The sequence below is a fragment of the Lysobacter sp. Soil_C_15 genome, assembly GCF_057657315.1.
In genome coordinates, this window is record NZ_JBDGIR010000001.1 from 479,344 (window position 1) to 537,014 (window position 57,671).

The following is a 57,671-nucleotide window of genomic DNA, read 5'->3' on the forward strand; positions in this document are numbered from 1 at the left end:
CTGTCGTGGAGCCTGACCTGCATCGTTCTAGCCGGTCTGCCGTTCTACGTCGCCGTCGCGTATGCGAGCACCGGGCCGCTGCAGAGCCGGATCAAGCGCCAATTTCAGGTCGCTGCGCAGAACAAGTCCCTGCTGGCCGAGTCGGTTGCCGGGATGGAGACGATTAGGAGCATGGCGGTCGAGCCCGGGATGCTACGCCGCTGGGAGGCGCAGGCCGCGGAGGCGGCGGAGGCGGGATTCCGGACCCAGAGCTTGAATAGCTTGGTCAGTCATGGAGTGGCGCTGCTGCAGAAGGTGATCTCGGTGGCCATCGTTTGGTATGGAGCCCACCTGGTGACTTCGATGCAGATCACCATCGGGCAGCTAATCGCCTTCAACATGATGGCGTCGCATATCAATGGGCCGATCTCGAGGCTCACGGATCTCTGGCCACAGTTCGTTCAAGCTCGGCTGGCGGTGGAGAAGTTGGGCGACATGCTGAACCTGCCGATCGAGCAGAATCGGACGGCAACGGAACCGGCCAGGCCGATCAGCGGTTCGATCCAGATACGCGACTTGGTGTTCCGCTATCAACCGGACTCGGAGCCGGTACTGAAGGGAGTGTCGCTCAGCATCGAGCCAGGAGAGAGCATCGGCATCGTCGGTCCGTCGGGGTCGGGCAAGAGCACCTTGGCCTATCTTCTGCAGAAGCTCTATGCCCCGGATGCTGGCGAGATTCTTGTCGACGGAATACCGCTGCAGAAGCTGAGCGCGAAGTACTTGCGCAGTCAGATAGGCGTGGTGCAGCAGGACAGCTATCTCTTCAATCGAAGCGTCCGTCACAACATCGCCATTAGGGACACCTCGGCGCCGCTGGACGATGTCGTAAGAGCCGCGAAGCTTGCCGGCGCTCACGACTTCATCCTGCAGCTTCCGACGGGGTACGACACCATCCTGGCCGAAGGAGGAAGCTCCCTATCCGGCGGACAGCGTCAGCGCGTCGTCATCGCACGCGCATTGATGGCCGACCCCAGAATACTGATATTTGATGAGGCGACCAGCGCCCTCGATGACGAATCTCAAGGGGTGATTCAGCGGAACATGGCTGAGATAGCCAAAGGGCGCACGGTCATCACCATCGCCCATCGTCTTTCCGCGGTGCGGCGATGCGATCGCATCGTCTCATTGGAGCAGGGGCGCATTACCGAGGTAGGAAGCCACGACGAGTTGATTGCACGTGGCGGGTGCTATGCCAAGTTGCGCGAGCGGCAACGTTCGTTCGGGAATCCGGGGGCAGGGCATGCTGCTTGATCGCTTAAAGTCGGCCTTCAATACCGTCCATTCCGCGGGCGGGACGGAGTTCCACCCGAACAAGACTCGGGACGAACACGAGTTCCAGCCGGGCTATTTGGAAGTCATCGAACGTCCGCCAGCACCTTGGTCGCGCCGCACCGCCGTAGCACTGGCGGCGACCTTCGCCGCAGCGCTGGTGTGGTCGACTTTCGGGCAGCTGGATATCCAGGCCAACGCGTCGGGGCGCCTGTTGGTCCCAAGCAATTCCAAAGTAGTCCAGTCCGTGGAAGGCGGCGAGATAGCGGCCATCCACGTGCGCGATGGCGCGCGCGTCGAAGTCGGCGACGTACTGGTCAGCCTGAACCCGATCGGCGCCGACGCAGAGCTCGGAGAGTTGCGCGGCCAACTGAACTTCAAGTTGCTGGAGCAGGCCAGGCTGCAAGCGATGCTGACCGACGATCCGGTGGCCAACTTCATTGCGCCGGAAGAGGCGCCAGCAGAGCAAGTGGCGATCGCCCGCGAGCACTTGCTCAGCATATCGAGGGAGATGCAGGCTAGCGTAGTGGGCATCGAAAGCGAAATGGCGGTCAACCGAGCCAACCAGAAAGGACGCGAAGCGGACATCGCAGTCCTGCAAAAGCTGGCAACGAACGTCATGCAGCGGTTGGACGCGTACCGCGTACTGGCAGCCGATAAGCTGATTTCCAATGTGGAGCTGCAGCAGCAAGAGAAGGAGCGCCTTGAGATAGAGCGCGCGGTCGCGCAGCAGCGATCCGAGCTGGCAGTGATGAAGGCCCAGTATCAGTCGCTGAGCAATCAGCGCAGCGGCTACCTGGCGAAGACGACGAAGGAGCGTCAGGACAGCCTGGCTTCGGTGCGGTTGGAGGTATCGAATCTGGCTCAGAAGCTGGTCAGGGCAAAGGAGAAGCTGCGCTTGCAAACCCTAAGGGCGACCGTGGAAGGCGTGGTGCAGCAGCTTGCAGTGCATACCCGGGGCGGCGCAGTGCAAGCCGGCCAGCAGCTGATGGTGATCGTACCCGACGAAGCATCCCTGCAGGCCGAAGTCATGGTCCTGAACGGGGATGTCGGATTCGTAAGGCCAGGCCAATCGGTCGAGCTGAAGATCGACTCCTTCGCCTATACGCGATACGGCACGGTGCCCGGAACGATACTCAACGTATCGCGCGATGCGGTGAAGGACGACCGGCTCGGGCTGGTGTTCCCGGCCAGAGTCGAGCTACGCCGACTGCATATGGCTCTGGACGGAAAGACATTTCCTTTGCAGGCGGGAATGGGTGTGACCGCGGAGATCCGCACGGGCAGGCGACGGGTCATCGACTACGTTCTCAGCCCCTTGCGCGAGTACCAGTCCGAAGCGCTTGAGGAACGGTGATGTCCAGGTCGATTGAAGCTTCTCTCCCGAGCGTAGGGGCCGACGGCGCCTTCGTCGATGACGGCCTGGCGGCCCTGGCCTACGCGGCCCGCCATCACCGGATTTTGGTCGAAGCCGAGCAATTGTGCCATCAGCTAGGTCGAGCGCAGGGGACGGCCAGCCGCGTCGATATTTGCCGTTGCGCGCGTTCGATCGGGTTGAGAGCGAGAAGCGTCGACAGCGGCATCGAGCGGATAGCGGCCTTGCCGCTGCCCGCGTTGCTGAAAACAGCCGACGGATGGCGGGTACTGGAATCGGTGAACGAGAATGGCGTGCTCCTGCGTGTTCCGGCAACAGGCGAGTGCCGGCATTCGTCTTTCGACGACCTCGCCGAGCGGTGGCCAGGCCAAACGATCCTTCTGGGCGAAGCGGACGAACCACCGGGACGGCAGGCGTTCGGCTTCGCCTGGTTCATCCCGTCGGTGATCAAGCACATCCGGCAATTCAGAAGCATTCTGTTGGTGTCGTTGATGCTGCAACTGATCGCGCTGGTGACACCTGCTGTGTTCGAGAACGTCATCGATCGGGTCTTGGTGAACCGGAGCGTCTCAAGCTTGCAAGTTCTGGGAATAGCGCTGCTTGCATTGGCGGTATTCGATTTCGTCTATGGATTTATGCGTTCCTGGCTATTCTCCAATCTCGCGGCGAAAATCCACTCGGAGCTATCGGCCCGCGTCTATCAGCACCTCATGGCGTTGCCCATCGGCTACTTTCGCAAGCGGAAGACCGGCGAAATCATCGCTCGCATAGGCGAGATGGATCATATCCGTCAGTTTCTGACCGGTTCGACGCTGACGGTGGTGCTGGATCTGCTCTTCCTGGGACTGTTCCTCGCGGTAATGCTTTCGTACAGCGTCAAACTGACTTGGATCGTCCTGGGGACTTTACTGGTCTACTTTCTATTGTGGATGCTGTTCGGCCCCATGTTGCGCAGCCGGACCGAGCGCGAGTACGAGTCGAGCGCCGACAGCACCGCGTTCTTGACTTCGTCGGTGATGGGAATCGAGGTCATAAAGACAACGGCTACGGAGGAGAGCTTCGTGCGCCAATGGGAGAGCGGCTTCGCCAGATTCGTACGCGCCTCGTTCCGGGCCAGCGTGCTGGGCATATCGATCGGTCAAGCGGTGGACGTGGTGCAGAAGCTGTCCAGTGCGTTGCTACTGTGGTGGGGCATTAGGCTGGTGATGGAGGATCAGCTCAGTCCGGGCGAGCTGGTAGCGTTCAATATGCTTGCCGGGCATCTCACGCAGCCGATTCTGCGCCTGGCCCAAACCTGGCAAGACTTGCAGCACACGACCATCTCGCTGCGCCGCATAGGCGACGTACTGGATGAGCCGACCGAGGAAGGCAACGGTGGGCTGGCTTCGATCCCGCCGCTGCAGGGCGGTGTTTGCTTTAGAAATGTTCACTTCCGCTACGGCGAAGACGGCCAAGAGGTACTGCGAAATCTCTGTCTTGAAGTGCGCCCCGGTGAATTCGTCGGCATCACCGGGCCCTCCGGATCGGGCAAGAGCACGATCAGCCGGTTGCTGCAGCGTCTCTACGTGCCCCAACACGGCCAGGTACTGGTGGACGGTATCGACATCGCGATCGCCGATCCGGTTGCGCTGCGCAGGCAGATCAGCGTGGTTCCGCAGGAAAGCGTGCTGTTCTCCGGAACGGTTAGCGAAAACATCGGCGTATGTAGGCCGCAAGCTTCCGAGGCGGAGATTGTCGAGGCAGCCATTCTGGCGGGCGCCGACTCGTTCATACGTTGCCTGCCCCACGGCTATGAAAGCCAGGTCGGGGAAAGGGGATCGAGCTTGTCGGGCGGGCAGCGGCAACGCATCGCTTTGGCCAGGGCGCTGCTCGCCCGTCCCAAGCTGCTACTGCTCGACGAAGCCACCAGCGCGCTGGACTACGAATCGGAGGCGGCGATCATGGCCAATCTGGAGGCCATCGCCAGCGGACGCACCGTCATCAGCATCGCGCACCGGCTGAATACGCTGCGCTATGCCGACCGAATCCTGGTGGTCGATCGCGGCGCGGTAGTCGAAAGTGGATCGCATTGCGAGCTCGTCACGAGTGACACGGCTTACGCCCGGTTGTGGCGATTGCAGATGGGCTGAGTGGAAGCGGCGGCGAACAGATAAAGCATCAAGCGCGAGACAACGACAAGCGATCGGCAACAGGGGCTCCGCCATGGCATACACAATCTCCAAACCGAAGCTGAAGAATGGCAAAACGGTGGACCTGGTCAGCTGGGAGGGCGTGGTCCCGCCCAATCACTCCCAAAGAATCGCCGACAGGCCGTGGCTGGGGACGGAGGCCCGCACTAGCTTCAGCTTCTACGAATCCACTAACGAGTACATGCGCAACGATTGGGCGCGCCGGAACATGCAGTCGCAGGCGTTCACTTTTCCGTCTGCGTCGGGAGAGAGCGCGGCCACCGTAGTTTTGTACTACCACGCGGAAAGCGATACCTGGCACACCACCGATGCACTCGACATCGACCACATCGTGCAGTGGCGCGACTACTTCGGCCAGCTTGGCGTAGCGAATCACGCCGAAGCGAATATGGCCTTCAACGATGTGCGGAACTTGCGCATGCTGCCGTCGGTCATCAATCGTGCGCGCGACAGCGCCGATCGGATATTGGCTGTCTTCGGCGCCGACTCGAGGGAGTGGCGCGCCTGGGTCGATAGTCACTTCGCATTTGATCCAACAAAGACGCATCCGGACTTCGACCCGGACCTGGACTGGGCGGGCCGAACGAAGCACACGCAGAACCAGCGCTGGGTGCCGGAGGACGGCCGAGTCGGACTGAGTTTCGATGCCAAAGTGCTCGGGAAGTGGTTCGAGGCCGAGCTGCAAAGGTCGTATGTGCGCAGTGTGACGGTGACCAATGCCGCGGGTCAGACCCAAGAGGTGCGGCTGTTTCGCTGTGCCGCCTCCGGACAACTTGTCACTCGCGACGCGTTTGACATCGATCACAACGTGCCGTTCGACGTATTGTCGAAGAAAATGCACGACGACGCTGTCGCGGCGGGCCGCAATGTGACCCGGGCCGAGGTTCTGGATGCCTATAACGAGGTGAGCAATCTGCGCTTGGTCAGCCGCAGCGTCAACAGCTCGCACGAGTTCGAGGTCGACGCCCATAACGAGTTTCCGGACGACGAAGTAGCGGAGATCCCCGGTGAGTTCGACGACTTCATCGACGACAGTCCTCAGCTGGGCGTCGCACCGCGGTTGATATCGGATGTCAGTGTCGACGAGTGGGATAAGCCGCAGATAGCTGCGGGCTACGAGGACGGCGACAGCCGCTATGGCCGACAGATCATTCTTCAGCTCGAGAACGACCCGGCCGCGACTGAGGCCGCCGCCCGCCTTGCAGCGAAGCATCCCCGAACCAGCGTCATCGTCCAGCTAGATGAGAAGGGCAGCTATCGAGTGGTTTACGGCGATATGTCGGCATTGGCGGGCAGCGTCGAGCCGATGCGTTGGCAGATTGTCGGCCACGGCCGCAGCAATGCGAACGGCCAGCGCACGCTGGGCGGGATGGAGGCCGCGAAGCTGGCTAAGCACCTGACAGCTTTCCACGCGAAGCTGACCGAAACCATCCATAGGAATGTCGGCACGCCAGCGCGGATCAGCCTGGTGGGTTGCACCCTGGAGCGAAACGGCGAGCAGGAAGGTTTCGGCTACCGCTTCGCCAGCGCGCTCAAGTCGCCCTTGATCGAGGTTTCGATCCATACCTCGGACCTGGCGATCGATCGTGAAGGCCGTAAGTGGCCGACCTTATCGTCGGGTGAGATCGCGTCGGTCTTAGACGACAATAAAGTGATCTATCGATGGCGCTGGGAGGACGGGGTCGTGCAGACTCGCGAACAGCCTAAGCGGATCGTGCTGATCGGACCGGACCGGATCAACGTCGAGGAACTAGTCGAGGACATCCGCCTCTCGAACAAGCCGCTGTCGGAGCTCAATGCCACCGAGAGGGCGGCCCTGAGTCGCTTCTACCCGAATGCGGCGGGAACCGACCTCGACGAAGCCGGGCTGCAGGCGGCGCTCGCGAGCCCCGCCGAGTACGCCAAGCTGCTAGGCACTATCGAGCGCATCGCCACGATTCATCTTGGCTCGCCCGATTCCGTCGGCCTGGGCGCCGGTGCGCTGGTGAACGCCGAGGACGACCCGGCGCAGCGAGCCGCCGCACGCCGGCAACTGGCGGGCAAGGGTACTGTCAGGGTCGATGGAGCGGATATTTCGCTGGCCCTGTTGTTCGATCTGGGGGCGACATTCGATGGAAGTCCGCTGACACCGGAGCTTGCGGCAACATTCGGTGCGGACGCTTCCGGGAAGAAGATCGCTTTCGACCCGGTCCGGCTGCTTGGAACGATGGCCGAGGTGCCGACGCAGGCGGAGCTCGAGGCGTTGGCGCAGATCGTGAAACGGCAGTTGTCCGACAACCAAGGCAATATCGCGGCGCTGCTGCGCGAAGGGCCGCTGACCGATGCGCGAGCCGACGATCTGCTTGAAGCGCTCAGGAATTCGAACCCTTCGGCCCTGGAGGTGGAAGTAGCCGTCAAGATAAAGGATTGGTACGGCGACAACGCATCGGCGCGCGCGAACTGGTTGGCCATGGCGCAGGGCTTGGATCCGGCGCAGCGGAAATTGGTGCAGAAGCTATATATCGAGGCGAGCGAGGCATCCGGTTTCGATGTCGTAGAGTTCAGGAAAGTCCAGGCCGCCTATCCCGATCTGCCCAAGACCGAACTCCTGCAGAGGATGGCGATGGATGTGGCCGAAAGGAGAGTGCGATACGACAGCGACGCCAGCACTGCGATGAAGATCGCGGCATGGAATGAAGAGGATGCCGAGAAATTCCTGATTCATTCCCGGCTCGGCAGGCGAAGCAGAACCGGCGGCATCAGCATCGACGCCGCCAAGATAGATCGGTTTATCGACTCGGCTAGCGCTATGGATCGAATCCGCATCACCGCGGCGATGCTGAAGCTGTCTGGCGAGGCATATCGGAATTTGCGAGAGCGGGTGGAAGGGGCGGGCACCAAGGGTTCGAGGGAATTCTTCAGTCAGGTGGATCGCGAACGTACCATCCTATCCAATCACGGCAAGGAGATCGCAGTCAGTCGAGCCGGCCACGCGCTGAACGCGTTTGCGACCTTGAACTCGGTGCGCCAGCTGGTAGGCGATTGGAACCGGATGAGCGCCACCGACAGGTCTCTCGGCCTGGCGATGACGGTCGGCGGCGTCGCGATGTCGCCGCTGAGCGCTGGGATCGCGAAAGCCTTGGGCTACTTCGGCAAGGCACTCAATGCCGTCGACAGACTCGGCCAGGCCGCCAAGGTAGTGGAAGCCGGGGTACTGGACCTCGCGCTGGCGCCGGCGACGTTCGCCGCGATCGGATTGCAGTGGAAGTCGTTCTGGACCAATAGTGGAGACGTCAACAGCTTCGAATACAAGTCCTTGGTGGCCAACACGGTCATGACCACGGTGACCACCGCGTTGAGCCTGGCCCTGACCGGAGTATCGATCGCTGCTTCGCTGAGCACTGCGGTGGCCGGTTCGGTGCTGGGCGCCATCGCCGCGTCGGCAGGGCCAATCGGTGTCGCCATCGCCGCGGCCGGATTCATCATTAACGGCATCGTCCAGGGCGCCCTGGTGGTGGCTGAGTACGACGAGTACTTTGCCAATACTTCGGCCAAGGTGGAAGCCTTCTTCGCTGCCTGGATCGGCGTGGAAACCGACGGCGTCAAGCGAGCACGCGAAGAACGTGCGGCACAACAGGACGCGACCCACTTGCAGCAAAGCCTCAACAGGGAGTGGGAAGAGGTCAAGAGCTACTTGTCCGATCTGTTCTCCAAGGACGGCTACAGGAGCCTGCACTACCGTGAGCGCTCGCATCAGGTCTTGCATGGCACGATCAAGGCCCAAAACGGCAACTTCACCCATGTGCTGCAAGACCAATCCAACCATGGCGCCATGGGTGCGGTCGTGTCTGGCCGAATTGCCGACGGTGGCGGTGTATGGGCCGATCTCGCTGCCGCCGACGAAGAGTACGAGGCGCATGGCGTCGTCGACAAGAGCAACCTGTTCAACTTGGGAGGTGCCACGCTGAAGAGCGCGAACGGCGGCAGCGAGGCCGACGCCTTCAAGCTCGATGCCGCTACCAATATCGGGGCGATCGACGGTTCGGGCGGGCAAGACACGCTGGTGCTAGATGCAGGCGGCCTTCGCGTCTACTTGGAATCATTCGACACAGGGCAGAAGCTGGCTTATGCAGGGGAGACGGTCATACTTGATCATGTGACTCGGTCCGGGGATCTGGCGAACGAAGGGCCCAACGTGACTAGGTCGGTCAGCCGTACTGTCGACATACGCGGCATCGAGGCCTATGTCATGAATGGCGTCGGCGAAAGGTCCCTGATAAAAGGTGGGGCCGGCGATGAGTTCTTCGATGTGTCCGGAACCGATGTGGCTATCTCCGGCGATGCCGGCAACAACACCTATTCCTTGAACCAGGGCAACCGGATTTCGAGTACCTCCAACGATATCGTCTTGTGGAACGGCAACGTTGATGCATTCGTTGCCTTGCTTGGCGTGCCGGGTAGGACCTCGCAGAGCTTGCTTATCGACCTGCCCGCGGACTATCGCGATATCAGGGTGCGCCGGGTCGGCAACGATCTTCAGCTTTCCTACGAGACCGAAGTTCGAAGCCTCAACCCGCTTGCGATCACCCTGCCGTCCCGCGTCCATACCCGCACTCTTACCATCGGCGGCCTATACGGCAAGGATGGCGGGCTCGACGCCAGCAAAGGCATTCGCTTGCGCGATCCCCACGGCAATGACTTCGCGCCGACCTCACTCGGTTTGATTGACGACCAGTGGCGGTCGCTATCGGCGGTGGCCAAGAGCTTCGTGTTCGGGGCGACGACCGGTTCTGAGCCGCGAAAGTTGGTAAGCGACGCGGCTAGCAGTACCTATTCGTTGAAAGCGGGTTCCGGCCGCTTCGTCGCCGAGGCGCATACCAGTCAATCGATGCAATTCGTGTTGGAGGCCAGTCTCGACGATCTGTACTACAGCGTCTGCAGGGGGACGCTGACCATCATTTCGGTTCCTGGCAAACCTAAGCTGGAGCTCCAGATACCAGGCTATGCCGAGGCCGTCAAAGCGGGCGTCGTCAGCGTTTGGCTGGTACCTCCACGCACGGCGGGTCAGCAATCCAGCATCATAGGCATCGAGCTGCCGTCGATGACCGTCGACGCGGTCGGCCAGTTGAGGGCGATCAGCAACCCACTGGTGCAAGCGCAGACGGACGGCCAGCTGACCGCGGCCGCCCAGTCGGGGTATGCGCGCATCTATGATTCCGCAAAGGACTTTCAGATCGAACTGGATGCCGCCGGCGACCTACCCTATACGCAATTGCGGGTAGGCTCCGATCTGGTCTTGTATCAGGGCGAGTTTTCCGCTCCCGAGAAGGTACGGGTTACCGGATATTTCAGTAGTATGAGCAAACCTTCGATCCGTGTTCGACGCGGCGCCGTCGTCAGGAAGCTATCGATCGATCCATCGGCGTATGTCGGCGATGCCCTTGATAACGAGTTGTCTGGCACGGACGCGACCGAGTTCGCGGGCCTGGAAGGTGCCGATACCTATTATCTCTCAGCCGACTCTGGGCTGAACCGCTGGGTCATCGACAATATGGCCGCGGACTTGAAGATGGACACCCTAGATCTCGGCGACACCCCATTGAAGCGGGTGCGCGGAATCAAGCGCGTCGGCGACGATCTGGAGATCCTCTTGTCGGCTGCCCGCCCCTCCTTCAGTGGTAGGCCTGCGAACCGGGCGCTATCTAATCCTAATCTCCTCGACGGTGGTCTGATCGAGAAGACTGTCGTTCTACGAAACTACGTGATTGATCCCCGCGCCAGGCATCTGCAGCTCATGGTTGGCGGATTCATGTTCGCCTTGCCGTTGGTGGATGTCGACACCGGCTACTTCCTCTACGAGACTGGAAAGACAGCCCTGGTCGCAGGCGAGGGCGTGCACCAATTGCGGGTGCCAAGGACGGGCAGCTTGCATCTCTTCATGGCCGGTGGACTGCCGCCCGAAGGCTATCAGCTGACGGTGGAGGGCTACGACCTCAAGCTGGTCAGGAACGGACAGACGGTCTACCTGCGCGACTACTACCGCAATCCGGGCAGCGTACATTTCGTTTCGCCGCAAGCGGGGTCGCACGATGCGGACGGGAAACATCCGGTCCTCATTCCGAGCGGCTTCGCAGCCGATGCGCAGGCGCTTTATGCGCGGCAGGGGGTTCCGCGCGACAAATGGGTGCCCTACCTCTTGAATGGGGTCGATAGCGAAGCGGAGTTGCGGTCGATCGCTGCACTAGCCGGACAGGGCGAGATGGCGAGGGACTTCGATAAGCTGCCTGAGCAACAGGACTTCACTGTCTATCTGAAGGCCCATCCTGGCTCGGGAAATGCGGAGCGGGTGCTATTTGCGACGGGAGGCCAAGGCAAGAACGGCTTCAAGTTCTACCTCGATGAGCAAAACTACCTTTGCTACAAGGCCTACGTCACCACGAGCTGGGGGAGTGGGGTCGAATTCACTCTCTATTCTAACTCAGCGAGAATTTACTCAGTTGGCCCTGTTGCGCGGGCGAGCGACGATGAGTTCCTGCTCAAGTTCCGAGACGGCAATACCCTGGACGTGACCGCGAGTGGGCCCAATGGTCCGACGACGACGAACAATATCAGCCTGAGTCCGCCAGGCGCTGCGCCCTACTATTTCAGCCTGACCCGAGGTCTGAACAAGGTCTTGTCGAATGATGCCAATCTCGTTCGCAAGGCCCTGCCGGCCTTGGCCGACGCTGGCGAGGCCGCGAGTATTCTCGATACGGATGGGGCGACTTGGGCGACCCGTCCGCAGGCCGCGATGGATTTTGCCCAGTTGCCCGTATCTGCGGACTTTACCGTCTATTTGAGGGTGCCTTCGAACCCTGGAGATTCCGAGCGGGTATTGTTCGCGACGGGAGGAGTGGGGCAGAACGGGTTCAAGTTCTATCTCGATAAGGACGGCTATCTCTGTTACCAAGCCTATATCTCTAAGGATGGGTTGAATGGCGTCGCGCAAACCCTTTTTTCCCAGTCCGCGAGAATATATCTAGGAAGGCCGGTCGCGCGGGCGAACGACACCGAGTTTGTGCTGACCTTCAAAGGTGACAACGCTCTGGACGTGATCGCGCGCGGGCCGAATGGTCGGATGATCACCCGTGGTATCAAGCTGGATCCGAGCGGGGCCGATGCTGAAAGCTATTTCAGCAAAACCCGAGCGTTGAGCGGTGTCTTGTTGCCGGATCGCAACAGCATTCGCAAGCTTATGCCGGATTCGGCCAGCAGCGACCAGATCGACGGCATCTTCTGCTCGAACGGCCAGGCATGGGGCTCCATTCCCACGAATATCGCGCTGTACTACAGGGTCAATGGCTTCTCCAAGGAGAAGGCCGATGCAGCGATCCGCGCGGGGTTGATCTCGTTGCCGGACATCGAAGCTGCCTGTCTTGCGCTCAGGCAGTCCGAAGGACGGCTGTCCGAGGATTTCGTTATCGCCTATGCAAAAGCGAAGCAGAGCTGGCTGCACGTGCAAGGCGGATTGGAGTATGCCGAAGCCTTGGAGGCGCTGGGCTACCAGCCCGAATTGATCACGGAAGCCTACCGCTATGGCCTTTCGGTACAAGACATGCGGGTCTATGCCTCATGGGAGAAACAGCGGCCGGCCGAGGTGCGCCTGGCCGACTTCGCCTTGGCCTTGTATGCGGAGAGCAAGTCCTATCTGATGATCCATGCCAAGCCCGTCGAGTTCTTAAATCTGCACGAGGAGCAGTTGCTGGGGGCGCTGCTGGATGCGTTGAGCGTACCCGATTGGGACCGGCCGAGGATCTTTCACGGCGTGGCCGCGAACGCCACCTCGAAGGCGCTCGAGAAGTTGGAAGTTATGATCGGCAGCAGGTACGCCTCGAACGATCAGAAGAAGCGGGACCTGGAAGGCTGGTTGGCCGTGACCATGGGCAGCAGTCTGGAACAGCAGGCCCGCTTCATGCCCGACTCAGCGCCGGCCGAGCGAGCAGCCTTCCTCAAGTCGGTGTTGGTCTACAAAGGCTTCCTACCTCAGCGGGCGGCCGCCCTGGCCACGATGATGGCTTCGGCCGGAGTGTTGGACTACGAGATCGTGGAGAGTCTGTTGAATGCGGGGGTCGAGGATGCGGAACAACTCGGCCGGTTGGTCCGGGCCGGAGTGGATGGCGGCGACCTGCTCGCGGCCAACAGCCAGCGCTTGGACTACGAAGCCGGCAAGCGTGGCGCTTTGATCCAGGTGTCGACCACCCTCCCGCTCCTGCAGCGTACGCCGTCGGAATGGGACACATATTTGGCGCTGGAATTCCTGGGCATCGGGCCGCAGGGCCAGATCCACAAGCTCGGCGACGATCTCGAGCAAGCGAACCAGAAGATGGCAGAACTGGGTTTGGTGCAACTTATTCGTCCGGGACCGGTGCTCGGTTTGGGCGGATCGGTTCCGTCTCCTGTTAATACGCAGGAGGGGCTGGTTTGGATGTGGCAGCAGGGCTATCTCGTTCACGGGCTGAGCCACGCCGACTCGACCGAAACCGGGTTCGGCCGGAGCAATGTCCGCAACCTGGTCGATGGCAGCGGCTTTAGTGGCGAAGCGTTCTCGTGGCGCGGCGCGAACACGGCCCAGGCGGTGAAGGAAATCCGGCAGCAGGACGGGCAGAGCGTCGAGAAACAGGTACTCAGGATCGAGGACCTGTCTCTCGTTCAGGCCGATCCAACCAGCAGCGAGATCGTGGCCATCCGCTTCGACATGAAGCACAAGATCGCGCTTTCGTCCTTGACGCTTAAGACCAGCTACAACCCGGCCGACACGACGCAACTGGACACCACCCGCACTGGTACCTACATCGTCGAAGCGCTGGGCGCGGACAATGCGTGGGTGAAGGTGTCCAGGCAGGATCTGCAATGGATCGCCAAGCCCGGCGAGCAGATGGGCGATATGACGACCATGACCGTTGCGCTGGATACCGGCGGCATTCCCTATCAGAGCTATCGTATCCGCGGCATTTCGGGCAGCTATGACCGGGATCGCTGGATCGACGAGGTTGAATTCACGACGGTGCCGATCGAGCTGGCGAAGGTGCCCAGCGACTTGCTTGATGGAGCGGCCTTGGTCGCCGAAGCGGGGTCAGTGTCCGATAGGTCTGCTGACAAGTTGTTCGACGACATTGCGGCCTTCGACCCTGAGGCGGGCGTCGATCTGGGCATTCCAAAGGGCAGAAGGCATGCGGGCCAATCGGGGGTCTTGGTAGCGCCTTTGGCCGTCGACATCCCCGTGCTTTGAAGGGCGAAAGCGGCTGATATTTCAGCCGCATTCTAAGCGCGGCAGCGCCGAAGGCGCTTCGTACGCGCCTGTACTGGAGCGTGAACTCTCATGCTCTCTTCTGTCGTTCTAAAGGGATAGAGTGCAGTGCTAAGGTCTAATAGGTTGGCCCGGGTGATTCGTGCGGTTGGTATGCTGCTGTTTGCCGTGCTCGTTGGGGCATTGGTCGGCCTGATAGCGGGGGGCTTGTCGCCCTTGCTCTATGCGCTGTTCGCATGATCGATAGCAAAGAAAGCGAATGGCGTTTTGGCGACTTGACTATTAATGTGCGGATGCTGATCGGCGAATGTGCGGACAGGGATTTACCCGTAAAGCGGGAGTATGCGTCCTTCCATAGGCGCTGCAGGGCATATGGGCTTCTCCTGGATCTAATGCAAGTGGCGAGCAGTCGTTGGGTCTATGCGTGAGGTGCCTGATGCGAAGGATGGGGCGCTGGAGGTAGGGCTTGGGTCACGGACCGAAAGTGAAATCGGAAGCTCCCCACTCGGGGCGGATTCAGCCGGCGACGAAGAGAGAATGGCTGCGCAGAAGTCGGCCGAGGCTCTCGTATTGGCGAAGTCATAGGCTCTTGATGGGGAGCTTCGCCGCTCATATGCGGGGAAGCGGGTTTTGAAGACTAGCTCGCGCAAGTGGATGGTGAATTGCGAGCGCAGATCGGGCCCCTGAGCTACGGCCGCGACCGCGAGTCTCATAGAGCGAATACTCAAACCGAGCAAGTCATGCCGTATTAAACGTATCTGTGTTCTCGTCTCGATGCATTGGGGCTATCGGCCGCTGTCCGACCAAGCAAGAATTAGGCCCTCAGGACAGGGGTTGTCTATGCTGTTAACAGGATTTTATCGATCTATAGGGCGCGAAGTCGAAGTGGAGCAAGTTCTTTGCCACCTTGCGAAACGGGAGGGCAAGGAATTTTCTGCGGGTGATGATGATATTCCAGAGAAGTGGCGCGAAGAAATTCGGAACGATATAGAATGCCCCTCCTGCTTTATAACAGGCGCCGAGGTGGCAAAGGTGTCGCCGCCGACATTAGCCGGATCCACTAAGCGCCGATGGGGCTTTCGATATGCCGATGAAGGAGGGCCTTCAAAGCATTTGCCTGAGTGTGACTTCGTAGGGGTAAGGCTGGGGAAGTTGCCGGGGAACATAGTGAAGTTCGATGACGCAAGGACGCAGATCCAGCGCGCAGTTCGCGAGTTGGTGGCAAGGGCTATGCGTCTAGGATTCATAAGCTATTATTCAGCTCGAAATCTCCGTGAGTGGGTGTTAAGCGTAAGGAAGGAGTCGAGTATTCTCGTAACCCTGGATCCGCGCGTACCTAAGTGGATCCAAGGCATGCACCGCTCCATAGAGATTGACTACGAGTCCCTTCCGTACGGAGTCGAACTCACGAGAAGCATAGTCAGAATCCCTGGTTTCGATTGGCGAGCAGCCGCGATAGCTGCCTACAGAAGTCGGCATGCAGAGCTGTTGGGCGTTCTTGGGCGCGAGCGATTGTGGTTGCATGACTCGGCGGATCGCGTCCAGAGACTGGCTAGTGCCAATCACGGGAAGTGTGTGCTTGATCCCGCGGCGATTCGTATCGAATACGATGTCACTTTGCGCCTAGCCTCATTTATATCTGTAAATTGCTTGCTTATAAAAGGAGCGCCGAAAGCGAAGCGAGTGGCGAATGAGTCGGCATTGTTCGCGTTCGCGGCCTTGTTGCTATTTGTTTCCGGATGGGATCTAGGGGCGGCCATTAATCGGTTCGCGGACATTATGAATGACAGATCTTCGCCTGCGACGGGGGCGGAGGCCCTCGACCTCATGAGCGTGAATCCATTCGAGGACTACGAGGCCTGGGGTGAGCTCAAACGTTTGCAGGCGCTTAGTGGGTTTCACACGGTTGATTTTGATGCGCGCGAAGACATCTTTAAATTGGAGCGGCAACTTCAGGCTAAATTTTCCTAGCGCGCGCATGCGTGCATTGCAGGCATGTGCTCGTGGCGCGAGGAGGGGCGCTTAAAGCATGCTGCGCCCGTGCGACTTGTAGGACGTCGAGCGGCGAGCTGTCCGGGCAGCTTGCCGCGTTGCGAGGCTACGGCTAACTCAGGCCGACTTCGCCGTCAATTGCTCGTGCAAGGCGTAATTGGTGAAGCCCTCGGTGTTCTCCTGCATCGTGAGGTTCAACTGCGGGAACGTACCGAAAGGGTCGTGGCACGCGGCCGAGCTTGGAACGCTCGTTATCGTCCCGTAGGTCGGCACCTTGACGATGCACGCTCTGTCTTGCGCAACCGAGTACTCCGCAGCCTGCTCTGCGGTAGCCGGGACGCAGCGCAATCCCTCCTGTGCGTATTTCGCGAGATGCCAGTGTTCCAACCCACTTGGGATTTGAACTCATGAAGCGCGGCATGCCAGTGATATTCACGCTGGACGGCATGGAGTACCCAGTGCACCTCGAGTAACCACCTAATAGTTCATTCAAGGCGACACCGCGACGCGGCTTAGCCCGCTAATGGCCGCTCGTGGCCGGAAGCAGTCGTTGGTCTATGACGGCTCCTATGCCGAATTGACCCGTTGCAGCACCGACAGGATCTCAGGCTTTGCATATGCCCAGTTGTGGCACTTGAAACTCCGCAGATCTTCGATAGGCGTTTTGCAGCCGACGCAGCGCAGGCCTGCAATGGCTTTGGGAGCTTCCGTGTTGACATACTTCTGATTGCCTAGAATCACCTGCGCGATCATCGCCCTGGAATGCACCTGCTCCAGCGCGGACGACACGATATCCAGCCAGGAGATCTCGCGCTGGCATTTTGGACAGTGTCGATGATCCGCACTGAGCCAAAGCGGAGCGCCTATGGTCTTTTCCGGGATTCCCAGCAATTGCTCGATGGCGCGCACGTCCTCGCATGCCGTCAACCAGCGGTGCTTCCCCAGCAGTGAAGCCGGGGAGTCGTAAACCTCACGAAAGACAGCGTCACTAACGGGGATGGTATTGCGTTCCATGTCTCCTCCTAAGCGTGCGTTTTGGAACTGTGGGCAGGGTGGTCGGCCGTGACGTCGTGGCCGCGCCGGTTACAACAGTTATCGCGTTGCCTGGGCCAGGTACTACTGACACGGCACGCTCAGTACCTCGCAGTTGGGCTGGGAGAACTCGGCACAGGCTTCAGCCGACTCCTGGTCGCGCGCCAGATACTGTTGCGACGTGCAATCGGAGGAAGGGCAGGACAAGTGCACCTGGTGCATCGAGGCCTGCAGGCCGATCACTCGATCGCCCACCAAGTTCCGCGCACACTGCAACGCTTCTTCGGGCGTGTTGGCGGTGACTTCTGTGCGGGCGCCGCAACTGTTTTCGTCTTCGTAGAAAACCTCTATTTGCCGTGTGGAGAACGTGTAAGGGTTGCCGCCGCAGGTTCGCGGATTACTGGCGCCCCCGCCCGCGCCTGGCACGCGGCACGCATCGTCTCGACACTGCATACCTGCGTTGCAGCTCTGCAACATGCCCCGGCAGCAGGGTTGGCCTGCGTCACCGCAGGGACGGCAAAAGCCCCCGTGCGGCGTGCCTTCATGGCACAACGGCTCGGTCGCGCATTGGGGCTGGTTGAAATAGCCGCAAGCCTTGCACACGCCCTGCGAGCACTCGCCGGGAGAGCATGGCGCCACGCCGGCCAAATGGCAGCAGCGCTGACCGGGCATTCCGCAGCTCTCGCATATGTTCCGGGAGTTGCACTGGTTGCCGCCATGGCACAGGCTCCCGGGCATGCAAGGCTGGCCATTCCATCCGGCTTCCACACAGGTAGCGTGGTGCGCGGGATGCGGCGCCGAGCCGGCGTTACAGGGCGGATCGCCATTGCAGACAGGCATGCCCGGATACCCGCAGCCCACGCACATCCCGTTCTGCTCCACGGAGCGGTCGAAGCAACCGCCCGCGCATGAAGGCTGCCCCAGTCGCCCACAGGCTTGGCAGGTGCCGTACGGACGGTTGTTCCCGACGACTAGATCGCAGGTCAGCGAGGGTGCCTGGCAGGTGCCTACGCCGATGCCAGGCTGCGGCGGACAGCAGGCTTGGCCTTCGTGCAGGCCACAGCCTGCCTTGCAGCGCCGCTCCTGCGGATCGCACACGGCGCCTGTGCACATCTCGTGGACTAGGCCGGTAGGCACATAGACGCGTCCATCGGACATCCATCGTGGCGCCCGCGTGTCCGGACCATCGCAGCACACCTGCCCCGCACGGCCGCACGGGGATGCGCAAGTATTGCTGGCCAGGTCGCAACCCAATCCCGTGTTACAGGTCACCAGCGGCCCCGATGTTGCCGGAAAGTCGATCGGCCGCGGCGGTGTGCAGCAGACCTGGCCCGGACCGCCACATTCGACCAAGAGCGGCACGATGTCCCGTGGGCGCAACACGCGCTGATCCGACGGCTGGCCGGAGCCGTGGGGAGCAAGAACAAGCAGGAAGACGGAAACGGCGCAAATCCAGCGGCTCATCGGCATGCTTCTTTGCGTAGATGCCAGCTACAACGCACCCCAAGGAGGGGGGCGGTCACCATTGGACCGCTACTGACCGCAAGCCGCCGCTAAGGGGTGTCTCGATCTCCTTGTGAAGGAACGTCGTGGCCGAAAGCGGCAGGAAGTTGGCCGAACCTTAGGGAGCTCGTACAATCCTCGACCGGCCCCTCATTGGCCCCCAGGAGCCCCCAAACGCCCCCACTAGCCCGTCAAGAGGGTTTGAGCCGGGTTCCCTTGGCTCCACCATGCCGTTGCGTCAAACGGCTTTCTCCGCCTTTTCGCACCTCACGAAAGCGCCTTATTTTCGGCCTTTTCGTCGCATGCCTGTGGTTTTGGAGAAAATAGCGCGCGCCACTTTTGGTGAAATTTTCGCCACTTTTCTCTGTTTTTTCTGCGGCTGTGGACCGAAAACCACAGGCCTGAATTTTCGGGGTCTTACGGATCAATGGGTTAGCCATGGCCTTGTCAAGCGGTTTTTTTCGCGATCAACATGTCCGCCAGGATTCGAACCCGGCACCTAAGGCCGATTGCTGAATTCACGAATGCAGCGGTGCAATTGGCGAGGTATTGAGAGTGGCCGAAGAAGGGACTCCGCACGTGAAGCCGTATAACGTCATCGTATTTGGCGAACATGGCGTTGAGATTCGAGACACGATTTATGCAGCCGGCAGCGAGCAGGCCATTTCGTTGGTCAAGGCTAAATACGGTTCTTGCGCTAGGTTCAGTGCCTGGAACGACGAGGATGCTGCAAAACCGCGGTAAGGCAGCCTGGCGCTTGCCGACGGTCGCGCGCCGCGCTGTAGTGATGAGTCGGGAAACCTTTCCGCCGACTTGAGTGTAGGGCAGGGTTTGACGGAGGTCTCCAGAACGATGTATCTATCAACGATTCAGGCAGGGAAGGCGCTGGCCATGGGCAAGGCTAATGCGAGTGCGAAGAAGCTCGCCATGATGTGCGCTGTATTGGGGGCGGTATCTGCTCCGGTGATGGCGACCGACAAGATGGTGATCGACGCGAGCGGAGCCTCGCCTAATCGCGTCCTGACCTACGTCAACGATTACTCGACCGACAAGTCGGGGATCGGCGATGGTTCGGGCGATATTCGGGAAATCGTGGTGACGATGGTCTATGAGGCGGCGAAGCAGCCCTACTGGACCGAGACTACGTTGCAGTTCAAGTGCCCTGCTGCTGCCCGCGCCAAGAGGGCCTCGCGCAAGCACGTAGCCGACGAGGCTCCCAGGGCCTTGCCCGATGTCGATGCGGTCGAGTTCCGAATGGTCGGCGGGCATAAGCGGATGAAGGATTCGCCAGAGATTCAGACTTTGACCGGCAGCGGTTGGCAGTCCGCATCGAACTATCTGATGCTCAAGGTTTATCGAGTCGCGTGCAGCGACTTCGCCATCCGTAGCGCCAAGCAGGCTGCTGCGATGCCGAACGGCAAGATGGATCCGGCGGCGTTGCGCCAAAGCATGCGCGAGTTGGGTTTCGACACGGCTGAGTTCCTGCCCACGGAGGGCTTGTCGATGAACGTGCTGGCGAGCTACACCTGGGAGCACCTCTGGAAAGGCGCCCGCAAGCCCGCGCTCAATAACGGGCGTCAGCTGACCTCGAAAGAAGCGGCTGCGCTAGAGAAGCAGTTGGAGGACCAGATCGCCTCGCTGCAGCGGCAGAGCGACGACGTCGGCACCCGCATCAAGAAGGTTGACGACGAGAATCGCTTCGTCGCGGAGGCGGCGAAAATGCGCGGCGGCCGCCGCATCAGCGGGACCGAGCAGACGATGATCAGCGTCTGGCTCGGCAAGAGCGAAAGCGACGTCGTAGCGGCGATGGGGGCGCCTGTGGTCAGCGAAGCGGGCGGACTGCGCTATCTGACCTATGCGCGCGAATACGATAGCCGTTTCGCATTGGTCACTGCCGGTGGGGACCACATTTCGACCCAAGGCCTGTACGAAAGCTGCCAGGCGCAATTCGTGCTGAAAGCCGATGCCTCGGGCGCGGTACGCGTGGCCGACGTGGTGGTCGAGGAAAACCGCAGTGGCCCTGGCCGGGCCTATGTGTGTTCGAGCCTGCTCAACGCGCCGAGGAACTAACTCGCGCCGGCCGGCGCAAAGTGCGCCTGCCGTAGCGTGACCGTGCCATCCTGCACCCTGTCACCGCTTGGCGCCGCCGCCGGCCATGCACTTGTCTAGCATCCGATAGGCTTTCTGCAACTGCGGCAGCTTGACTGCGTAGACTTCCTTGCCTTCGAGCCGGACAGTGAACTCGTCGGTGTCTTCACCCTTCTTGATGACCTTGCGCAGGTAGTTTTTGACGTCGAGGAACATCACAAACGTCCCGCGATTTGGGACAATATTGACGAGCGCGGTAGGGTAAGTGACGGTCTTGCCCCGAGCGTTGATGACGATGTCGACCTGTTCGGTGGCAGCTGGCGAACGAATCTTGTCGCCGCTAAACCAGATTTGCCCCGCGTTCCTGCTCGCCTCTTCGACATTGCCGGGGCCGTGAATGGCATACAAGCTGTCAGGCATGATGTAACTGACGGAGCAGCGCAGGCCGTTGTCTTCACGGCTACGCATCAGCACCCAATAGCCGTCTTTCGATTTGTAGAAGGCGTCGCTGTAGAGCGAGCCCTGGCTTCCTCCCCCTCCCTGGAGCAGTTCAGCGGGAATTTGGGCGGTCGCTGATGGGACTGTCAGCAGCGCTGCGATCAGCCCTCCGGCCATCAACGAATGCTTCGCAAAGTACATGGACAATTCTCCTTAATCTCCAAAATACAGAGAAATCGTAGCACCAAGGAGGACACCCGCCCAGGCGGCCTGAGTTTCCCGATATCGATCTTCATGCCGCCAAGGGGCCGGCCACCTTTGTCAACCGTCAAGTTAAATCCGTTGATGTAGTGGTCGAATCATACGTCCTGCATTTTCGATTTACTCTAGGTATGCTGCGGGGCAGGGCCCGGGATTTCATTCAAGCCGAAGCCGCTTTGCGATTCGGCACAATTCAGGTGTCGCAGCGCTATGAAAGCTCATGACAACTGTTCGAAGCCGGGTCGTATTTGGTCTATTGAAGTTTCCGCGTTCATTAGTCGGCGAAAATTTGCTCGTATACTTTCTGAAATCCCAGGCATGCGCATCACCAAAGATGCCTGGCTATTTCTCCTGGCTCAGCGACATGCCGTTCTGTCAGTTCGATCTGGATGGTCGCTCTTTTGTTGTCGAGGCAACTTGGCCTTCCTGCAATCGCTTCGAGATTTCGCCAAACCCTCAGGGGTGCGTTGATCAAATGCTGCTTATTCGAAAAGCGCTTGCCCAGCATGGATCAAAGACTGCGCGGACGCTAGATGACCTGTGAATCGCCCAGATTTTCGTAAAGATCGTCGTACGTGTTCGTTCGGCGTCAGCGCGTCGCCACGGTGAGGGGGGTAGAAAGATGCCTACATCCGCACGGCCGCCCCAACTCCGACGCTGGCGACGTTGGGAATACCCGATAAAGGAGCGCCCAATCGAGCGATGGTGATGGAGCCGTGCGGATGTCGGCGAGGTGTCCCACGTGTCCTGTTCCACCTGCAGCAGCTGAGCACGCCCCCCCGCGGTGTCTGGGCAACCAGCGAGGCCCAGCGGCGCTCGAAATTGAACCCGCGCTCGGCGCCGTGGGCGTCCCAGGTCTCGCCGACCTCGAGGGCGTCGAGCAGGGCGGCGGCGATCGCCTTGGCGCGGCGGGGGCATGCTGGGCGGCTCACGTATGGGGATAGCGCGGCGGCCAGCGGCGGCGGCGCGGCCTTGACGTGCAGCCGGTCCAGCGCGGCCAAGCCGGCGGGACGCCCACAGCGGTAGGGCCGCGGGGCGCTGCGGCGTCGGACAAACGCACCTCGACCGCGGCCGAGCGCAGGGTGCTAAAGAACGCGAGGGCGCGGCCGTGCGGGATGTCGCCGTGCACGGCGCTGGCGCGGGCTAGTTCGACAAGGTTGGCTACGCGAGCGGAGCAGGTTCGGGCTGCTCCCTCACGATCCCGGTGGGCGGCGGCACGGGGTCGAGCGCCGCAGCGGGTCGTCAAGCGACCATGATCCTGGATAACCGTGGGTAACCCTGAGTAATCAAGAGAGTTGGATTCCGGTTGCCCACGCTCCACCAACCCCCAATGGCCCTCGTTTCCCCCTAAGAGCCCCAGCGCACCGGTTCCTGGACTGGCGATAGACAGCGGCAGGGCAGCGTCCTGCGCAGCAGCCCCATCTGGGAGCGTCCATCGAAGGCGGATCGATCGGAGGCCTCGACAGCAGGCGCTCAGTCGCGCTCGAAGCGCTGCAGTTCGTCCAGTTGCGCCAGCGCCTTGCGCAGGCTGCCGCCGCTCAGGCTGGCGTCCATCTTCCGGCCGAACGCCGCTCGTTCCGGGCGGCGCGCCCAACGGTGGAACCACCCGGTGCCGAGCAGGCCGGCGATGCCGAGGCTGTAGCCGCCCCATACCAGCGCGGGCGCCTGGGCCAGCAAGTCCGCGTCGCCGAGCCCTGCGAGCACCTGCAGGATCGGCACCCACAGGAACCACCACGGCAGGCCGGCGACCATGCCGCTGCGGATGTACAGCGTGCGCGCGCGCAGCAGCTTCCGCTGGATCTCCAGCACCGGCGCGGCGTAATCCACTGCGCGCAATGCGCCGAGCACCACGCCGCCGGCGACGATCACCAGCACGCCGTAGGCATGCACCAACACCCCCGCGACGATCGACGAAGCGTGCTCGGGGCGGCTCATCCACAGCAGCGCCGCCAGCAGGATGAAGGGAAGGCCGAACAGCATCTGCGCGACCTGGCCCCAGAACAGCGGGCGCAGGCTGCCGCGCGCCGTGTCCAGCTTGCGCTCGCGCAGTTCGTGCAGCTTCAGCGTGTGGTCCAGTCGCAGCCGGCGGTCGAGCGATTGCCAGGCGGACTTGAAGTCGTCGAGTTCCATCGTGGTGTCCATGTCGTGTCTGCTCAGAATTCGTCGCGGATGCGCTGTTTCAGGCGCCCGATCTTGGTGGAGACATTGCTTTCGGTGATCCCGAGGATCTCGGCGATCTCGCGCTGCGGCCGGTCCTCGAGGTAGAGCAGCAGCAGCGCACGGTCCAGTGCCGGCTGGCGGGCGATGAACCCCTGCAGCAGGCGCAGCCGCTGTTCGCTTTCGGGATCGGCGGCGTTGCCGTCGGCCACCTCGTGCAGGCTGTCGTCCAGCGGCAGCGCATCGTGCCGCCGTCTCAGCTCCTGATGGCGCAGGTGGCTGATCGCCACGTTCAGCGCGATCCGGTACATCCAGGTGCTGAAACTGCGCGCCGGGTCGTACTTGGCGTAGCTGCGCCACAGCTGGGCGGCGATGTCCTGGGCGAGATCGGCACGGTCGTCGATGCCGCGCGCATAGCTGTTGGCGACCTTGAACACAATGCCGGAATGCCGCTGCAGCAGCGTGCCGAAGGTGTCGCGGGCGTCGTTCGCGGTCATGGTGGCAGCGATGGTATCCATGGATTCCCCGGCGCGGCCTTCGCGCCCCTCGGAACCATGATTCGTAGCGCAGCGCCGGATCTCACACCCCGCCCGCGGAAATTTCCAAGCGGGCGCCAGGCCGCGGGCTTCGGTGTCGGCAACCCAGGGGACACCGAGTTCGGGCGGCGACATTCCCCGCCCGGGCGGCCGATGAGCGTGAAGCGGTGTCCCGAGAAATCCAGGAGCGAAGCGGCGGGCAGATCGTCGAGTGCGGGCGGCCGTGATCGAAGTAGCCGAGCTTTGGGCCATGCCGGTGTAGGGCAGCGACGCTTCCACCGAAGCTTCGGCACCGGTCGGCGCTGCGCACGGAACTTTCCACTCCCTACCACCGACGCTTTTGCGAGCGAAGTCGCAATGACGCGAAATATCCGGCCAATTGTGTGAGCCGAATCAAGCATCGATCAAAAAGCTTGGCCGCCGCTTGTGCTTGGCCGCGTAGTAGCTGGCGATGCGCCAAGACGCGGATGCTTGAGTCAAGCCGACGGCATGTCCGTTGCATCGCAAAAGCACCATCCAACTACTCGACGCCGCTAGTCCGACAAGCATGTGCCATCGCGCACCGGCTCGACGGAGCCTGCGGCATGGCAGCCGGCGAAGACGGCCACGCTGCCTCACCCAGTCCTGGAAGCCCAACACGATAAGGAGATTCCATCCTATGGCGATCCAATGGTCGGCCCCGCAGTCCCTGGACTACATCCCCAGCGGCAAGCTGGTGACGTTCACGGCGATGCATCAGGCCGAATACACCCAGTACGTCCAGGTCGTCGATGCTGGCGGCAATCCCATCAGTTTCTATTGTCTGGACGGCACTCAGGAGACCTTCCCGATCTCGGGAAGCGGGGTCAACGTCGGCTTCCTCCAGAACGGCGCCGGCCGGTTCACCATGGCGGACGGGATGCAGGTCCAGTTCGGCAGCAGTGGGCCGAACATTCCGAAGGTCTCGGCGGGCAACCCGGTCGTGTTCTTCATCAACAAGGTACTCGGCGGGGGCAACTTGTATGTGACGGAAGACGGTACCGACAACGATTACAACGATACCAACTTCGTGATCCAGTGGTACCAGTACGTCGGCTGACCCCGCCTGCGCCCCCGATCACGACTGGAGCGGGCGGCGCGATACCCCATGAGTTCCCCTGGCTGCCGCGATGGATCGCGTGGATTCCGCATGGAGCGCAACAACGACGGAGTGCGGCAATGAAGACCAACCTCATCATGCTCGGCGCGCTCGCCAGTGCGCTGGCGATGACCACATCCTGTAGCAGAACCGAAGCCACAGCCGCCGTTTCGGCGATCGCCAAAGATCAAGAAACGCCGTTTCCGGGCGGCGCCAAGATCACCCCGGCCGACCTGACCGCGACCCCGGCGGCGCTGCCCGCGGCGCCGCCGCCGTACAACTACGACCCCTATAACCCCAACATCACCCACGCGGAGTACGCCCGCTTCGCCTGGCGGCAGTTCATCTACTTCAATTCCCCCGCGCAGAAGAACGGCGCCAACGCCGCCGGCAAGACCCCGGTCATGCGGGGATTCATCGACCCCGGCCGCAACTTCGCCGCTTCCGGCGCGGCCGATTTCCATCAGAGCGGCAAAACCGACGGCTCCAACTTCAGCAGCAATCAACTGCTCTGGGAAACCTTCGCTCACCGCTCCGAGCTGTTCCCCGCGGGATCGGCCCCCAAAGGCAACCTGGCCAGCCTGGATCCGGAGTACGTCTTCCAGGGTGGGGTCGAGGTCGCCTCGACCGAGGCCCGGTTCAACAATCTCGACGAGAATACCCAGATCGGCCAGAACCAGATCTTCTTCCCGAAGAACGGCAATACGCCGTCGGCCAATCCCCAGGACGATCACATCATCCTGTTCCAGGCCAAGGTGAGCCCGGTCGAATACGACTACATCAAATCCATCTACAACGCCGACAAGCCGCCGACGTCGCTGGAATTGCCGCCCAACCGGACGAACCCGGGAGAGTCGGTGGAGGTCAAGTCGGCCTGGCGGGAAATGACGCCCGAGTTGATCAAGTCCGGCCGCTATCACACGGCCGAAGCGCTGTACTACTACAAGGAGAACGGCAAGACCCAGGCCCGGGTCGCCACCTTCGGCCTGGTCGGCGTGCACATCCTGCGCAAGATGGAGAACTACCCGGCCTTCGTCTACACCACCTTCGAACAGGTGGACAACCTGACCACGCCCAAGGGGAAAGACACCGGCCTGTATGTCATCAACCTCTACGACCAGCTGAAATACGATGACACGGTAGCGCCGGGGACGCGGCCGACCGCCATCCTCAACACCGGAGCCAACCGGACCGCGGTCGCGCTGCCCTTGGCGGGCGCGATAGACACCGCCCACGGCTACGATGTCGTTCCCGGCTCGTTCGACCTGCCCGACGGATTTTCGGGCCCGGTCACCGTCCAAAATCCGCCGGTAGGGACCATCGCGGTCTACAACGTCAACAACGAAGTCCAGCAAGCCATGGCCCAGACGCCCGCGTTCAAGGATTCGGTGTGGCGGTACTATCGCCTCGTCGGGCTGCAGGTATTGCCGACCAACGAGGACAGCTCGATCACGCCGAGCAAACCCGATCCGCTGACCCAGGACTATTACCTGGCGAACATCGTGATCGAGAGCAGCCAACCCGGCATCCAGTTGTTCAAGGGCGGCGTCAAGGATCCCCACCCCGACCAGCAGAATTTCACCCTGCAGGCCCTGCGCGGGCTGGCGAGCATCCGGAACGTGAAGGGGCTGCCTCCCAACTCCGACAAGCTGGTCATGGGCGGGTGCATGGGTTGCCACGGCAACGCGCAATATCCCAGGGACAGCACCGGCCAGGGCCCGAGCATCTTCAGCTTCCTGATCAGTCACGACACCATGACGGGGAAAGGCTTCAGCGCCGACCTGCGCAACGAGCCCCCTGAGAACCTGCGCAAAAAGCGCCTGGAGTATCTGCCTTATTAGCGAAGGCGCAGGCCCGGAAGCGTCCTCGCTACCGGGCGATGCGCGGCGGTCGCGCGCCGCCGTCGAGCCCGCGGCCAAACCGCGGAAAGCCGAGGCGGCTCGCTCGCGGCGGTTGCGTCGGCGCGCCGATGTGACGACCGCCGCATTAATCGAAAGCAGGCGGCTTGACAGCCCGGACGCCGCCCACCACAGTCGGCGGCGTCCTATAGCGCTGCACATGCATGCGGCGCACTGCGCGGTTCGGCAACCGACCGCGCCATCGTCGTCATTGGTTCTCTGGGGGGAACGGCCGCGCCGCAGCGGGTTTGCCGCGCGTGGCCCGAGGTCGGCGCGTCCGCGCTTGCCTCCTTCCCTATCCACCAGGTACCTGGAGAACGCAACTCATGAGCATCCGATTGTCAGGCTTCTTGCTGTCCGGCGTTTTGCTGGCGGCCGGGCTGTCGCCCGCGCAGGCGCAGAGCGTCAGCTGCGCGGGGATCGCCGACTGGAACGCGGCCACCATCTACAGCGCCGGCAACAAGCTGGTCTATCAGGGGCGGCTGTACCAGGCCACCATGTCGATCTGGAATACGCCGCCCACGCACTGCCCCAGTTGCGGCTACTACCAGGACCTGGGCGCCTGCAGCGCGGGCGGCAATCCGCCGCCGACGGTCAGCCTGACCGCGCCGGCGAACGGCGCGAGCTTCGCGGCGGGCGCCACCATCACCGTCACAGCGAACGCGGCCGACACCAACGGCAGCGTCGCCCAGGTGCAGTTCTTCCGTGGCGGCACTTCGCTGGGCATCGATACCGCGTCTCCCTACAGCGCGACCTGGACCAATGCGGCTGCAGGCAGCTACGCGATCACCGCGGTCGCCACCGACAACGAGGGCGCCACCACGACGTCCGCAGCGGCCAACATCACCGTCAATGCCGGGACGCCCGACACCACCGCACCCAGCGTGCCGGCCGGACTGGCCGCGACGTCGGTGACTTCGTCCAGCGTCAACTTGAGCTGGAACGCCTCCACCGACAACGCCGGCGGCAGCGGCGTCGCCGGCTACGACGTCTACCGCAACGGCACCCTGGTCGGCTCGCCTGCGGGCACTTCCTTCAGCGACACCGGTTTGGCCGCTTCCACGGCCTACGCCTACCGCGTGCGCGCCCGCGACAACGCCGGCAACGCCTCGGCGCAGGGCGCGCAGATCAGCGCCACCACCAGCGCCGGCGGCGGCGACACCCCCCTGCCGCGGCATGCGTTGGTGGGCTATTGGCACAACTTCACCAATCCCTCCGGCCCGACCATCCCGATCAGCCAGATCGCCAACGACTACGACGTCATCGTGGTCGCGTTCGGCGACGACGCGGGCAACGGCGCGGTCAGCTTCACCGTCGATCCGGGCGCCGGAACCGAAGCGCAGTTCCGCGCCGACGTGGCCGCGGCGCGCGCGCGCGGCAAGAAGGTGGTGCTGTCGCTGGGCGGCCAGAACGGCACGGTGACCCTGAACAATTCGACCCAGGTCGCCAACTTCGTCGACAGCATGGAGGACCTGATCCGCTACTACGGCTTCGACGGGGTGGACATCGACCTGGAAAGCGGCGCGGGCGTCTACCACGGCGCGCCCGTGCAGACCAACCTGGTCACGGCCGTCAAGCAGCTCAGTGCGCGCATCGGCCCGTCGTTCTACCTGTCGATGGCGCCCGAGCACCCGTACGTCCAAGGCGGCTTCACCGCCTACAGCGGAATCTGGGGCGCCTATCTGCCGATCATCGACGGACTGCGCCAGGAGCTGGACCTGATCCACGTGCAGTATTACAACAACGGCGCGCTGTATACGCCGTATAGCCAGAACGGCCTGGCCGAAGGGTCGGTCGACATGCTGGTCGGCGCCAGCCTGATGCTGATCGAGGGCTTCAGGACCAACAACGGCACCGGCGTCGTGTTCAACGGCCTGCGGCCGGACCAGGTCGCGCTGGGACTGCCCTCGGGCCCCTCCTCGGCCAACAGCGGACAGGCCTCGCAGACCACGATCGCCAATGCGCTGAACTGCCTGACCCGGCTGCAGAACTGCGCAACGATCCGACCGCAGCAGGCCTATCCGACCTTCCGCGGCGTCATGACCTGGTCGATCAATTGGGACCGGCGCGACGGTTTCATCTTCTCCAGGCCGGTGCGGGCGACCTTGAACGCCCTGCCCTGACCGGCGGTGAATCATCGGGGGCGGGCGATGCATCGTCCGCCTCCGACTGCTCCCTCACTCGGCGCCCTGGATGGGCGCCGATTTTTGTTTCGCTTCCGGTAAACTCGCTCCAGCCAATACCGCAGGCCTGCGGGAGAATCGGTCTCTGGGCGGAAATCTGCGCGAAGCGGTCGTCGTTGCCTTGGAAGCCAAAGCCTCGTCCCCGCGCCCGGACGACGGTCCATATACCATGGAGTTTCTCGTTCGCCATGCAGCCTAGCCCCGAAGATTGGGCCGCCTCTTGCGAAGCGCAGCGCACCTATCTCGTGTATCTGATCGGATGCCGGTCCGGCTCGGAGGCGTACGTCAAGATCGGGCGCACCTCGTCGCTGCGCCGACGGCTTAGCAATATTCAAACCGGATGTCCGCACCCGATCGATGCGGCGTTCGTCATCAGCTCCGAATACCAGGAGGAGGTAGTCGGACTGGAGCGTCTTCTCCACCTGCGGCTACGCCCTCATCGACTGAGAGCGGAGTGGTATTTGGCGAGCCCTACGTTCCTGCGCGCGCTCGATATGTTGCTGAAGAAGATCAATGAAGGCGGGTTCTCGTACGACGAGATCCGCACCATGCCCGACTTTTGCGGACCCGAGCTCGAGATCATGCTGCATGCGCACGATTTCATATTCAGCAAGCTCGCGGTGCCATTCAGGCCTAGTATCCTGGACGGAGCGAGTCCGCTCAGTTGGAAACGCCTGACCAAAGAACTGACCAAGTGCGGCGAGCCGGCCGCCACGGCGCCGCTCCTTCGCCGCTGAAGCCCCGAATGGCGGAAAACCCGCTCGAGTTGTTGTCCGTTGCCGGGACACCCGTGGTCCCCATCGTTTTCGACAGCCCGACCACGCGCGGACGCTCACGCTTTAGTCAAGCCCAGGCCCCGCAACATCTTCCTGTAAGCCACCGACGCCAAGTCGGCGCCGAAGGATTGCTCAAAGTCGCCTTCCAGATCGATGTACCTGGGCCGTTGCCTCTCCACCACGCTCAGATCGTCCTTCTGCACCTGTTGCGAGAACGCGTTGACCTCCTCGTCCGGGCCCAGGCTCAGGGCCCGGTCGAACACGATGGGGTAGAACCAGACGCATTGGTCTTCGCCGACCGGAGATGCGCAGTTGAAGATGGTGAACCGCCCCTCGGGGAAGTAGATGTCCAGGACGGCGATGAATGGCGCGTGGATGGTGTAGGCGCGGCGCCAGACGAAGTCCTTGGGCGATTCGTGGCCGAACGGATAGTTTCCGAGCGAGCTGCTGTACTCGAATCTGAAGCCTCCCTGGAACGCATCGACCTGGTACGCAGGCATCGGCTCGACGGTGCATTCGCTGAAGGTCGCGCGGTGCACGAACGGCAGGTGGGCGATGTCCATGAAGCCTTCGACCTGGCGGCCCGCGGAGGCGTTCACCTGCACCGGCGGCGCCACCACCCGCCGCCGGCTCTCGCTCTCCTGCCCCGGCCCGAGCTCATAGAACGGGCCGACTCCCAGACTGGTCCAGAGCAGCCCGTGGGACTCGACCGTCGGATAGGGGCGCAGGTCGAACCGCCTGAGGCTCTGCAGTTGCGGATGCGCCGGGATTCGGCTGCATGCGCCCAGGCCGGCGAATTGCAGGCCGTGGTAAGGGCACTGCAGTCCGGCCTCGCTTACCGCGCCCGAGGACAGCGTTTCGCCGCGATGCGGGCAGCGATCGTCGGCGACCACGACTTCACCGTCGAACTTGTAGATCACCAACGGCTTGCCGAGCAGTACCGCCGCCAGCGGCTTGCCCGCGGCCGCGGCAGCCTCCAGGTCCTGCAACCGGGCGATCGGGTAGTAATAGTCGAAGATCTCCTGCGGATAGCTCATACGCCCTCCATGTCCGTACGACCGTCTACCTGCCGAGCGCCCGAACGGCCGGGCGAGGCCGCAGGCCTGGGCCGCAGCCGCCGTTCCCGGCGCCGGCCGTAGCCAAGCACTACGCCATCAGTGGCGAAGGCGCGAGCAGATCCGGACGCACCAGGTTCACCGCTTCGATCAGGCTGCGGTCGTGCGCGATGGCATAGTCCGCCGCCGCCCAGAAAACCTCGAGCCAACCGCGCCGGAATTCGCCGGCCAGCCGGGACCGCAGCATTGCGCGCTCGGCGCAATCGGCACGCAACCGCTTCAGCGCTTCGCAGCTCAACAGCACGATCCGGTCGGCACAGGACGCGCAACCCGCCTGCGAACTCCCTTCGCGAACGCCGCTGCCCGGCGGCGGACTGCGCGCGTCGGCGATGTATCGGCCGAAATCGGCAAGCGCCGACAACGCGGAAAAGCGGCAGTCGCTCGTGTACCAGCGGTTGCATAACAGCTCCGATACTCTGGCCAGGTTGTGCAGGTGCGCCTGATGCAGGCTCATGCCCTCGGGACGGTCGCGGCCACCGCGCGCCAGCAGGACTTTCAGCTGGGTCGAGCCGTCCGCATTCAACCCCAGCGCCAGCGCCAAGCCCTCGATCGCCGCGTCGCGGCCGATGGGTCCGAGGTATAGACCGCCCACGTCCACCGCTGAGAACGGGTGATAAGTGACGTGAATTGCCATGGTGCTTCTGTTCCCCCCTTAAGCGGATCGAACCCGGGCCGACGATTCGTCAATCGTCGACCTCCCGCACCTCCGCATCCTGCAGGTCCGCGATCGCGCGGATGGTCCGCATCATCGCTTCCTTGTCGAAGCAAGGCCTTCCATAAGCGATCGACTCGCCGTTCGCGTCGATCAACCGCCAACGCCATTGCCCATCGGTCAATGAGCCGGCCAGAAAAGCGTTCGATTCCGATCGCCCGCCGCACGCCTTCATGCCTTCCCGATAGATCTCAAAATGCGGCTTGCCGAGCATCGCGGTCGCTCCTGGACTCATCAGCCTCAACGAGGCACGACGGCTGCGGCGGCCAAGCTCCACTCGGCACATTGCCGATCCGCAGCAAGCGCCAAAAAAGCACATTACCGATCACCAAACCGCCGCTCTCGCCTGCACGCGATGCGTGAACGATGGTGAGCATCGAGCGATATGCGCAACTGCGCACAGATGCGACGCCACCCCGCACTGATAGCGTTGCGAACCAGAAATTCGGCGCGGACAGAATGGGATGAACGACGACCGATGCGGCTGCTCCATGCAACGCGATGCCGTGCATGCGCCGCTGGAAGCAGCGATCCTTCGTTGCCTTGCTACGGGGCCGCAAAGTAGATGGCCTCGAACCGTCTCCTAGCTCGTTGGACTCTCGGCCAGCGAGCGGATTGCGGCGGCTCGGGTTCGCCTCGCTCATGGAACCGCCCAGGTCGGTCGCTGGCCCGGCTCGTCCGCGTGCCGTCGGCCCGCCGTCGGCTCGGCAATGGAAGCGACTGAAGTCGAGGAGTACAGGGAATGTTGAACACGCTATTGGACTTGCTGGCCGACGCCACGCGCTGGCTGCACGTGCTCGCTGCGTTCGCCTGGCTGGGGGGCGGCCTGTGGGTACGGCGCCTGACTCTGCGGGCCAAGCCGCTGCTGGACGAGCGGGCCGAGCTGGAGGTCTGGGACACCCACAGCCTCTCGTTCTGGCGCACCAGCAAGATCGCTGCGCCGACGCCGGCCGAACTGGAGGGCCTGGTGTGGTCGTTCAACCAGATGCGCACCCTGGTCGCCAGCGGCATCGCCCTGTTCTGCCTGATCTACTATCGCCAGCCGCTGGCTTACCTGGTCGATCCGAACATCGCCCAGTTGTCGGGCCGCGAAGCGGTCATGGCTTCGATGCTGGGCCTGGTCGGCGCCCCGGTGATCAACGAGATCGTCAACCGCATCCCGATCCGCCGCCGCGCCGCCTACCTGGCCGCCAGCATCGCTCATGCGCTGGGCTGGACCTGGGTGTACGCGAACCTGTTTTCGCAACACGGCGCGATGATCCAGATAGGCGCCATGATCGGCGTGGTCATCGCCTCGAACGTGCTGTGGTTTCTGTACCCGAGGATGCGCAAGGCGGCCGACGCGGCACTGCAGGGGCACAAGCCCGACCCGATCGACAAGCTGCATTGGGACCGCCGCGGCCTGCATTCTTTCGTCGCGCCCGGGGTGGTCTTTCTGATGCTGTCCAGCCACATGGGCAGCGTGGTCAGGGCCAACGGCCACGCCTTCCTTACCATCGCCGTCGTACTGGCCGTCAGTATCGCGGCGCGCTGGCTGCTGGATGTCGTCCATCGCAACGACGGTGTCATGCCGACGCCTTTTCGCTGGGTCGCCGCGGCCATGGCCGTCGGCCTGGGACTGGGGCTGACCTTGCTGGCGGCGATGCAGACCGGCTCCGATCGCGCGGTGCCGCTCGCGCACCCGCATCCACCGGCCGCGGCTCCGGCCGCCCGCCCCCCAACCGCAATCGCCGGCGCGCCCGCGGCGCCGGCCGCGGCGCCCGTCGAGCCGGCCGCGTTCCCGTTGCGGCCCGATGCGATCGTCCAGCGCCGCTGTTCCGCCTGCCATGCGGCGCAACCGAGCTTTCCCGGCATGGCCTCGCCGCCGCGCGGGATCGTTTTCACCCGCGACACCCTGCCGGTCTACGCCGGCCTGATCGCCGCCGTGGTGCAGAGCGGACGCATGCCGCCGGGCAACGCCACCGACATGCAGCCGGACGAGCGCAAGGCGCTGACCCAGTGGGCGGCCGATCATGCGCGCTGAGCTGTTGCCGCACTGGTACCCGATCGCGCGCAGCGAAGACGTCCGCGAGCGACCGGTCAGCGCGCAGTTGCTGGAGCAACCGCTGGTGCTGTACCGGTCCGGCGCACAGATCGTCGTCGCGGCCGACCGCTGCCCGCATCGCGGCATGCGCCTGAGCCTGGGCGAGTGCCGCGACGGATCCCTGGTCTGCCCCTATCACGGCTTGTCGTTCGACCAGCAAGGGCGGTGCATGAAGGTGCCGGCGCACCCGCAACTGGCGCCGACGCAACGGTTCCAACTCGCCACCTATCCGGCGGTGGAGCGCTACGGCCTGATCTGGACCAGCCTGGGCGAGGTCCCCGCCCCGTTTCCCGAACTCGGACCGGACTGGGACGACCCGGCGTTCCGCACGGTCGCCCCCGATCCGGTGCCGATCGCCGCCAGCGCCGGCCGGCAGGTAGAGGGTTTCATCGACGTCGCCCACTTCGCCCACGTCCACAGCGCTACGTTCGCCGATCCGGGCAACCCCGCGGTGCCCGCGTACAGCGTCCAGGTCGACGAGCACGGCCTGCGTTTCGATTACTGCAGCACCGTCTCCAACTATGCCGTCGGCAGCGGCATGGCCGCCGACGATTTCATCTGGCGCCGCAGCTTCGACGTCCGCTTTCCCTACCTGGCGCATTTGACCGTGCATTTCCCGGACGGCCGCCTGAACATCCTCAACGGCGCGAGCCCGGCGGCGGCCGATCGAACCGTGCTGTTCTCTCCGGTGCGCTTCGATCTCGACCTGGGCGACGACGACGCAGTCAAGGCGTTCAACGCACGCATCTTCGCCGAGGACCGGCGAATGGTCGAGAACCAGATTCCACGCTATCTGCCCTTGGACGCCGAAGAAGCCTCGTTCGCCGCGGATCTCGCCTCGGTGCACTACCGAAGGCTGTTGCGCCGAATGGGGCTGTCGATCGCATAGCGCGGGCATCGGCTAACGAAAGCTGGCCTCGGGATTCGGCGAACGGATCATTCGGACAAGCCAGCGACCAGCGGACAGGCAATCGAGAACAAGCATGGCAGGCGTTCTGATCCCTCCGGCAATCGCAATGTCTCGCCGGTTGCGCTGGACAACCGCCGTAGCCGTTTCGGCTTCGATTCCGGCTACGGCCGGCGGGCGCCGAAGCCATCGGCCGTCGAGGCCGCCGCATGTCCCTTGAGGGCATCGGCTCCGCCCGATTGCCTGGGCGGGTTTGGTCGATCGGGCTGTTGACCGGCACGGGCGCCATGCTGGTGATGCTGGACGCCACCCTCGCCGGCCTCGCCCTGGTCTCCATCCAGGCCGAGCTCGATGCGCCTGTGGCACAGGCACACTGGGTGGTGTCCAGCTACCTGATCGCCATTGCGGTCTCGTTGCCCGCGTCGGCGTGGTTCGGCGCGCGCTTCGGGCATGGACGGCTATGGGGCATCGCGATGCTCGCCTTCGTTGCGGCGTCCCTGGGCTGTGCGTTCGCCAACGGCCTGGACGCGCTGATCGTCTCGCGCATCGCGCAAGGATTGGCGGCCGGCATCATGCTGCCTTCCGGCCAGGCCATGCTGGTGGGCGCCGCCGACCGCGATCAGCTCGGGCGCGTATTCGGCGTGGTCGGCACCTTGATCAGCCTGGCCACCGCGATCGGCCCCGGCCTGGGGGGCTGGCTGATCGAGGTCGGCTCATGGCGCAGCCTGTTCTGGATCAACGTTCCCCTGGGAGCGATCGCTGCGGCCTGCGCGGCGAAAGTCATGCCGAGCGGCGAAGCGCGGCGGGACATCCGGCTACCGGTGGGCCAGCTGCTGCTCATCGTCGTCGGATTGCCGATGGCCTTGTACGGCGCTTCGCAAGTCGTCGTTCGACATCCCTGCGAGCAGGGTTGGGCCGCCCTCGGCGGCGGACTGGCGTTGCTCTGCGTTTTCGTCGCGATCGCTCGCGCCAGCTCCTCGCCGCTGGTCGCGGTGCAGCTGCTGCGGAACAGGCAGTTCCGCGTGTCTTCCTGGCTCGGCGTAAGCAATAGCGCCAACTTGTTCGGCGGACTGGTGCTGTTTCCGCTGTACTTCCACGCCGGCCAAGGCATGAGCCACGCGCAGATCGGCGCGATGCTGATGTTCATGGGCGCCGGCACCGCCTCGTCGCTGTACCTCGCCGGAAAGTTCGTGGACCGCCGCGGACCGCGTCCGGCGGTGCTGGCCGGCGCTGCCATGCTGACGGCGTCCGCCTTGCCGTTCGCCCTCGCCAGCGTGCCGGCGACCGTCGCCGCAACACTGATGTTCGTCCGCGGCATCGGACTGGCCTGGACGCAGAACCCGGCCATCACAGCGGCGTATGCCGCGGTGGATCGAAGGGACATCGGCGCGGCCGCCACCTTGATCAACATCGTACAACGCGTGAGCGGAGCCCTGGGCGCCGTAGCTATCGCCGCGACGATAAGCTGGTTCTCCGACGGCGAAGGATTACAGGGCGTGGTCGGCGCGATGGGCCTCATGGTGATCCTGCCTGTGCTGCAGGCCTGGTCGGGCGCCCGTTTGGTCGACGGCGGCGGCAGCCGCGAGGCGAAGTAGCCGACGCTGATCGCGGCCCGATAGCTGCGCCCCATCAGGCGGCCCCCTCGAACACTATTCCTGCTGCTCGGGAAACTTGAATCCGATATAGGTACCGGAACTCAGCCCCATCAGCCCCAGCAATGTGGCGCTGAACTCCGGCATGGCCAGGCTGTTGTATACGGACGACAAGAACATGATGCCGAGCACGATCGTCCAGGCGAAGATCTGAAATCGATGGAAGGAATAGCCATGCCGGTCGGCCATGACGTCGCGAAGGAATCCGCGCGTCGCGCGAGCCGGCCTTGTCGATTCCAGCGTCGAGAGGCAGCGATCCGCCTGGTCCAGCTGCGCCCTGCCCTCCTGAATCTGCTCGCCGATGCTGTCGCGGCTGGCGAGGTCGCCGGACGGCATCGCAGTCGTGGAGCCGCCATCCGCGCACTGGGACTGCAAGTCGGCGACGGCCTGCTCCATCGTCTGGCGCTGCGCCAGAAGCGCCCGCCGCTGCTCCGATCGCGCCGTTTCCTTGCCGGAGTCGATCAAGGCCTCGCTCAGCGCGGTTGCGGCGCTGATCCCCATCAGACCCAGCAGCGACGGCGTGATCGTATCCAGCATGTCGGTGATCAGCCAGATCACCAGGTAGGAGACGTAGACAAGAAAGAACCAGAAGGCCATCTGGGTGCGCCCCAGGTTATAGGCTTTGGCTCTCCCGTCGGCCGGATTGGGGCCCGGGTCGCGAACGATGTTGGTTTTCCGGGCGAGGCGCACGAACAGCACCAGGGTGACCAAAGCGACGACGGTCGCGACCGCTCCCCAGGCGGGAGACACGATCGTCATCTGGATCGGATTGCTTTTGTCGTAGACGGTGTCGAATGGCGAATGGTCCTCCAGGCCGACGCTGAACCTCACCGGCCGCCGGATGCTTTCCGGCGCGCCCAGCAAGTCCGTCCAGAGCTCCCGGTTGTCCGGCGTGATCTTCAGGTGGAAGTAGACCCGCCCCTCGCGCGGGTGTATTTCCTCCGGGTAGTTGCCGCGAATCGCCCGGCCGTCGATGAAGGGAACGAGCTTCGCGGGATCGTGATCGGCCGACCACTCCCTCAAGTTGTCGATCGTGACCTCGGCGATAGCGTCGAGCTGAAGCTCTCCATCGACGCCGGACACTTTCGGAGCCGAAAGCGACACCGCCGCGGAGCCGGCCGGATCCGGAATGATCATGGCATCGCCGTACGCCGCCGCGGCCTGCGCATCGGAAGCCTGCTCCCCTGCCGCGGCGGATGCCTCGCCCAAGATCATCAGCGCCAACACTGGCGCAAGTACGAAACAGCTCCAGGCTCTGTTCGACATGATCGTTCGCTTCGCTGGTCCGTGAAGAAGCCCCCCGCTGTCCACCCGATACGGCCGTGCGCTCCGCATGCAGAATCGCGAATGGGCCGCGGCGAGCTTGGAGTCGCAGAACTTCCCGGAGAACTACAGCCCGTTGTGCGTGGCCGCGAAACCCTTCCGGTCTTTGCCCCGCAACCTGCGGATCGGCTTCGGGTGCGCGATGAGGCGGGAGAAGGCGGCCAACCGGGCGTCGGCGCTTTGCTTGTGCGCGGCGACGAAGGCTTCGACGTCGTCGAATCCGCATATTCCGTAGGTGAAGCCCATGATCTGAAACGCGCCCCTACTCGCGGACTCCAAGGCGGCCACGCGATCCAGAGCGCTGGCGGCGTCCGGCCGCCGCCACTCGCCGGCCACCGAGCCGGAGTACTTGCTTCGGTCCCAATGCGGATAGCTCAGCTCGGGATGGCTTGCGTCGAAGCGCCCCTTGGCCTGGCGAGGCCACACGTGGCCTTCGGAAAGGATCTTGGGCAGTTGCGAAGGCGGCCGCACGAATCCGCTGGCCGAGGACTCGACCTCGGCCGCAGCTCTCAGGCCGGCTTCGTCCACGCCCAGCGACTGCGCCAAGGTTTTCCACGCCTGCGTCGAGATGACCCGATTCATTTCAATCTTCACCTGGATGAGGTCGATGCGAAGGGCGGGCCGCGATAGCGGCACGGACGGCCGAGGACGGCCCGCACATCGAAGCCAGACGCGCAGCAGGCCGGCGGCCGATGCCGTGGGTCGCCTCTGCTTGCGTTCAACGCAGCAACGCCCGACTCGTGAACCGCATAAGCCAAGGAACGGCAAGCGGGAAATCGGGGCATGGCACTTTCCCATGGATCTGTCGCGCTCTTGGACCGGGAGCGGCCTCGGCCAGCCCTTGCTTCGATGGCGCCTTAAACCCTTCGCCGCCGAAACGCATCGCACACAGGCCGTCGCAAAGACGGCCCAATACCACCCAAGGGAAGCCCGCATGCTGTCTGGAACGAAACCTGCCGCCGCGTTCTTTGTTGCGATCCTGATGACGGTGCCGTGCCTGGCGTCCGCGGCCGACGCCTTGGACGAGGCCAACAGCAAGGCCCGCCGGTTCATCCGCCAGACCATGCAGGAGCAGCGGATACCGGGGCTGCAAGTCGCGGTCATTCGCGACGGGCGGGTCGTGCTGTCGGAGAGCCATGGCTTCGCCAATGTCGAGAACCGCGTCCCGGTGAACGATACGACGCTGTTCCCGATCAATTCCGCGACCAAGCCCTTCACCGGGGTGGCGCTGATGCAACTGGTCGCCGATCGGCGGGTGGAGCTGGATGCTCCGATCTCGCGCTATCTGGACGATCTGCCGCTCGCCTGGCGCGAGATCCGCGTGCGCCAATTGCTCGGCCATACTTCCGGCCTACCCGACATCGTCGACGGCGACGGGTTGGTGGGAGGAGGCACCGAGTCGCAAGCCTGGACGGCGGTCAAGCAGCGACCGCTGGAAGCGCCGGCGGGCGAACGATTCGCCTACAACCAGACCAACTACGGCCTGCTGGCGCAGATCGTGACCCGGCTGACCCATCGGCCCTTCGAACGCTTCCTGGCGGAGCGTCAGTTCGCCGTGGCGAACATGCCTTCGACCACGTTCGGCGACAGTTACGACCTGGTACCCAATGCGGCGACGGTCTACAGCCTCTCGCCTCGCGGCAGCTTGGCCGCGGACGACGGCGATCGGCTGTCGCATTGGTTCTACGACATCCCCTATAGCCTGTGGTCGGGCGGAGGCATCCAGACCACGGCCGGCGAGCTGTCGCGCTGGCTGGTCGCGTTGTCGGACGGGCGACTGATCGACCCGTCCACGGTCCAGCGCATGTGGACGCCGGAAAAGCTCAGCGATGGCGGCGACGCGGACTGGGGCCTCGGCTGGCCGGTGCTGCAGGCGACGCCGCCTCGGCGGGTGGCAGGCATCGGCGGCGCCCGCGCCGCATTCGTCGTCTATCCGGACCAAGGCCTGGCGGTGATCGTGCTGACCAATCTTGCCGGGTCGAATCCGCAACGGTTCATCCCGAAGATCGCCGGGTTCTATCTGCCGCCCGGGCACACAGCGCCCCGTCGTTGACGCCGCCGGCCTCGCCGTCGATCCATCGCTTCGCGCGCCTGCACGACGCAAGCCGCCGCCGCGTCGAACGTCGTCGCTCGATCGGCGCCGGCAGACCGGCCCGCGCATGATGCGACGCATCATGTGCTAGCGTCGCCCGTTCCAGGCGCGCCGGAAATCGCCGCCGTTTTCGGCAGGCTCGCGTCGTCGCGATACGCGATGCGCGCGCCGTCACAGCCTGGTCGGGGATGGATCGCGGCGGCTTTCAACGGAGGAAAACCGCATGAAGGGATGGATTGCCAGAACCGCCGCGCTCGCCTTGTTCGCGGCCCTGATGGGCTCGGCTTCGCCGGTCGCCGCCGAGCCTACCTACGCCTGCACCGCAGAGACGGAAGGCCACTTGTTCCAGGTCGCCTACGACCATCCGTACGACCCGGGCTCGTTCTATCAGTGCCGGGCCGGCGCATGGCGGCTGATCGGGGTATGCACGCCCAGCCACGGCTGTCCGCCGCCGCCGGACCCGAACGGGCCGATCGTCGAGATGTAAGCGTCGGCTTGCGGCGCAAGCCTCGCGCGCGAAGGCGGGGCCGCTCGCGGTCCCGCCTTCGCATCCGGAACGCGCGCGACCGCAAGCGCGGCGATGGCCGGCGCAGGCTTGGCACGCGAGCGCCTCGTACCCGACTTGTCAGGGCGCATCCACGACTGATAGCGTGCGCTCGTGGCGGCGGCCCCGCCCTGGTCTTCATTCGGATACAAATGCGTCGATGGAACTGACCCAACTCGGCGAGCTCCTGCTCAGTGCGCTGCTATCGGCCCTCGCGTTTGTCGTCAATGCCTCCCATCCTCGCTTTCTGGGAGTTTTTCGCCCTAACCTGGGACACGCCAGCCCCGACGATCTGGCCAAGTCGCTTAACCAGACCCTGTTGATCTGCTCCGTAGCGACCATCGGTTTCTGCCTGCTGCACGCGGTGGGCAGGCCCGAACGGGCGTTGCCGATGCTGGGTTTCGCCGCCGGCATGTTGGCGGCCTATACGGTAGCGATGTTGCGCTTGAAGTAGCGGCGCGCCGTCCACCGTTCCGGCCGCCATGCCGCGCGCGAATCCAGCCGAGTCGGCGTTCTTCCGCGAGCATGGCTACTTGCGGCTCGCAGGATTCCACAGTTCCAAGGCGCTGGCGCCGCTGCGCCGCTCGATCCATGACCAGGCCCGATGCCTGCTCGAGGGCAAGGGGGCAGTGGCGCTGCGTCGGCTGCCGGTGTTCCAGCAGATCGGCCGCTGCTCGGCGGCGGTGCGCGCGCCGCAGCTGCAGTCCGTACTGATGACGCCGGCGCTGGCCGAGCGCATCGCCCAGCTCAGCGAGCGCGCGTCGGCCGCCATCCAGGACGCGCAGCTGCTGCTGTCGCCGCCGGCGCAGGGCGACTGGACGCTGCAGGGACTGAACTGGCACGTCGACATCGCCGCCGGCGAGCGCTTGCCCGGCATCCAGGCCTTCTTCCTGATCGACGATGTCGCCGCCCACGGCGGCGCCACCCTGGCCCTGGCCGGATCGCATCGCCTCGCCGGCCGGCCGCCACTGGCCGCGCGGCTGCGCGCGCTGCTGAAGGACCCGGCCGATCTGCAACGGCGGTTGGCCCCTCTCGGCATCGAGTTGCTGGAGATGTGCGGCCGCGCCGGCGACGTCTATCTGATGGACATGCGCCTGCTGCACACGCCGTCGATCAACGCCAGCGCGCGGCTGCGCATGATGGCCACCGCGCGTTGGCTGATCGATGGCTGAGACGGCGTCATCCGCTGTCTGCGGTTCGGCCCAGGCTCTCATCGACAAGCTGTGCGGTCCATTGCTCGGCGAAATCCTCGCAGCGCTCGCGTACCAGGTCGCTGTGGCGGCTGGTCCTGGGCAGCGCCGACTTGCGCTCGGCGGCGTCGGACCAAAGGCCGCGCCACTGCTCGAGCAAGGCGGTCGGTTGCGGATGGGTCTTGACCAGGCTCAGCAGCATCAGCTGCTGCGCGGCCAGCTGCGCCTGCAGCGAGGCGATCGCTTCTTCGACGATGCGCTCCATGGCGGTCGTCCCCGTGGTGATAGGGAAACAGCGCGGCCCGCCGTGGCGGGCCGCGCTGGGTTCAGGCGTTGTGCACCAGACCGACCGGGATCCGGCGCGGCGTGGTTTCCGGGCGTTTGGGAATCACGATCTCCAGCACGCCGTTGCTGCCCGAAGCGGAGATGCCTTCGGGATCGGCGCTGTCGGGCAGCGCGAAGCGGCGATGGAAGGAGCCGTGTCGGCGCTCGGTGCGGGCGAAGCTCTGCGACTCGGCCTGGCGGCCGAAGCGGCGTTCGCCGCGGATGGTGAGGATGCCCTTCTCCATCTGCACGTCGATGTCTTTCGGATCGACCCCGGGAAGGTCGGCGAGGATGAGGAACTTGTCGTTCTCCTCGACGATGTCGACGAGCGGCACCCACTGGCTGGTGACGACCGAGGACTCGTCGCTCGTGGTGCTGCGCAGGAGCACATCGTTGAACAGCTGATCCATGAACTGCCGCATCGGATCATTGCCCTTCGACGCGCCCTGCATCGGCCACTGGGGATTGCGAACCATAGCGTTCATGGCAAGGTCTCCATTGGTCAATGAGGACGGACTGTCCGTCCACGGCCCTCGATAGGGTCCAGCGGATCGGTTTCAAGGGTCGGCTCCGGGCTTCGGCGAAGCATTCAGTTTTCATTTAGCCGGCGCATTCCGCTGCCTGCGGCGGACCGGCGCAAGCAGCGCTTCGCCGGCGGCGCAACGCGCGAAAAGGCGATGGACGTCGCAGTTGTCCGGCGGATGCTTCCGCCGCCGCGTGCGGCTGGCGTGCGCCTGCCGCGCGGATACGTTTGCCGCACCGTTACGGCTTCGACCCGGGCGTACGTGGCGGGGCCGCTGGCGGCATCGGACGGACACGGCATCGCACATCGCAGGCCGCGCAACAGCGCCGGTTCGCAGGCGGCGACCGCGATCGGCGGCGCTTGGCTCAAAAGGCGCGCTCAAGAAAGCGGCATCCGCTCGACCCGGGCGCTGCGTCCGGGTCGCCGTGCGCTTCGCGCAGCAGGACGCTCACCCGCCCATCGCCCACGCCATCCAGCCCGCCAAGCCAGACCCCAGCACCGCCATCGCGCTGACCCACCGCAGCCACAGCGGCATCGCGCCGCCGTTGCGGTGCGTCTGCTCCAGCACCCAACGCCCGGCCGTGCTGAGCGCGAGCACCGCGGCGATGGTGAGAAAGGGGTGGCCGTTGCTTCGAACCATCGCGCCCATGTGGCTGGACAGCATCAGGAACACCACGGCCGGCAACAAGTAGGAATGCAGGTTGCGCCGGTCCCAGCGGCGCTTGTTGTCCGGATCGGGGCGCTCGCCCTTGATCAGCGCATCCACCGCTTCGCGGGTCGCCGGGTAGAGATAGCCGAGGATATTGCTGGCGACGGTCACGCCCAGCATGGCGCCGATCTGGATCATCGCGCCGTGTTGCGAGTACAAGCCCGCGTACAGATAGGTCCATCCCAGCAAGTGCAGCCAGCAGGCGGCGACATACGCGCCCTGATGGCGCAGCGGGATGCGATTGACGGCCTCGTTGATCAGCGGCGCGCCGAACAGGCCCAGCAGCGAAAGCCAGATCGCTTCGCGTGCCGACAGTGCGGCGATGTCAGGGGCGACCAGATAGGCCAACGGCTGCCGGTAGTAAATCAGCGCGAACAACAGCAGGCCGGTCGCGAACAACCAACGAATCTGGTTGAACGACCAGACCAGGCCTTCGAGCTGCGCCGCGCTCGGCACGGCCACCTTGCTGGTTCGCCAGAAGCCCAGGCTGTGCGTATCCCAGACTTCCAGTTCGGCCTCCTGGCCGACCAGCCGGCGCGCACGGAACGCCAGGCGCCGCAACCACAGACCGAACCCCATCCAGGCGACCGCGGCCAGCACGTGCAGCCAGCGGGCGATGTCGGCCAGCAAGTCCAGCAATGCTTCCGCGATCACAAGACCTCCTGCCTGCTGGGCGGTCGTTCGCTGCCCCACATCGGCCGCGCTTGTCGGCGCCATGGTGCTCGTCCTGCCGACAACACAATCCAATCGCCCCTGTCGATCCCTGAGCGCGTACTCGTCCATCCCCTACCGAACATGACGAGGCTCCACCCACCTACGAACGCAATCGCACGACGCTTCCGGCAACCCCCAGGACCGATGCTTCCGACCTCGCATCGCCTACGCAAGCGGCAGCGTCCGATTCGGTCGTGCGCCACTGCGGCATAGGATGCGCGCATCCTCGGCGCAAGCTGTGCGGAAACGCACAAGACGAAGCGACGCCCCTACGCATCGGAACTCATTCGCGCAACAGCGCCGCTTGAATGTGCTTGATTAGACATTGCGAGCTGCAAACACCCGCACATCATCCATGCCTGGAGCGCCCCGAGCCGGATCGCACCGCGCCGAACAATCGGAGCTCGAAGACGTCGCACTGCCGATACGGACATCGGCCGGCGATGCGGCGCCAGCCGGCCGGCGCCATGCCGCATCGTTCGCCGACGAGCGGCCGCGACGCGGGGATCGCACCTGATCGAGAACTTCGGCGATGAAGTCCGACGGGAAACATCGCATGCGCCATGAACCATGCACGATGCGATCCGCGGGACGGACCGATCAACGCCGGAATGCGGGTGGCCGATTGCGGGCCCGGCAAAACCGTGACGAAATTCCGATCGCGAGCGCAGCCTTTTGCGACGGCCAGCCCGCAGCGACGGCGGCGGGCGCCCGGCCGCCGAATCGCCCGTTTCCTCGGCGGCTTAGCGGATTTTCGCGCCTCGCTAACGGCGGCCGCTTCAGCTTGATAGGCATGCGGACGACAGACCTGCAGATCGCCATGAACGAACCGACCCACGAAGAACAACGCCAACGCTCGCTGGACAAGCTGAAGGCGGTGGATACGCCGCCGGACCCGTTGTACGACGACATCGTGCGCATCGCTGCGTCGATCTGCGACGCGCCGATCGCCCTGGTGTCGCTGGTCGACCGGGACCGGCAGTGGTTCAAGGCCAACCTCGGCCTGCCGGCGACCGAAACCCCGCGCTCGGTCGCCGTCTGCGACCACGCCATCCGCGAGCCGGGCAAGGTATTCCAGGTTGCGGACCTGGCCAAGGACAGCCGGTTCGCGTCCTTTCCCTATGTCCAGGACGGAACCGCGCGCTTCTACGCCGGCATGCCGCTGGTGACCTCGGACGGTTCGGCGGTGGGCACCGTCTGCGTGATGGACCGCGAGCCCCGCCGGCTGAGCGAAGACCAGGCCCGGTCGATGCAGGCCCTGTCGCGGGTGACCATGGCGTTGATGGAGGCCGACTGTCGCCGGCATTACGAGAAGATCGCCGAAACCCTGTCCAAGGATCCGCAGGCCGCTGTCGCCGCCGACGACGCCGAAGGCTACCGGGTCGCGATCGCGCGTGTGCGCCGCTACGCCGACGAGGTGAGCCAGCGCGGCGAGCGCACGATGGAGAAGCTGTTCGGCGAAGTGATCGGCAAGCTGGACCAGCGCATCGACCAGCGCGCCGGCGACTACATCGACCGCGTGACCGGCAGCCCGGAGATCGTGGTCGTCCTGCGCGGCGACGAAACCATGGAGCGCGCGCAACGCCTGCTGGCGGTCGCCGAGGCATCGATCGCCGGCACCGGGATCGGCTTCGACCTGGGTTCGGCCGAGGCGGCGCGGCCGGACGAACCGCTGATCGCGGTGTACCTGCGCGCCGACGAGAACCTTTCCCAGCGAAGCGCCGGCCAGGCCGACTGAGCGCGACGCCAGGATCGCGCATCGCCGCAACCGGCGGGGTGCGCGGGGCACCGCCCCGGCCGATCCGTTCCATATAGAGCTCGGCGCCGTCGATCGGCATCGAACGCGCGCGATCGTAAGCGAAAGGGTTCACCGGTCCGCGCTTGCGGCACGGCGGACGCCGATTTTCCGCGCCGGCCCGGCAACGAACCGGGACGAGCTTGCGATTTTCGCGTCGGACCGCGAGCTTCCGGCGCGTCGGGCCCGTGCGCAGGCCGAGGCCGCAGGTGAAAACCGCGGCGCGTGCCGGTCAGCGTTTTGCGCTCATCGAGTAGGGCCTCGCTGCCGGATCCGTGGCCCAGGCCTTGTCCGGTTCGGCCTGCATGACGAAGCGCAGCTCGCCGCCGGCGAGGATCTCGTCGTGGCGCAGGTAGGCGCGGTCCAGCGGCTGGCCGTTGAGGGTCGCGCCGCCGATGTAGGGCCGCGCATCGCCCAAGCCTTCGGCGACGATGCTGAAGCGCTTGCCGTTGGGCAGGTTGAGCGTGGCCTTGGGCAGGAACGGGCGGCCGATGACGTATTCGTTGCTGCCGGGGGCGACCGGGTAGAAGCCGAGCGCGGTGAATACGTACCAGGCCGACATCTGGCCGAGGTCGTCGTTGCCGGCCAGGCCGTCGGGGCGCGGTGCGTATTGGCTGGCCATGATCTGGGCCAGGCGTTGCTGGCTGCGCCAGGGCTGGCCGGCGTAGGCGTACAGATAGGCCACGTGGTGGCTGGGTTCGTTGCCGTGCGCGTACCAGCCGATCAGGCCGGTGATGTCTTCCATGTGGGCGAAGACCTTCGGGTCGACCTTGGCGTCGAACACCTGGTCGAGGCGCTCGATCAGTTTCCGCTCGCCGCCGTGCGCGGCGGCGAGGCCGGCGACGTCCTGCGGCACGTACCAGGAGTACTGCCAGGCGTTGCCTTCGGTGTAGTCGGTGCCGTAGCCGCTGGCGCTGGGATCGAAAGGCTCGCGGAAGGCGCCGTCGCGCTTGCGCGCGCGCATGAAGCCGGTCGACGCATCGAAGGCGTGGCGCCAGTTGCCGGCCCGCTTTTCGAATCTCGCGGCGACATCCTTGCGCCCCATCGCCGCCGCCATGCGTGCGATGGTCCAGTCGTCGTAGGCGTATTCCAGGGTCTTGGACGCGGCCTCGCCCTCCTCGTCGATCGGCACATAGCCCAGTTGCTTGTATTGGGCGATGCCGTCGTACGGGCCGTAGTCGGCGCTGGCGACCATCGCCTGCAGGGCCTCGTCGGCGTCGAAGCCGCGAATGCCTTTCAGGTATGCGTCGGCGATCACCGGTACCGCGTGATAGCCGACCATGCACCAGGTTTCCTGGCCGTGGAAGGCCCACACCGGCAGCACGCCGTAAGGGCTGTGGCGGCGCGCGGCGAGCAGCGAGTTGACGAAGTCGGCGTTGCGGCGCTCGGGCTGGACCAGGGTCAGCAGAGGATGCAGCGCGCGGTAGGTGTCCCACAGCGAGAAGGTCGAATAGTTGGTCCAGCCTTCGGCCTGGTGCACGGCGTTGTCGGGCCCGCGGTAGCGGCCGTCGGCGTCCATGAACAAGGTCGGGCCGAGCAGGCTGTGGTAGAGCGCGGTGTAGAAGCTCTTGCGCTGCGGCTCGGGCGCGTCCAGCTCGACCGCGGACAAGGCCTCGCTCCAGCGCTGGCGCGCCTGCGCGCGCACGGCGTCGAAATCGAAGCCGGGCACTTCCGCCTCGAGGTTGGCGATGGCGCTGTCTTCGCTGACCGGCGAGATCGCCAGCTTGACGATCAGGTCCCGGCCCGCGGCGTCGGCGAAGTCGAGGCTGGCGACCAGTTGCCGGCCTTCGATCTGGGCGCGCTGGCGCGGGTCTTTCTCGCCCGGCGGCGGGAAGCCCTTGTAGACGACGTCGGCCTCGGTGTCGTGGAAGGCGTGGCCGCTGAGCGGGCGCGAGAAGCGCATGGCGAAGTACAACTGCCGGCCCGGCGCCCAGCCGCGGGTTTCGCGGAAGCCGGTGACGGTGCCGTCGGGCCGCAGCCGCAGCCGCGACCACAGCACCTTGCCCGGGTAGTCGTACAGGCTGGTGCGCAGGTCGATCAACACGTGCGCGCTCTGCCCGGCCGGGTAGCGGTAGCGGTGCACGCCGACGCGTTCGCTGGCGGTGAGTTCGGCGCGGATCTTGTAGTCGTCCAGAGTGACCGCGTAATAGCCGGGCTCGGCGCGCTCGTCGTCGTGGCGGAACGCGGAGCGGTAGCCGCTGCGCGGGGTCTTGGCCTCGCCGCGCTCGAGCTTGACCTCGCCGGCGACCGGCATCAGCAGCACGTCGCCGAGGTCGGAGTGGCCGGTGCCGGAAAAATGGGTATGGGAGAAGCCGACGATGGTCGGATCGCCGTGGCGGTAGCCGGCGGCCCAGCCGTAGGCTTCCTTGCGCGGCTTGATCTCGGTGTCCGGACTGAGCTGGACCATGCCGAACGGGACCGTCGCGCCGGGATAGGTGTGGCCTTCGCCGCCGGTGCCGATGAAGGGGTCGACCGCGCGGTAGGCGCGCTGGCCGGCATCGCCGGCCGGGGCGGCCAGGACGGGACCGGCGCAGAATGCGGCGCAGGCGCCCGCGACCAGGACAGCGGCCAGGCCGGCGCGCCAACGGCGCGCGGCGGGACGGGACGGCAGGACGGGGGACGACGGGATCGGCCGGGTCATCCGGGGCACTCCGTATCGGAACTGGGCGGCAGGAACGGGTCCGGGTCGGCAAAAACGGCCCAGAGGCCTTTTAGATCGTTCTAAATTAAGCCAAGCTAACACGCGTCTCGACCGCGTTCATGCTGCATTGCAGAATGCAGCGGCGGGGCTTAGACCGCAGGATGGCGGCATTTAGAACGATCCAAAAGCCGTCCGGAGCCATGATTTCGGTTCGATCCCCCCTCGCAGCGAGGTGTTCACGATGAACGACGCGCCCGCCCCCCGTGGCCGAGTCACCCTGGCCGACATCGCGCGCGCCTGCGGACTGTCGCGCGCGACGGTGTCGCTGGTGCTGCGCGGCAGTCCGCTGGTGCATGCCGACACCCGCGCCCGGGTCGAAGCCGAACTCAAGCGCCAAGGCTACGTCTATCACCGCGGCGCGGCCAACCTGCGGCGCAAGGTCTCCACCGGCGTGGCGCTGGTGATCAACGACCTGTCCAACCCGTTCTTCGCCGAATTCGCCGCCGGCGTCGACGAATGGCTGGCCACCGCCGGCTTCGTCACCCTGCTCGGCAGCACCAACGAATCGGTCGAACGCCAGCAGGCGGTGCTGACCTCGCTGATGGAGCACGATCCGGCCGGGATCATCCTGTCGCCGGCCGAGGGCAGCGACGGCGCGCGGGTGCGCAACCAGATCGGCGAACGCACGCCGGTGCTGGTGTTCAACCGCGAACTCGACGGCACGCCTTGGGATTTCCTCGCCCTGGACAACATCCACGGCGCGCGCCTGGCCACCCGCCACCTGATCGAACGCGGCCACCGCCGCATCGCGTTCTTCGGCGGCCACCGCGATTCGTCCTCGTGCCGGCAGCGCCGCCAGGGCTATCGCGAGGCGATGGCCGAGGCCGGGCTGGAGCCGGAACCGCAGTGGCTGGTGGAATGCGCGCCGACCCGGCTGGAAGCGGCGCAGCAAACCGGCGCGCTGTTCGTGCGCGATCCGGCGCCGACCGCGGCGGTCTGCTACAACGACGCGGTCGCGCTGGGCCTGATGGCCGGCCTGGTCGCGCGCGGCCGCCGCCCCGGCGGCGATTTCGCGGTGGTCGGATTCGACGACATTCCCGAAGCCTCGGTCGCCTCGCCGACCCTGACCACGGTCGCGGTCGACCCGCGCGCGCGCGGCCGCCAGGCCGCCGAACTGATCCTCAAGCGCCTGCGCGACCCGGACATGGCGCGCGCCCACACCATCGCCCCGGTGCGGCTGCAGGCGCGCAGCAGCAGCGAGGTGCACCTGCCGCACAACGGAGCTTCCGCATGAGCCGCCGCGACATGTCCTACACCGCCGCGCTGGCGGTGGTGACCACGATCTTCTTCACCTGGGGCGGCCTGACCAGCCTCAACGATGTGCTGATCCCGCATCTGAAGGCCGTGTTCCAGATGAACTACGCCCAGTCGATGCTGATCCAGTCGACCTTCTTCGGCGCGTACTTCCTGATGTCGCTGCCGGCCAGCCGGGTGGTGGCCAGGTTCGGCTACAAGAACAGCATCGTGATCGGCCTGATCGTGGCCGCGATCGGCGCGGCGATGTTCTTCCCGGCCGCGCGCATTCCGTCCTATCCGCTGTTCCTGGGCGCGCTGTTCGTGCTCGCCAGCGGCATCACCCTGCTGCAGGTCTCGGCCAATCCCTACATCAGCCTGCTCGGCGATCCGGCCGGCGCGCCGAGCCGCCTGAACCTGGCCCAGGCGCTGAATTCGCTGGGCACCACCGTGTTCCCGTACGTGATCGGCCCGCTGATCCTGTCCGGCGCGGTGCTCGGCACCGCCGAGCTGGCGGCGATGAGCGCCGCCGAACAGGCCGCCTACCGCGCCCACGAGGCCGCCTCGGTGCAGATGCCGTACATGATCATCGCCGGCTGCCTGCTGTTGCTGGCGGTGTTCGTCTACGCCATGCGCATCCCGCCGCTGACCGAGGCCACCGAGAGCGCCGACCCGGTGCACCACAGCTTCGCCGAGGTGTTGAGCCAGAAACACCTGCTGTACGGCGTGATCGCGATCTTCCTCTACGTCGGCGCCGAAGTCTCGATCGGCAGCTTCCTGATCAATTACATCTCGCCGCCGGAGATCGGCAACATCGACCACGCCAAGGCCAGCGAGTACCTGGCGTACTACTGGGGCGGGGCGATGGTCGGCCGCTTCGTCGGCGCGATGCTGCTGCAGCGCTTCGACGCGCGCCGCCTGCTGGCGCTGTTCGCGATCGCGGCGATGGCGCTGCTGGCGCTGACCATGAGCAGCAAGGGCTCGCTGGCGATGTGGACGGTGCTGTCGATCGGCCTGTTCAACTCGATCATGTTCCCGACCATCTTCACCATCGCCATCGAACGGCTCGGTCCGATGACCAGCAAGGCCTCCAGCCTGCTGATCATGGGCATCGTCGGCGGCGCGGTGGTGCCGTGGCTGCAGGGCGTGCTGTCCGACCGGATCGGCATCCAGCAATCGTTCGTAATTCCTTTGATCTGTTACGCCTTCATCGTCTGGTACGGCTTCGCCGGCTCGCGCATCCGCGCCGGCCAGGGCCAGCACGCCAGCGCCCAGGCTTCGGGAGTGATGCATTGATGTCTGCTGCAGTGCAGCCCGCGCAATCGCGCAACGCCGCCATCGTCTGCTTCGGCGAAGCCCTGATCGACTTCCTCGCCCGCCCGGCCAAGGCGCCGGGCGAGCCGCGCCATTTCGTCGAGTACGCCGGCGGCGCGCCGGCCAACGTCGCCGTGGCCGCGGCCCGGCTCGGCGCGCCGGCGCGCTTCGTCGGCATGCTCGGCCAGGACATGTTCGGCGACTTCATCGCCGCGCAGTTGCAGCACTACGGCGTGGACACCCGCGACGTGGTCCGCACCGGCGAGGCCAAGACCGCGCTGGCCTTCGTCTCGCTGGACGGCGATGGCGAGCGCAGCTTCAGCTTCTACCGCCCGCCGGCGGCCGACTTGCTGTTCCGCGACGCCGACTTCCGCGCCGACGGCTTCGTCGATGCGGGCATTTTCCACGTCTGCTCCAACAGCCTGACCGAGGAAGCCATCGCCGCGACCACCCTGGCCGGGATGCGCCGCGCGCGCCTGGCCGGCGCGCTGGTCAGCATGGACATGAACCTGCGGCCTTCGCTGTGGCCGGCCGAGGTCGATCCGGCGCCGCGTCTGATCGCGGCGCTGCTGGAGGCCGACCTGATCAAGCTGTGCGGCAGCGAGTTCGAGTTCCTGGCCCGCCACTTGGGCGGCGAAGAGGCCGCGCTGCAGCGCCTGTGGCACGGCCATGCGCGCTGCGTGCTGATCACCGACGGCGCCACCCCGATCCGCTGGCATACCCGCACCCGCCAGGGCGAGGTCGCGACCTTCCGGGTCGCTCCGGCCGACACCACCGGCGCCGGCGACGCCTTCGTCGGCGGCCTGCTGCAGCGCCTGTCCAGCCTGGGCGTGGATGCGGCCGGCTTCGCCGAGTTCATCGCCGACGAAGCCGCGCTGGTCGCCGCGCTGCGCTACGCCGCGGCCGCCGGCGCGCTGGCCACCACCCGCCACGGCGCGTTCGCGGCCATGCCCGACACCGCCGAGGTCGAGCGGCTGATCCGCGAACAGTCCTGACCGCCGCCCCGCTTCCGATCCGGTATCCCGCATGAATCTTCCCGCGCATCCGCTGCCCGACTTCCGCCGGCCCGAGACCCTGCTCGCGCACGTCGCCGACACCATGGCCTTCTACGATCCGGTGGCGCTGGATCCGAACGGCGGCTTCTTCCATTACTTCCGCGACGACGGCTCGGTCTACGACGCCTCGCACCGGCATCTGGTCAGCAGCACCCGCTTCGTCTTCAACTACGCGATGGCGGCCGTCGAGTTCGGCCGCGACGACTATCGCGAGCGCGCCCGCCACGGCCTGCGCTACCTGCGCGAGGCGCACCGCGACCCGGCCAGCGGCGGCTATGCCTGGACGATCCGCGACGGCCGCGCCGAAGACCGCATGAACCACTGCTACGGCGTGGCCTTCGTGCTGCTGGCCTACTCCACCGCGCGCAAGGCCGGCATCGCCGAGGCCGCGGCGTGGATGGACGAAACCTGGGACCTGCTGGAAGCGCGCTTCTGGGAACCGGCCCACGGCCTGTACCGCGACGAGGCCGACGCGCAGTGGAACTTCACCGGCTACCGCGGCCAGAACGCCAACATGCACATGTGCGAGGCGATGCTGGCCGCATTCGAGGCCTCCGGCGAAGAGCGCTATCTGCAGCGCGCGCTGACCCTGGCGCAGAACATGACCCAGCGCCAGGCGGCGCAGGGCGACGGCCTGGTGTGGGAGCATTACGACCGCGACTGGAACATCGACTGGGATTATCACCGCGACGATCCCAAGCACTTGTTCCGGCCCTGGGGCTACCAGCCCGGCCATCAGACCGAGTGGTCCAAGCTGCTGCTGATCCTCGACCGCCACCTCACCGCGCGCGGCGAAACCGTGCCGTGGCTGGTGCCGACCGCGCGTCACCTGTTCGACGTCGCCGTCGCCCGTTCCTGGGACAGCGAGCACGGCGGGCTGTGCTACGGCTTCGCGCCGGACGGCACGGTCTGCGACGACGACAAGTATTTCTGGGTCCAGGCCGAATCGCTGGCGACTGCGGCGATGCTGGCGATCCGTACCGGCGAGGCTCAGTACTGGGCGTGGTACGACAAGCTGTGGGCCTACGTCTGGCAGCACATGGTCGACCATCGCTACGGAGCCTGGTACCGGATTCTCGATCGAGAGAACCGCAAGTACAGCGACGAAAAGAGCCCGGCCGGCAAGACCGACTACCACACCATGGGCGCTTGCTACGAAGTGCTGCGCTGGTTGCGGCAGCGCTGAGGTTCGCGGCGGTATCGGCGCACCGGCTTTCTGTAGGAGCGGCGTGAGCCGCGACCAAGGGACGCGCAGAGAACCATAGTCGTTCGCACCCCGTCGAGGCCGCGCCGCCCCCTTGTAGGAGCGGCGTGAGCCGCGATAGCCGAAGCGGCGTACGCAAGCGCACCGAACCGAGCGCCCGACAGCCACGAGCGCTCGCAGTGCAGGGCTTCGGCAGGCAACGTGGTATCGAACCGCTGCGGTTGTCGCGGCTTATGACCGAAGGAAATCCCCGTGGGACGCCGCTCCTACAGGGGCAAGGCGGGTTTCGGCGCGAACCGGGTGCGCCGCTCGTCGGCAGCGCTGCGCGGGGCCCGGCATCCGGCCGTGCTGCAGTGCGCGCCGCGCCTATCCTGGTCGCCCGCCTTCGAGGATCGCGCTATGGACACCCAGCAGATCGCCAATCGCTATGTCGAGCTGTGTCGCGCCGGCAAGCACGAGCAGATCCAGGACGAGCTGTACGCCGACGACGCGGTCAGCATCGAGGCGCCGGGCAACCAGGCCGGACCGCTGGGCAACGTCGAGGGCCTGGCGGCGATCCGCGAAAAAGGCCGCCGCTTCATGGACGACGTGATCGAGATCCACGACAGCTGGTGCAGCGACCCGGCGGTCGGCGGCGACTGGTTCAGCCTGGCGATGGGCATCGACGCCACCTACAAGAGCATGGGCCGCATGCCGATGGCCGAGGTCGCGGTGTACAAGGTGCGCGGCGGCAAGATCGTGCACGAACAGTTCTTCTACGGCTGAGCCTGCGCGCCTCGAGTCGGCCCTGGGCTTCGTCCGCACGAACCTGGCGTCGGCCCGCAGCGCCTGCGTACCTCGCTTCGGTGCCGGCCTAGGGCCGCAGGACACCTGCTCAAGCCGCGCACGGCGCCGACCATGCGCCCCGCCGGGAACCACGCGCAGCGCCGACGATAGGAACCCGGCCGCGCAAACGAAACAGGCCCCGCGAGAGCGGGGCCTGTTTCGTGTTCTGTGCGCTACCCGACCGACTCAGTCGATATCGAGGAAGCTGCGCAACTGTTCCGAACGGCTCGGATGACGCAGCTTGCGCAGGGCCTTGGCTTCGATCTGGCGGATGCGCTCGCGGGTCACGTCGAACTGCTTGCCGACCTCTTCCAGGGTGTGGTCGGTGTTCATGTCGATGCCGAAGCGCATGCGCAACACCTTGGCCTCCCTCGGGGTCAGGCCGGCGAGCACATCGCGGACCGTCTCGGAGAGGTTGATGTTGGTGGTCGCCTCCACCGGGGACTCGACGTTGGTGTCCTCGATGAAGTCGCCCAGATGCGAGTCCTCGTCGTCGCCGATCGGGGTCTCCATCGAGATCGGTTCCTTGGCGATCTTCATGACCTTCCGGATCTTGTCCTCCGGCATGTCCATTTCCTTCGCCAGCTCTTCCGGAGTCGCTTCGCGGCCGTACTGCTGCAGCATCTGGCGGCTGATCCGGTTGAGCTTGTTGATCGTCTCGATCATGTGCACCGGGATGCGGATGGTGCGGGCCTGATCGGCGATCGAACGGGTGATGGCCTGGCGGATCCACCAGGTGGCATAGGTCGAGAACTTGAAGCCGCGGCGGAATTCGAACTTGTCCACCGCCTTCATCAGGCCGATGTTGCCTTCCTGAATCAGGTCGAGGAACTGCAGGCCGCGGTTGGTGTACTTCTTGGCGATCGAAATCACCAGGCGCAGGTTGGCCTCGACCATCTCCTTCTTGGCCTTGCGCGCCTTGGCTTCGCCGTAGGCGACCTGGCGGCTGATTTCCTTGATGTCGGCCAGGGTCAGCAGCGAGGCCTGTTCCAGCTCGATGGTGGCCTGCTGCTCGGCGATGATCTGGTCCTTGACGTCGCGCAGGCCCGACGACCACTTCTGCTTGCGCTTGAGCAGCTCGTCGACCCATTCCAGATTGGTCTGGTTGCCTTCCCAGGCGCGGATGAAGTCCTTGCGCGGCATCTTGGCCACGCGGGTGGCCAGGTCGAGGATCTTGCGCTCGTGGTCCTTGATCGAGCCGACCACCTCGCGCAGGTTGCGCATCAGGGTGTCGGTCAGGGCCAGCGGCAGCTTCAGGGTGACGAACACCGCGGCGATGTCCTCGCGCAGCTTGGCCACGGTCTTGTGGCCGGCGCCGTTCTTGGCCTGGGCCTTGAGGAACTTGCCGTGCAGGTCGGCGATGGCCTCCATGCGCGCGGCCACTTCGACCGGGTCCGGGCCCGAGGTGGTCTCCTCGGCGTCGGTGTCGTCGCCGGCCTCGACCTCCTCGTCCTCGTCGTCCGAGTCGCCGCTGTCGTCGGCCGGCAGGACCGCCGCCGGCGGCTCGGGCTCTTCGTCGAGGTGGTCGTTGAAGCCGACCACGATCTCGGCCAGGCGCTTCTTGCCGGCCTTGTGCTGCTCGTAGTCGTCGAGGATCAGCTGGACCGTGCCCGGGAACAGGCCGAGCGAGGCCTGGACCTGGTTCAGGCCTTCTTCGATGCGCTTGGCGATGGCGATTTCGCCTTCGCGGGTCAGCAGCTCCACCGTGCCCATTTCGCGCATGTACATGCGCACCGGGTCGGTGGTGCGGCCGCCTTCGCCGTCGAGCGCGGTCAGCGCCGCGGCGGCTTCTTCGGCCGCCGTGTCGTCGACTTCGCGATTACCGGTATTGCCGTCGGCCAGCAACAGCGTTTCGGCATCGGGTGCGACTTCGTGCACCTCGATGCCCATGCCGTTGATCATGCCGATGATGTCTTCGATCTGTTCGGCGTCGACCAGATCGTCGGGCAGGTGATCGTTGACCTCGGCATAGGTCAGATAGCCCTGCTCCAAGCCCTTGGAGATCAGGAGCTTGATATCGGACGGAGGGGGCTGACGTTCGTTGGCCATGGGCTGCGCCACCGCTGCTTGAGATAGGGGAACGCTCCAGTATATCAGATCCGCCAGGGTCGGCCGGAGGGCCGGGGCCAGGCAGGGACGGATCTAGGACCGGAGAAGGAAGGTGACCGGGCCGTCGTTGACCAGGCTGACCACCATATGGGCGCCGAAGCGGCCGGTTTCCACCCCTCCGGCATGACGCGCCCGGCAAGTTTCGACCAGACGGTTGAATAGCGGTTCAGCCAGGGCCGGCGCGGCCGCGGTGCTGAAGCCCGGGCGCATGCCGCTGCTGGTGTCCGCGGCCAGGGTGAACTGACTGACCAGCAGCAGGCCGCCGCCGGTGTCGGCCAGGCCGCGGTTCATCCGCCCGGCCTCATCGGCGAACACCCGGTAGCCGAGCAGGCGTTCGGCCATGCGCGCGATCTGGGCCTGGCCGTCGCCGGGTTCGACCCCGACCAGGGCCAGCAGGCCGGGGCCGATCGCGCCGACGGTTTCGCCGTCGACCGCGACCGAGGCCTGGGCGACGCGTTGGATCAGACTCAACATACGGACGGGCGCCACAACGGTTCGGGCCCGCAAGTCTAAACACGGGGGCGGCTAAACTGGGGCGATGACCCGTTTCGTCGCCCGCTTGCTCTACCTCGCCGCCGGTGCGCTCGGCCGCCTGCCCTGGTCCTGGCAGATGGGCCTGGGCGATGCGCTGGCCTGGCTGTGGCAACGCCGCGCCGCGCGCGAGGCCCGGGTCGCCCGGGTCAACCTGGAGTTGGCCTACCCGGACCTGGCGCCGGAGCCGCGCGAGCGCCTGCAGCAGGCCATCGTCCGCACCACCGCGCGCCAAGCGATCGAGACCCTGCGCCTGTGGACCCGGCCGCACGCCGAGAATCTGGCGCTGCTGCGAGAGCAGCACGGGGTCGAGCTGTTCGACGCCGCCCTCGCCTCCGGCCGCGGCCTGATCGTGGCCGCGCCGCACTACGGCAACTGGGAACTGCTGAACCAGTGGCTGGCCTCGCGTACGCCGCTGGCGATCCTGTACCGGCCGCCGGAATCGGCGGTCGGCGAGGCCTTCCTCAACCTGGTCCGCGCCGACAGCGACACCGGCCGGGTGACCCAGGTCCGCGCCGAGGGCGCGGCGGTGCGCCAGCTATGGAAACGGCTCAGCGCCGGCGGCGTGGTCGGGATCCTGCCCGACCAGCAGCCCAAGGCCGGCGACGGCGAGTTCGCGCCCTTCTTCGGCGTGCCGGCGCTGACCATGACCCTGCTCGGCCGGCTCGCCGAACGCACCGGCGCGACCGTGCTGTTCGCCTATTGCGAACGCCTGCCGGCGCATCCGCAGCAGCCGGCGTTCGCGCTGCGCATCGAGGCCGCGCCGGCCGGCATCGCCGACCCCGATCCGCAACGCGCCTGCGTCGCCCTCAACGCCGCGGTCGAACGCATCGCCCGGCGCGACCCGGCCCAGTACCAGTGGACCTACAAGCGCTACACCCTGCGCCCGTCCGGCAAC

General features: G+C 64.9%; 40 protein-coding genes (2 of these 40 only partly in view). 24 read left to right on the top strand and 16 right to left on the bottom strand.

Annotated features, from left to right (window positions below; translation table 11 throughout):
• From AC3A57_RS02075 to AC3A57_RS02095, 5 genes are all read left to right on the top strand, one after another.
• A protein-coding gene (locus AC3A57_RS02075; protein ID WP_487577348.1) for a peptidase domain-containing ABC transporter crosses the window boundary here: on the top strand, positions 1-1,290 show its 3' portion. The gene continues 846 nt to the left of window position 1, outside the view; the window shows 1,290 of its 2,136 coding nt (coding positions 847-2,136); its start codon lies off the left edge, out of view; the stop codon is at positions 1,288-1,290.
• Positions 1,280-2,665, top strand: coding sequence for an HlyD family type I secretion periplasmic adaptor subunit (locus AC3A57_RS02080; RefSeq protein ID WP_487577349.1), 1,386 nt, complete (start codon positions 1,280-1,282; stop codon positions 2,663-2,665). Before AC3A57_RS02075 ends, AC3A57_RS02080 begins: the two co-directional genes overlap by 11 nt.
• Positions 2,665-4,812, top strand: a complete 2,148-nt coding sequence (locus tag AC3A57_RS02085) for a type I secretion system permease/ATPase (protein WP_487577350.1) — start codon at positions 2,665-2,667, stop codon at positions 4,810-4,812. The genes AC3A57_RS02080 and AC3A57_RS02085 overlap by 1 nt, the downstream gene beginning before the upstream one ends.
• Before the next feature lie 73 nt (positions 4,813-4,885).
• A complete protein-coding gene (locus tag AC3A57_RS02090; protein WP_487577351.1) occupies positions 4,886-14,119 on the top strand; it encodes a C80 family cysteine peptidase in 9,234 nt (3,077 codons plus the stop codon).
• A gap of 1,719 nt (positions 14,120-15,838) precedes the next feature.
• Positions 15,839-16,108: a hypothetical protein gene (locus AC3A57_RS02095; RefSeq protein ID WP_487577352.1), complete on the top strand. Its 270-nt coding sequence runs from the start codon at positions 15,839-15,841 to the stop codon at positions 16,106-16,108.
• A 138-nt stretch (positions 16,109-16,246) separates the two neighbouring features.
• On the opposite strand, the gene AC3A57_RS02100 is transcribed toward AC3A57_RS02095, so the two are convergent.
• Positions 16,247-16,516, bottom strand: coding sequence for a hypothetical protein (locus tag AC3A57_RS02100; protein WP_487577353.1), 270 nt, complete (start codon positions 16,514-16,516; stop codon positions 16,247-16,249).
• Between the two features lie 180 nt (positions 16,517-16,696).
• Entirely contained in the window at positions 16,697-17,143 is a 447-nt protein-coding gene (locus AC3A57_RS02105; RefSeq protein ID WP_487577354.1) for a hypothetical protein, read from the bottom strand.
• A 2,412-nt stretch (positions 17,144-19,555) separates the two neighbouring features.
• On the opposite strand from AC3A57_RS02105, the gene AC3A57_RS02110 reads away from it, so the two are divergent.
• Positions 19,556-20,734, top strand: a complete 1,179-nt coding sequence (locus AC3A57_RS02110) for a hypothetical protein (RefSeq protein ID WP_487577355.1) — start codon at positions 19,556-19,558, stop codon at positions 20,732-20,734.
• Positions 20,735-20,794: 60 nt separating this feature from the next.
• Here the strand turns inward: AC3A57_RS02110 and AC3A57_RS02115 are convergent, their stop codons facing one another.
• The 3 genes from AC3A57_RS02115 to AC3A57_RS02125 form a co-directional block, all read right to left on the bottom strand.
• On the bottom strand, positions 20,795-21,391 hold the full coding sequence (locus AC3A57_RS02115; RefSeq protein ID WP_487577356.1) for a hypothetical protein: 597 nt from the start codon (positions 21,389-21,391) through the stop codon (positions 20,795-20,797).
• Between the two features lie 1,533 nt (positions 21,392-22,924).
• On the bottom strand, positions 22,925-23,593 hold the full coding sequence (locus tag AC3A57_RS02120) for a serine/threonine protein kinase (RefSeq protein ID WP_487577357.1): 669 nt from the start codon (positions 23,591-23,593) through the stop codon (positions 22,925-22,927).
• An 11-nt stretch (positions 23,594-23,604) separates the two neighbouring features.
• Complete coding sequence (locus tag AC3A57_RS02125) at positions 23,605-24,126, bottom strand: RNA polymerase sigma factor (RefSeq protein ID WP_487577703.1); 522 nt, start codon at positions 24,124-24,126, stop codon at positions 23,605-23,607.
• A gap of 676 nt (positions 24,127-24,802) precedes the next feature.
• Here AC3A57_RS02125 and AC3A57_RS02130 point away from each other — a divergent pair.
• The 4 genes from AC3A57_RS02130 (at position 24,803) to AC3A57_RS02145 (ending at position 30,079) form a co-directional block, all read left to right on the top strand.
• On the top strand, positions 24,803-25,222 hold the full coding sequence (locus AC3A57_RS02130) for a fucose-binding lectin II (RefSeq protein WP_487577358.1): 420 nt from the start codon (positions 24,803-24,805) through the stop codon (positions 25,220-25,222).
• Between the two features lie 119 nt (positions 25,223-25,341).
• On the top strand, positions 25,342-27,102 hold the full coding sequence (locus tag AC3A57_RS02135; protein ID WP_487577359.1) for a hypothetical protein: 1,761 nt from the start codon (positions 25,342-25,344) through the stop codon (positions 27,100-27,102).
• 383 nt (positions 27,103-27,485) lie between these two features.
• Positions 27,486-29,282 (top strand): Ig-like domain-containing protein, encoded by a 1,797-nt coding sequence (locus tag AC3A57_RS02140; protein WP_487577360.1) that lies wholly within the window; start codon positions 27,486-27,488, stop codon positions 29,280-29,282.
• A 248-nt stretch (positions 29,283-29,530) separates the two neighbouring features.
• On the top strand, positions 29,531-30,079 hold the full coding sequence (locus AC3A57_RS02145; protein WP_487577361.1) for a GIY-YIG nuclease family protein: 549 nt from the start codon (positions 29,531-29,533) through the stop codon (positions 30,077-30,079).
• Between the two features lie 95 nt (positions 30,080-30,174).
• Here AC3A57_RS02145 and AC3A57_RS02150 read toward each other — a convergent pair whose 3' ends face one another.
• The 3 genes from AC3A57_RS02150 to AC3A57_RS02160 form a co-directional block, all read right to left on the bottom strand.
• The gene (locus tag AC3A57_RS02150) at positions 30,175-31,155 is read right to left on the bottom strand and encodes a Rieske 2Fe-2S domain-containing protein (protein WP_487577362.1); all 981 of its coding nucleotides are present in this window, start codon (positions 31,153-31,155) and stop codon (positions 30,175-30,177) included.
• Positions 31,156-31,264: 109 nt separating this feature from the next.
• Positions 31,265-31,867: a hypothetical protein gene (locus AC3A57_RS02155; RefSeq protein ID WP_487577363.1), complete on the bottom strand. Its 603-nt coding sequence runs from the start codon at positions 31,865-31,867 to the stop codon at positions 31,265-31,267.
• A 49-nt stretch (positions 31,868-31,916) separates the two neighbouring features.
• The gene (locus tag AC3A57_RS02160) at positions 31,917-32,159 is read right to left on the bottom strand and encodes a DUF1508 domain-containing protein (protein ID WP_487577364.1); all 243 of its coding nucleotides are present in this window, start codon (positions 32,157-32,159) and stop codon (positions 31,917-31,919) included.
• A gap of 528 nt (positions 32,160-32,687) precedes the next feature.
• On the opposite strand from AC3A57_RS02160, the gene AC3A57_RS02165 reads away from it, so the two are divergent.
• The 3 genes from AC3A57_RS02165 (at position 32,688) to AC3A57_RS02175 (ending at position 36,530) form a co-directional block, all read left to right on the top strand.
• On the top strand, positions 32,688-33,968 hold the full coding sequence (locus AC3A57_RS02165; protein ID WP_487577365.1) for a urate hydroxylase PuuD: 1,281 nt from the start codon (positions 32,688-32,690) through the stop codon (positions 33,966-33,968).
• Positions 33,958-34,917: a Rieske 2Fe-2S domain-containing protein gene (locus AC3A57_RS02170; RefSeq protein WP_487577366.1), complete on the top strand. Its 960-nt coding sequence runs from the start codon at positions 33,958-33,960 to the stop codon at positions 34,915-34,917. Before AC3A57_RS02165 ends, AC3A57_RS02170 begins: the two co-directional genes overlap by 11 nt.
• A gap of 227 nt (positions 34,918-35,144) precedes the next feature.
• Entirely contained in the window at positions 35,145-36,530 is a 1,386-nt protein-coding gene (locus AC3A57_RS02175; RefSeq protein ID WP_487577367.1) for an MFS transporter, read from the top strand.
• A 54-nt stretch (positions 36,531-36,584) separates the two neighbouring features.
• Here AC3A57_RS02175 and AC3A57_RS02180 read toward each other — a convergent pair whose 3' ends face one another.
• On the bottom strand, positions 36,585-37,811 hold the full coding sequence (locus AC3A57_RS02180) for a hypothetical protein (RefSeq protein ID WP_487577368.1): 1,227 nt from the start codon (positions 37,809-37,811) through the stop codon (positions 36,585-36,587).
• Between the two features lie 165 nt (positions 37,812-37,976).
• On the bottom strand, positions 37,977-38,492 hold the full coding sequence (locus AC3A57_RS02185; protein ID WP_487577369.1) for an N-acetylmuramidase domain-containing protein: 516 nt from the start codon (positions 38,490-38,492) through the stop codon (positions 37,977-37,979).
• Between the two features lie 394 nt (positions 38,493-38,886).
• On the opposite strand from AC3A57_RS02185, the gene AC3A57_RS02190 reads away from it, so the two are divergent.
• The 4 genes from AC3A57_RS02190 to AC3A57_RS02205 all read left to right on the top strand — a co-directional run bounded on the left by AC3A57_RS02190 (position 38,887) and on the right by AC3A57_RS02205 (position 41,718).
• On the top strand, positions 38,887-39,963 hold the full coding sequence (locus AC3A57_RS02190) for a serine hydrolase domain-containing protein (protein ID WP_487577704.1): 1,077 nt from the start codon (positions 38,887-38,889) through the stop codon (positions 39,961-39,963).
• A 262-nt stretch (positions 39,964-40,225) separates the two neighbouring features.
• On the top strand, positions 40,226-40,489 hold the full coding sequence (locus AC3A57_RS02195; RefSeq protein WP_487577370.1) for a hypothetical protein: 264 nt from the start codon (positions 40,226-40,228) through the stop codon (positions 40,487-40,489).
• Positions 40,490-40,706: 217 nt separating this feature from the next.
• The gene (locus AC3A57_RS02200; protein WP_487577371.1) at positions 40,707-41,000 is read left to right on the top strand and encodes a hypothetical protein; all 294 of its coding nucleotides are present in this window, start codon (positions 40,707-40,709) and stop codon (positions 40,998-41,000) included.
• 28 nt (positions 41,001-41,028) lie between these two features.
• Positions 41,029-41,718, top strand: a complete 690-nt coding sequence (locus AC3A57_RS02205; protein WP_487577372.1) for a phytanoyl-CoA dioxygenase family protein — start codon at positions 41,029-41,031, stop codon at positions 41,716-41,718.
• A gap of 7 nt (positions 41,719-41,725) precedes the next feature.
• On the opposite strand, the gene AC3A57_RS02210 is transcribed toward AC3A57_RS02205, so the two are convergent.
• The 3 genes from AC3A57_RS02210 to AC3A57_RS02220 form a co-directional block, all read right to left on the bottom strand.
• The gene (locus tag AC3A57_RS02210; protein WP_487577373.1) at positions 41,726-42,001 is read right to left on the bottom strand and encodes a hypothetical protein; all 276 of its coding nucleotides are present in this window, start codon (positions 41,999-42,001) and stop codon (positions 41,726-41,728) included.
• Positions 42,002-42,062: 61 nt separating this feature from the next.
• Positions 42,063-42,482 carry an Hsp20/alpha crystallin family protein gene (locus AC3A57_RS02215; RefSeq protein ID WP_487577705.1) on the bottom strand — a complete coding sequence of 140 codons (420 nt, stop codon included), beginning with the start codon at positions 42,480-42,482 and terminating at the stop codon, positions 42,063-42,065.
• A gap of 549 nt (positions 42,483-43,031) precedes the next feature.
• Entirely contained in the window at positions 43,032-43,946 is a 915-nt protein-coding gene (locus AC3A57_RS02220) for a urate hydroxylase PuuD (RefSeq protein WP_487577374.1), read from the bottom strand.
• An 880-nt stretch (positions 43,947-44,826) separates the two neighbouring features.
• On the opposite strand from AC3A57_RS02220, the gene AC3A57_RS02225 reads away from it, so the two are divergent.
• On the top strand, positions 44,827-45,744 hold the full coding sequence (locus AC3A57_RS02225; protein WP_487577375.1) for a GAF domain-containing protein: 918 nt from the start codon (positions 44,827-44,829) through the stop codon (positions 45,742-45,744).
• A gap of 289 nt (positions 45,745-46,033) precedes the next feature.
• Here AC3A57_RS02225 and AC3A57_RS02230 read toward each other — a convergent pair whose 3' ends face one another.
• The gene (locus tag AC3A57_RS02230) at positions 46,034-48,442 is read right to left on the bottom strand and encodes a GH92 family glycosyl hydrolase (protein WP_487577376.1); all 2,409 of its coding nucleotides are present in this window, start codon (positions 48,440-48,442) and stop codon (positions 46,034-46,036) included.
• Positions 48,443-48,683: 241 nt separating this feature from the next.
• Between AC3A57_RS02230 and AC3A57_RS02235 the strand changes: the two genes are divergently transcribed.
• From AC3A57_RS02235 to AC3A57_RS02255, 5 genes are all read left to right on the top strand, one after another.
• On the top strand, positions 48,684-49,736 hold the full coding sequence (locus tag AC3A57_RS02235) for a LacI family DNA-binding transcriptional regulator (RefSeq protein WP_221670312.1): 1,053 nt from the start codon (positions 48,684-48,686) through the stop codon (positions 49,734-49,736).
• A complete protein-coding gene (gene fucP / locus AC3A57_RS02240; protein WP_487577377.1) occupies positions 49,733-51,031 on the top strand; it encodes an L-fucose:H+ symporter permease in 1,299 nt (432 codons plus the stop codon). Before AC3A57_RS02235 ends, fucP begins: the two co-directional genes overlap by 4 nt.
• A complete protein-coding gene (locus AC3A57_RS02245) occupies positions 51,031-52,044 on the top strand; it encodes a carbohydrate kinase family protein (protein ID WP_487577378.1) in 1,014 nt (337 codons plus the stop codon). The genes fucP and AC3A57_RS02245 overlap by 1 nt, the downstream gene beginning before the upstream one ends.
• A 31-nt stretch (positions 52,045-52,075) precedes the next feature.
• Positions 52,076-53,290 carry an AGE family epimerase/isomerase gene (locus AC3A57_RS02250; protein WP_487577379.1) on the top strand — a complete coding sequence of 405 codons (1,215 nt, stop codon included), beginning with the start codon at positions 52,076-52,078 and terminating at the stop codon, positions 53,288-53,290.
• A 417-nt stretch (positions 53,291-53,707) separates the two neighbouring features.
• On the top strand, positions 53,708-54,073 hold the full coding sequence (locus AC3A57_RS02255; RefSeq protein ID WP_487577380.1) for a SnoaL-like domain-containing protein: 366 nt from the start codon (positions 53,708-53,710) through the stop codon (positions 54,071-54,073).
• Positions 54,074-54,319: 246 nt separating this feature from the next.
• Here the strand turns inward: AC3A57_RS02255 and rpoD are convergent, their stop codons facing one another.
• Both rpoD and dtd read right to left on the bottom strand, forming a co-directional pair.
• Positions 54,320-56,182 (bottom strand): RNA polymerase sigma factor RpoD, encoded by a 1,863-nt coding sequence (gene rpoD, locus AC3A57_RS02260; protein WP_487577381.1) that lies wholly within the window; start codon positions 56,180-56,182, stop codon positions 54,320-54,322.
• A gap of 93 nt (positions 56,183-56,275) precedes the next feature.
• Positions 56,276-56,716, bottom strand: coding sequence for a D-aminoacyl-tRNA deacylase (gene dtd / locus AC3A57_RS02265; protein ID WP_487577382.1), 441 nt, complete (start codon positions 56,714-56,716; stop codon positions 56,276-56,278).
• A gap of 64 nt (positions 56,717-56,780) precedes the next feature.
• Between dtd and AC3A57_RS02270 the strand changes: the two genes are divergently transcribed.
• Positions 56,781-57,671 carry the 5' portion of a lauroyl acyltransferase gene (locus AC3A57_RS02270; RefSeq protein ID WP_487577383.1) on the top strand. The gene runs 30 nt beyond the window's last position, so the window shows 891 of its 921 coding nt (coding positions 1-891); its start codon is at positions 56,781-56,783; its stop codon lies off the right edge, out of view.

What these genes read in the sequence shown, in the direction of transcription:
- AC3A57_RS02080 (WP_487577349.1), top strand. Translation starts at nt 1,280, where the DNA reads ATGCTGCTTGATCGCTTAAAGTCGGCCTTCAATACCGTCCATTCCGCG.
- AC3A57_RS02085 (WP_487577350.1), top strand. Translation starts at nt 2,665, where the DNA reads ATGTCCAGGTCGATTGAAGCTTCTCTCCCGAGCGTAGGGGCCGACGGC.
- AC3A57_RS02090 (WP_487577351.1), top strand. Translation starts at nt 4,886, where the DNA reads ATGGCATACACAATCTCCAAACCGAAGCTGAAGAATGGCAAAACGGTG.
- AC3A57_RS02105 (WP_487577354.1), bottom strand. Translation starts at nt 17,143, where the DNA reads ATGGAACGCAATACCATCCCCGTTAGTGACGCTGTCTTTCGTGAGGTT.
- AC3A57_RS02110 (WP_487577355.1), top strand. Translation starts at nt 19,556, where the DNA reads ATGGGCAAGGCTAATGCGAGTGCGAAGAAGCTCGCCATGATGTGCGCT.
- AC3A57_RS02115 (WP_487577356.1), bottom strand. Translation starts at nt 21,391, where the DNA reads ATGTACTTTGCGAAGCATTCGTTGATGGCCGGAGGGCTGATCGCAGCG.
- AC3A57_RS02120 (WP_487577357.1), bottom strand. Translation starts at nt 23,593, where the DNA reads ATGGACACCACGATGGAACTCGACGACTTCAAGTCCGCCTGGCAATCG.
- AC3A57_RS02125 (WP_487577703.1), bottom strand. Translation starts at nt 24,126, where the DNA reads ATGGATACCATCGCTGCCACCATGACCGCGAACGACGCCCGCGACACC.
- AC3A57_RS02130 (WP_487577358.1), top strand. Translation starts at nt 24,803, where the DNA reads ATGGCGATCCAATGGTCGGCCCCGCAGTCCCTGGACTACATCCCCAGC.
- AC3A57_RS02135 (WP_487577359.1), top strand. Translation starts at nt 25,342, where the DNA reads ATGAAGACCAACCTCATCATGCTCGGCGCGCTCGCCAGTGCGCTGGCG.
- AC3A57_RS02140 (WP_487577360.1), top strand. Translation starts at nt 27,486, where the DNA reads ATGAGCATCCGATTGTCAGGCTTCTTGCTGTCCGGCGTTTTGCTGGCG.
- AC3A57_RS02145 (WP_487577361.1), top strand. Translation starts at nt 29,531, where the DNA reads ATGCAGCCTAGCCCCGAAGATTGGGCCGCCTCTTGCGAAGCGCAGCGC.
- AC3A57_RS02150 (WP_487577362.1), bottom strand. Translation starts at nt 31,155, where the DNA reads ATGAGCTATCCGCAGGAGATCTTCGACTATTACTACCCGATCGCCCGG.
- AC3A57_RS02155 (WP_487577363.1), bottom strand. Translation starts at nt 31,867, where the DNA reads ATGGCAATTCACGTCACTTATCACCCGTTCTCAGCGGTGGACGTGGGC.
- AC3A57_RS02160 (WP_487577364.1), bottom strand. Translation starts at nt 32,159, where the DNA reads ATGCTCGGCAAGCCGCATTTTGAGATCTATCGGGAAGGCATGAAGGCG.
- AC3A57_RS02165 (WP_487577365.1), top strand. Translation starts at nt 32,688, where the DNA reads ATGTTGAACACGCTATTGGACTTGCTGGCCGACGCCACGCGCTGGCTG.
- AC3A57_RS02170 (WP_487577366.1), top strand. Translation starts at nt 33,958, where the DNA reads ATGCGCGCTGAGCTGTTGCCGCACTGGTACCCGATCGCGCGCAGCGAA.
- AC3A57_RS02175 (WP_487577367.1), top strand. Translation starts at nt 35,145, where the DNA reads ATGTCCCTTGAGGGCATCGGCTCCGCCCGATTGCCTGGGCGGGTTTGG.
- AC3A57_RS02185 (WP_487577369.1), bottom strand. Translation starts at nt 38,492, where the DNA reads ATGAATCGGGTCATCTCGACGCAGGCGTGGAAAACCTTGGCGCAGTCG.
- AC3A57_RS02195 (WP_487577370.1), top strand. Translation starts at nt 40,226, where the DNA reads ATGAAGGGATGGATTGCCAGAACCGCCGCGCTCGCCTTGTTCGCGGCC.
- AC3A57_RS02200 (WP_487577371.1), top strand. Translation starts at nt 40,707, where the DNA reads ATGGAACTGACCCAACTCGGCGAGCTCCTGCTCAGTGCGCTGCTATCG.
- AC3A57_RS02205 (WP_487577372.1), top strand. Translation starts at nt 41,029, where the DNA reads ATGCCGCGCGCGAATCCAGCCGAGTCGGCGTTCTTCCGCGAGCATGGC.
- AC3A57_RS02210 (WP_487577373.1), bottom strand. Translation starts at nt 42,001, where the DNA reads ATGGAGCGCATCGTCGAAGAAGCGATCGCCTCGCTGCAGGCGCAGCTG.
- AC3A57_RS02215 (WP_487577705.1), bottom strand. Translation starts at nt 42,482, where the DNA reads ATGCGGCAGTTCATGGATCAGCTGTTCAACGATGTGCTCCTGCGCAGC.
- AC3A57_RS02225 (WP_487577375.1), top strand. Translation starts at nt 44,827, where the DNA reads ATGAACGAACCGACCCACGAAGAACAACGCCAACGCTCGCTGGACAAG.
- AC3A57_RS02230 (WP_487577376.1), bottom strand. Translation starts at nt 48,442, where the DNA reads ATGACCCGGCCGATCCCGTCGTCCCCCGTCCTGCCGTCCCGTCCCGCC.
- AC3A57_RS02235 (WP_221670312.1), top strand. Translation starts at nt 48,684, where the DNA reads ATGAACGACGCGCCCGCCCCCCGTGGCCGAGTCACCCTGGCCGACATC.
- fucP (WP_487577377.1), top strand. Translation starts at nt 49,733, where the DNA reads ATGAGCCGCCGCGACATGTCCTACACCGCCGCGCTGGCGGTGGTGACC.
- AC3A57_RS02245 (WP_487577378.1), top strand. Translation starts at nt 51,031, where the DNA reads ATGTCTGCTGCAGTGCAGCCCGCGCAATCGCGCAACGCCGCCATCGTC.
- AC3A57_RS02250 (WP_487577379.1), top strand. Translation starts at nt 52,076, where the DNA reads ATGAATCTTCCCGCGCATCCGCTGCCCGACTTCCGCCGGCCCGAGACC.
- AC3A57_RS02255 (WP_487577380.1), top strand. Translation starts at nt 53,708, where the DNA reads ATGGACACCCAGCAGATCGCCAATCGCTATGTCGAGCTGTGTCGCGCC.
- rpoD (WP_487577381.1), bottom strand. Translation starts at nt 56,182, where the DNA reads ATGGCCAACGAACGTCAGCCCCCTCCGTCCGATATCAAGCTCCTGATC.
- dtd (WP_487577382.1), bottom strand. Translation starts at nt 56,716, where the DNA reads ATGTTGAGTCTGATCCAACGCGTCGCCCAGGCCTCGGTCGCGGTCGAC.